Annotated in this window: 50 protein-coding genes and 3 tRNA genes (1 of these 53 running past the window's edge); 28 read left to right on the top strand and 25 right to left on the bottom strand. The window is 68.1% G+C overall.

The annotated features are described in order from the left end of the window. Positions 1–155: 155 nt before the first annotated feature. Genes ACWF82_RS25760 through ACWF82_RS25775 form a run of 4 tightly spaced genes read left to right on the top strand, consistent with a single transcriptional unit; the run spans position 156 to position 4,438 of the window. Complete coding sequence (locus ACWF82_RS25760; protein WP_452505150.1) at positions 156–1,037, top strand: hypothetical protein; 882 nt, start codon at positions 156–158, stop codon at positions 1,035–1,037. Then, positions 1,034–2,152 carry a DUF4129 domain-containing protein gene (locus ACWF82_RS25765; protein WP_452505152.1) on the top strand — a complete coding sequence of 373 codons (1,119 nt, stop codon included), beginning with the start codon at positions 1,034–1,036 and terminating at the stop codon, positions 2,150–2,152. The genes ACWF82_RS25760 and ACWF82_RS25765 overlap by 4 nt, the downstream gene beginning before the upstream one ends. Beyond that, positions 2,152–3,138 (top strand): AAA family ATPase, encoded by a 987-nt coding sequence (locus tag ACWF82_RS25770; RefSeq protein ID WP_452505154.1) that lies wholly within the window; start codon positions 2,152–2,154, stop codon positions 3,136–3,138. The genes ACWF82_RS25765 and ACWF82_RS25770 overlap by 1 nt, the downstream gene beginning before the upstream one ends. Before the next feature lie 4 nt (positions 3,139–3,142). Further along, positions 3,143–4,438, top strand: coding sequence for a DUF58 domain-containing protein (locus ACWF82_RS25775; protein ID WP_452505156.1), 1,296 nt, complete (start codon positions 3,143–3,145; stop codon positions 4,436–4,438). Positions 4,439–4,528: 90 nt separating this feature from the next. Here the strand turns inward: ACWF82_RS25775 and ACWF82_RS25780 are convergent, their stop codons facing one another. Then, the gene (locus tag ACWF82_RS25780; RefSeq protein ID WP_452505158.1) at positions 4,529–5,275 is read right to left on the bottom strand and encodes an RDD family protein; all 747 of its coding nucleotides are present in this window, start codon (positions 5,273–5,275) and stop codon (positions 4,529–4,531) included. 18 nt (positions 5,276–5,293) lie between these two features. Here ACWF82_RS25780 and ACWF82_RS25785 point away from each other — a divergent pair, with 18 nt between their 5' ends. Then, on the top strand, positions 5,294–6,328 hold the full coding sequence (locus tag ACWF82_RS25785) for a stage II sporulation protein M (protein WP_452505160.1): 1,035 nt from the start codon (positions 5,294–5,296) through the stop codon (positions 6,326–6,328). Between the two features lie 1,073 nt (positions 6,329–7,401). Here the strand turns inward: ACWF82_RS25785 and ACWF82_RS25790 are convergent. Next, positions 7,402–7,484, bottom strand: a tRNA-Leu gene (locus ACWF82_RS25790). A 219-nt stretch (positions 7,485–7,703) separates the two neighbouring features. Here ACWF82_RS25790 and ACWF82_RS25795 point away from each other — a divergent pair. From ACWF82_RS25795 to ACWF82_RS25830, 8 genes are all read left to right on the top strand, one after another. Continuing rightward, entirely contained in the window at positions 7,704–9,113 is a 1,410-nt protein-coding gene (locus tag ACWF82_RS25795) for a DUF3662 and FHA domain-containing protein (RefSeq protein ID WP_452505162.1), read from the top strand. Between the two features lie 168 nt (positions 9,114–9,281). Next, entirely contained in the window at positions 9,282–9,749 is a 468-nt protein-coding gene (locus ACWF82_RS25800) for an FHA domain-containing protein FhaB/FipA (protein WP_110037970.1), read from the top strand. Next, positions 9,746–11,194, top strand: coding sequence for a PP2C family protein-serine/threonine phosphatase (locus ACWF82_RS25805; protein WP_452505164.1), 1,449 nt, complete (start codon positions 9,746–9,748; stop codon positions 11,192–11,194). The genes ACWF82_RS25800 and ACWF82_RS25805 overlap by 4 nt, the downstream gene beginning before the upstream one ends. Next, positions 11,194–12,666: an FtsW/RodA/SpoVE family cell cycle protein gene (locus ACWF82_RS25810; RefSeq protein ID WP_452505166.1), complete on the top strand. Its 1,473-nt coding sequence runs from the start codon at positions 11,194–11,196 to the stop codon at positions 12,664–12,666. The genes ACWF82_RS25805 and ACWF82_RS25810 overlap by 1 nt, the downstream gene beginning before the upstream one ends. Continuing rightward, positions 12,663–14,129, top strand: coding sequence for a peptidoglycan D,D-transpeptidase FtsI family protein (locus ACWF82_RS25815; RefSeq protein ID WP_452505168.1), 1,467 nt, complete (start codon positions 12,663–12,665; stop codon positions 14,127–14,129). Before ACWF82_RS25810 ends, ACWF82_RS25815 begins: the two co-directional genes overlap by 4 nt. A gap of 37 nt (positions 14,130–14,166) precedes the next feature. Then, positions 14,167–15,702: a protein kinase domain-containing protein gene (locus tag ACWF82_RS25820; RefSeq protein ID WP_452505170.1), complete on the top strand. Its 1,536-nt coding sequence runs from the start codon at positions 14,167–14,169 to the stop codon at positions 15,700–15,702. Next, a complete protein-coding gene (gene pknB, locus ACWF82_RS25825) occupies positions 15,699–17,603 on the top strand; it encodes a Stk1 family PASTA domain-containing Ser/Thr kinase (RefSeq protein WP_452505172.1) in 1,905 nt (634 codons plus the stop codon). Before ACWF82_RS25820 ends, pknB begins: the two co-directional genes overlap by 4 nt. A 98-nt stretch (positions 17,604–17,701) precedes the next feature. Then, positions 17,702–18,121, top strand: coding sequence for a CBS domain-containing protein (locus ACWF82_RS25830; RefSeq protein WP_452505173.1), 420 nt, complete (start codon positions 17,702–17,704; stop codon positions 18,119–18,121). Positions 18,122–18,124: 3 nt separating this feature from the next. Here the strand turns inward: ACWF82_RS25830 and ACWF82_RS25835 are convergent, their stop codons facing one another. The 3 genes from ACWF82_RS25835 to ACWF82_RS25845 form a co-directional block, all read right to left on the bottom strand. Beyond that, the gene (locus ACWF82_RS25835; protein WP_452505175.1) at positions 18,125–18,592 is read right to left on the bottom strand and encodes a deaminase; all 468 of its coding nucleotides are present in this window, start codon (positions 18,590–18,592) and stop codon (positions 18,125–18,127) included. A 144-nt stretch (positions 18,593–18,736) separates the two neighbouring features. Beyond that, positions 18,737–19,450 carry a RibD family protein gene (locus ACWF82_RS25840; protein WP_452505177.1) on the bottom strand — a complete coding sequence of 238 codons (714 nt, stop codon included), beginning with the start codon at positions 19,448–19,450 and terminating at the stop codon, positions 18,737–18,739. Positions 19,451–19,499: 49 nt separating this feature from the next. Continuing rightward, the gene (locus tag ACWF82_RS25845) at positions 19,500–20,162 is read right to left on the bottom strand and encodes an aminodeoxychorismate/anthranilate synthase component II (protein ID WP_452505179.1); all 663 of its coding nucleotides are present in this window, start codon (positions 20,160–20,162) and stop codon (positions 19,500–19,502) included. A 94-nt stretch (positions 20,163–20,256) separates the two neighbouring features. On the opposite strand from ACWF82_RS25845, the gene crgA reads away from it, so the two are divergent. Further along, positions 20,257–20,520 (top strand): cell division protein CrgA, encoded by a 264-nt coding sequence (crgA, locus tag ACWF82_RS25850; RefSeq protein WP_452505181.1) that lies wholly within the window; start codon positions 20,257–20,259, stop codon positions 20,518–20,520. A gap of 103 nt (positions 20,521–20,623) precedes the next feature. Beyond that, positions 20,624–21,070, top strand: coding sequence for a PH domain-containing protein (locus ACWF82_RS25855; RefSeq protein WP_452505268.1), 447 nt, complete (start codon positions 20,624–20,626; stop codon positions 21,068–21,070). 152 nt (positions 21,071–21,222) lie between these two features. Here the strand turns inward: ACWF82_RS25855 and ACWF82_RS25860 are convergent, their stop codons facing one another. Then, the gene (locus ACWF82_RS25860; RefSeq protein WP_452505183.1) at positions 21,223–21,750 is read right to left on the bottom strand and encodes a peptidylprolyl isomerase; all 528 of its coding nucleotides are present in this window, start codon (positions 21,748–21,750) and stop codon (positions 21,223–21,225) included. A 69-nt stretch (positions 21,751–21,819) separates the two neighbouring features. On the opposite strand from ACWF82_RS25860, the gene ACWF82_RS25865 reads away from it, so the two are divergent. Continuing rightward, entirely contained in the window at positions 21,820–21,996 is a 177-nt protein-coding gene (locus ACWF82_RS25865; protein ID WP_452505185.1) for a hypothetical protein, read from the top strand. A 3-nt stretch (positions 21,997–21,999) separates the two neighbouring features. Here ACWF82_RS25865 and ACWF82_RS25870 read toward each other — a convergent pair whose 3' ends face one another. Then, positions 22,000–22,794, bottom strand: a complete 795-nt coding sequence (locus ACWF82_RS25870) for an ABC transporter permease (protein ID WP_452505270.1) — start codon at positions 22,792–22,794, stop codon at positions 22,000–22,002. A gap of 59 nt (positions 22,795–22,853) precedes the next feature. Next, complete coding sequence (locus ACWF82_RS25875) at positions 22,854–23,855, bottom strand: ATP-binding cassette domain-containing protein (RefSeq protein WP_452505186.1); 1,002 nt, start codon at positions 23,853–23,855, stop codon at positions 22,854–22,856. 603 nt (positions 23,856–24,458) lie between these two features. Between ACWF82_RS25875 and ACWF82_RS25880 the strand changes: the two genes are divergently transcribed. Beyond that, entirely contained in the window at positions 24,459–26,036 is a 1,578-nt protein-coding gene (locus ACWF82_RS25880; protein ID WP_452505187.1) for a serine hydrolase, read from the top strand. Here ACWF82_RS25880 and ACWF82_RS25885 read toward each other — a convergent pair. Continuing rightward, the gene (locus ACWF82_RS25885; RefSeq protein ID WP_452505189.1) at positions 26,026–26,934 is read right to left on the bottom strand and encodes an acyl-CoA dehydrogenase family protein; all 909 of its coding nucleotides are present in this window, start codon (positions 26,932–26,934) and stop codon (positions 26,026–26,028) included. The genes ACWF82_RS25880 and ACWF82_RS25885 overlap by 11 nt on opposite strands. A gap of 210 nt (positions 26,935–27,144) precedes the next feature. On the opposite strand from ACWF82_RS25885, the gene ACWF82_RS25890 reads away from it, so the two are divergent. Then, entirely contained in the window at positions 27,145–28,386 is a 1,242-nt protein-coding gene (locus tag ACWF82_RS25890; protein WP_452505191.1) for an esterase/lipase family protein, read from the top strand. Between the two features lie 108 nt (positions 28,387–28,494). Here the strand turns inward: ACWF82_RS25890 and ACWF82_RS25895 are convergent. From ACWF82_RS25895 to dnaA, 10 genes are all read right to left on the bottom strand, one after another. Beyond that, positions 28,495–28,567, bottom strand: a tRNA-Ala gene (locus tag ACWF82_RS25895). Between the two features lie 34 nt (positions 28,568–28,601). Beyond that, positions 28,602–28,709 (bottom strand): DLW-39 family protein, encoded by a 108-nt coding sequence (locus tag ACWF82_RS25900; protein ID WP_211359241.1) that lies wholly within the window; start codon positions 28,707–28,709, stop codon positions 28,602–28,604. A 29-nt stretch (positions 28,710–28,738) separates the two neighbouring features. Further along, positions 28,739–28,812, bottom strand: a tRNA-Ile gene (locus ACWF82_RS25905). Positions 28,813–28,949: 137 nt separating this feature from the next. Beyond that, positions 28,950–29,984: a DUF3566 domain-containing protein gene (locus ACWF82_RS25910; protein WP_452505193.1), complete on the bottom strand. Its 1,035-nt coding sequence runs from the start codon at positions 29,982–29,984 to the stop codon at positions 28,950–28,952. Positions 29,985–30,023: 39 nt separating this feature from the next. Continuing rightward, complete coding sequence (gene gyrA / locus ACWF82_RS25915; protein WP_452505195.1) at positions 30,024–32,534, bottom strand: DNA gyrase subunit A; 2,511 nt, start codon at positions 32,532–32,534, stop codon at positions 30,024–30,026. A gap of 57 nt (positions 32,535–32,591) precedes the next feature. After that, positions 32,592–34,625, bottom strand: coding sequence for a DNA topoisomerase (ATP-hydrolyzing) subunit B (gene gyrB, locus ACWF82_RS25920; RefSeq protein ID WP_452505197.1), 2,034 nt, complete (start codon positions 34,623–34,625; stop codon positions 32,592–32,594). A 373-nt stretch (positions 34,626–34,998) separates the two neighbouring features. Continuing rightward, positions 34,999–35,535 carry a DUF721 family protein gene (locus ACWF82_RS25925; protein ID WP_452505199.1) on the bottom strand — a complete coding sequence of 179 codons (537 nt, stop codon included), beginning with the start codon at positions 35,533–35,535 and terminating at the stop codon, positions 34,999–35,001. A 139-nt stretch (positions 35,536–35,674) separates the two neighbouring features. Further along, the gene (gene recF / locus ACWF82_RS25930) at positions 35,675–36,871 is read right to left on the bottom strand and encodes a DNA replication/repair protein RecF (protein ID WP_452505200.1); all 1,197 of its coding nucleotides are present in this window, start codon (positions 36,869–36,871) and stop codon (positions 35,675–35,677) included. A gap of 21 nt (positions 36,872–36,892) precedes the next feature. After that, positions 36,893–38,068 carry a DNA polymerase III subunit beta gene (gene dnaN, locus ACWF82_RS25935; RefSeq protein WP_452505202.1) on the bottom strand — a complete coding sequence of 392 codons (1,176 nt, stop codon included), beginning with the start codon at positions 38,066–38,068 and terminating at the stop codon, positions 36,893–36,895. A gap of 784 nt (positions 38,069–38,852) precedes the next feature. Next, on the bottom strand, positions 38,853–41,045 hold the full coding sequence (gene dnaA, locus ACWF82_RS25940) for a chromosomal replication initiator protein DnaA (RefSeq protein ID WP_452505204.1): 2,193 nt from the start codon (positions 41,043–41,045) through the stop codon (positions 38,853–38,855). A gap of 654 nt (positions 41,046–41,699) precedes the next feature. Here dnaA and rpmH point away from each other — a divergent pair. The 9 genes from rpmH to ACWF82_RS25985 all read left to right on the top strand — a co-directional run bounded on the left by rpmH (position 41,700) and on the right by ACWF82_RS25985 (position 48,570). Then, complete coding sequence (rpmH, locus tag ACWF82_RS25945) at positions 41,700–41,843, top strand: 50S ribosomal protein L34 (RefSeq protein WP_071932098.1); 144 nt, start codon at positions 41,700–41,702, stop codon at positions 41,841–41,843. A gap of 22 nt (positions 41,844–41,865) precedes the next feature. Beyond that, complete coding sequence (rnpA, locus tag ACWF82_RS25950) at positions 41,866–42,285, top strand: ribonuclease P protein component (protein ID WP_452505206.1); 420 nt, start codon at positions 41,866–41,868, stop codon at positions 42,283–42,285. After that, positions 42,282–42,581 carry a membrane protein insertion efficiency factor YidD gene (gene yidD, locus ACWF82_RS25955; RefSeq protein ID WP_189031758.1) on the top strand — a complete coding sequence of 100 codons (300 nt, stop codon included), beginning with the start codon at positions 42,282–42,284 and terminating at the stop codon, positions 42,579–42,581. The genes rnpA and yidD overlap by 4 nt, the downstream gene beginning before the upstream one ends. A 4-nt stretch (positions 42,582–42,585) precedes the next feature. Then, positions 42,586–43,662: a membrane protein insertase YidC gene (gene yidC, locus ACWF82_RS25960; RefSeq protein WP_452505208.1), complete on the top strand. Its 1,077-nt coding sequence runs from the start codon at positions 42,586–42,588 to the stop codon at positions 43,660–43,662. A 24-nt stretch (positions 43,663–43,686) separates the two neighbouring features. Then, positions 43,687–44,220: a Jag family protein gene (locus tag ACWF82_RS25965; RefSeq protein WP_452505210.1), complete on the top strand. Its 534-nt coding sequence runs from the start codon at positions 43,687–43,689 to the stop codon at positions 44,218–44,220. Between the two features lie 89 nt (positions 44,221–44,309). Further along, on the top strand, positions 44,310–45,059 hold the full coding sequence (rsmG, locus tag ACWF82_RS25970; RefSeq protein ID WP_452505212.1) for a 16S rRNA (guanine(527)-N(7))-methyltransferase RsmG: 750 nt from the start codon (positions 44,310–44,312) through the stop codon (positions 45,057–45,059). Positions 45,060–45,682: 623 nt separating this feature from the next. Next, positions 45,683–46,678: a ParA family protein gene (locus ACWF82_RS25975; RefSeq protein ID WP_378851843.1), complete on the top strand. Its 996-nt coding sequence runs from the start codon at positions 45,683–45,685 to the stop codon at positions 46,676–46,678. Positions 46,679–46,709: 31 nt separating this feature from the next. Next, positions 46,710–47,738 (top strand): ParB/RepB/Spo0J family partition protein, encoded by a 1,029-nt coding sequence (locus ACWF82_RS25980; protein ID WP_452505214.1) that lies wholly within the window; start codon positions 46,710–46,712, stop codon positions 47,736–47,738. Between the two features lie 106 nt (positions 47,739–47,844). Then, positions 47,845–48,570, top strand: a complete 726-nt coding sequence (locus tag ACWF82_RS25985; RefSeq protein WP_452505216.1) for a GNAT family N-acetyltransferase — start codon at positions 47,845–47,847, stop codon at positions 48,568–48,570. A gap of 142 nt (positions 48,571–48,712) precedes the next feature. Here the strand turns inward: ACWF82_RS25985 and ACWF82_RS25990 are convergent, their stop codons facing one another. The 6 genes from ACWF82_RS25990 to ACWF82_RS26015 form a co-directional block, all read right to left on the bottom strand. After that, on the bottom strand, positions 48,713–49,906 hold the full coding sequence (locus ACWF82_RS25990; RefSeq protein WP_452505218.1) for a peptidoglycan-binding protein: 1,194 nt from the start codon (positions 49,904–49,906) through the stop codon (positions 48,713–48,715). A gap of 119 nt (positions 49,907–50,025) precedes the next feature. Continuing rightward, entirely contained in the window at positions 50,026–50,358 is a 333-nt protein-coding gene (gene trxA, locus ACWF82_RS25995; RefSeq protein WP_452505220.1) for a thioredoxin, read from the bottom strand. Between the two features lie 40 nt (positions 50,359–50,398). Further along, positions 50,399–51,385, bottom strand: coding sequence for a thioredoxin-disulfide reductase (gene trxB / locus ACWF82_RS26000; protein ID WP_452505222.1), 987 nt, complete (start codon positions 51,383–51,385; stop codon positions 50,399–50,401). A 98-nt stretch (positions 51,386–51,483) separates the two neighbouring features. Further along, entirely contained in the window at positions 51,484–52,224 is a 741-nt protein-coding gene (locus ACWF82_RS26005; RefSeq protein ID WP_452505224.1) for a hypothetical protein, read from the bottom strand. Between the two features lie 84 nt (positions 52,225–52,308). Then, positions 52,309–52,866, bottom strand: a complete 558-nt coding sequence (gene sigM, locus ACWF82_RS26010) for an RNA polymerase sigma factor SigM (protein ID WP_452505272.1) — start codon at positions 52,864–52,866, stop codon at positions 52,309–52,311. Between the two features lie 329 nt (positions 52,867–53,195). Further along, positions 53,196–57,014: a murein biosynthesis integral membrane protein MurJ gene (locus tag ACWF82_RS26015; protein ID WP_452505226.1), complete on the bottom strand. Its 3,819-nt coding sequence runs from the start codon at positions 57,012–57,014 to the stop codon at positions 53,196–53,198. A 483-nt stretch (positions 57,015–57,497) separates the two neighbouring features. On the opposite strand from ACWF82_RS26015, the gene ACWF82_RS26020 reads away from it, so the two are divergent. Further along, positions 57,498–57,671, top strand: the start of a protein-coding gene (locus ACWF82_RS26020) for a hypothetical protein (RefSeq protein WP_452505228.1). The gene runs 615 nt beyond the window's last position; only the first 174 of its 789 coding nucleotides appear in the window; it begins with the start codon at positions 57,498–57,500; its stop codon lies beyond the right edge, outside the window.

A 57,671-nucleotide genomic window follows, 5' to 3' on the forward strand; every position in this document is an offset into this window, starting at 1 on the left:
GGGGGCCCGCGGCGCGGGGGGGGGGGGGCCCGCCCCGCCTTTCGGGGGGTTTTGGTTGGGCGACTATGCCCAACCCACCGTGCGCGGCGCGCCGGGACAGGAGGGGCCGCGACTCGAGCGCGCCAGCGCTCCAACAGCACAGCTAGACTGCGGGCGTGCGTCCCGTCGAAGCGGTCGGCGCCGTCGGGGCGGGAATCGATCCGGCACGAGCGCCTGCGCCAACGCCACCGTCTCCGCCGACGGTTCCGGTCCGGCCCCTGCGTTTCCGCGAATTGCTCGACGAGCCGTTCGCCCTGATCCAGGCCCATATCCGGGCGTTCGCGGCGCTCGGTGGCTGCGCCCTCGTGCTGACCGTGCTCGGGGTGCTCGGCGTCACCGGATTGGTCTCGCACCTGACCGACGGCTCCGACAACGGCACCGCGTTGGCCGCGGTCTCGGCGACCGCGGCCGGTGTGTGGCTGCTGCGGTTAGTGCTGCGCGGCACCACCGTCGCCATCGCGCTCGCCGACTTCGGCGGGGTCCGTTACGACGCGCGCGCCGGGTTGCGGGCTGCCGCGCGGCGGGCAGGGCCGCTGGTTCTCGCGCAGATCATGTTCACGCTCACCGGAATCGGGGTGCTGTCGGTCGGCAGCCTGCTGATCTTCACCTATCCCCTGGCGTTGATCTGGCTGTCGTATGTGCGGGCGCGCCGGTTCGTCGTCGAGCCGGTGATCCTCGCTGAGCAGGCGGGTTTCGGTGTCGCCGTTGCCCGCTCGAAAGAGCTGGTGCAGGGTGCGGACTGGTCCGTGGCCGGCCTGTGGCTCACCCAGCGACTCATCTTCGCGGTACTCGCGGTGCCCGCGTTCGGCATTCCTTTCTTCCTGTCCGACTTCTCCGGCACGCATCGCTGGGCTTTCATCACGCTGCTCGTCGGCGGCCTGCTGCTGGTGGTGACGGTCAGCGAGATCATCGAGGCGACCAGCCGGGCCGTCTGCTACATCGACCGCCGTTGCGCCCGCGAGGGCATGGACATCCGGATACCAGGTGAGACCCGGTGACCGACAACAACTTCCCCCGCCCCGAACACGACGCTCCATCGCCGCGTCCCCACCTCGAGGCACCCCACACCAGCGCCACGCCACAGCCCTACCTCGAAGCGCCCCCGAACAGCGCCCCACCACAACCACGCCTCGGCGCCGCCGCCGACCATCGCGCCGCCGCGGAGCAGGCCGCAGGCCGCCGCGATTACGACCGCGCACTGCGGGAACGCTTCCGCGCGGTCCTGCGCGCCCTCGAACAGGGCGGCACCCTCCCGGTCCGCCGATCCCGCACCGCGCAGGAGACCGCCGACGACGCGACCACCGCGCTGCCGCTGGAACAATCCACCGAATTGCACCCGGCGGCACGCAGTTTCGACGAGGTCGTCTACGGCGGCCGCACCGCGACCGAGGACGAATACCGCAGGCTCGAATACGCCGACCGGTACTCGCAGTCGGCGCCCCCACCGGTCGACGAGCCGGTCGAACTCGAGATCGTCGAACGGGAGCCCAAGCGCCGCAGGCAACTTCCACCACTTCCAGGGCTGCTCCGCAATCCCCGCTTCTGGGCCACGCTGGCAGCCGGACTTGCACTGGCCTTGCTCCTGTACGCCACCTTGCAGTCGTGCGGCGCGCCCGACGCACCCGACGCGCCCGACCCGCCTGCGCCGCCTGACCCGCCCGATCGACCCGACGACTTCGACCCCGATTTCGGCGAGGGCAAGGACTCGATCTTCACCCGGCTCCCCGGCTGGCTGGCCTTCGGCGGCCTGCAGTTCCTGATCGCCTTCGTCGCGCTGATGTGGTGGCGCGGGCGCAGGCGCGGCGCACTCGTCGGTGAACCACGACCGGTCGAAGTCGCCGCGAACGAACTGCTCGCGGGACAGGCTGGTCTGTACCGTCGCTCCGGCGACGTCGCCCACGTCGCGCGGACCCTGCGCACGGCGACCCTGCGCCGGATCCGCCCGCGCCTTGGCGCACGCGAACTCACCGACGATCAGCTCGTCGAGACGGTCGCCACCCGCCTCGGCGTGCCGGCCGAGCAGATCGGCACCGTCCTGTTCGGCCCGGTGCCGGACGAGACGACCCTGTATTACGTTGCCGCACACCTCGAATGGATCGAGACGGAGCTCTGATGACCGACAACACTGTCCTGCAGAAAACGCCGAGTGCCGCGGAGGCCGGTGCGGCACTGGCCGCCCTGCGCACCGAGATCGGCAAGGCCGTGGTCGGCAACGACCAGGCCGTGCTGTATCTGGTGCTCGCGCTGCTGTGCCGCGGCCATGTGCTGCTGGAAGGCGTGCCGGGCGTGGCGAAGACGCTGCTGGTCCGCGCGCTGGCGACCTCGCTGGCGCTCGATCACGCCAGGGTGCAGTTCACCCCCGATCTGATGCCCGGCGATGTCACCGGTTCGCAGATCTACGACCCGCATTCGGCCGAGTTCACCTTCCGGCACGGCCCGGTGTTCACGAACCTGCTGCTGGCCGACGAGATCAACCGCACCCCGCCCAAGACGCAGTCCTCGCTGCTGGAGTCGATGGAGGAGCGCCAGGTCTCGGTGGACGGTCAGCCCAAGCCGCTGCCCGACCCGTTCGTCGTCGTCGCCACCCAGAATCCGATCGAGCAGGAGGGCACCTACCCGCTGCCGGAGGCGCAGCTCGACCGGTTCCTGTTCAAGGTCGACATCCGGCTGCCCGAGCGCGACGACGAATTCCGCATCCTGCAGCGGCACGCGAACGGCTTCGATCCGCGCGATCTCGCCGGCGCCGGGCTGCGGCCGGTGGCCGGTCCCGAGCACATCGCCGCGGCCCGCGCCGCGATCGCGCAGGTGACGGTGAGTCCCGAGGTGCTCGCCTACATCGTCGACCTGTGCCGCGCCACGCGCAGCTCGCCCGCCGTCGCGCACGGCGCGTCGACCCGTGGCGCGACCGCGCTGCTGGCGGCCGCGCGCGCCTTCGCCTGGCTGAACGGGCGCGCCTACGTGACGCCCGACGACGTGAAGACCGTGGCGGTGGCGGTGCTGCGGCATCGGCTGATGTTGCGGCCCGAGGCCGAGCTGGACGGGGTCAGCACCGAGGGTGTGCTCTCGTCGTTGCTGGTCTCGGTGCCGGTTCCGGTGTAGCGGCGTGGTCGTCACAGGCCGGTTCGCGCTGCTCGCCACGGTCGCGGCGGCGCTGGTGATGTTCCTCGCGCCGTCGTGGGTCGGCGTGCTCGGCGCGTGTGTCGCGCTGTTTGCGGTCGGGCTGTTCGATGTCGCGCTCACCGCGCGCGCCGGCTCGCTCACGCTGACTCGCGACCCGCTGACCGTCGTGCGGCTGGGCCGGAGCACCGAGATCGAACTCGTGGTGACCAACACCGGCACGGCGATGGTGCGCGGCATGCTGTGGGACGCCTGGCCCGACAGCGCCCGCGCCGATCACCGCACGCATCACCTCGCGCTGGCGCCACGCACCCGGATCCGGTTGCGCACCAGCCTCACCCCGACCTATCGCGGCGACCGGGTCGCGGGCCCGGTGACGGTGCGGCTGCTCGGCCCGCTGGGGCTGGCCGGTCGCCAGACCCGCGTCGACGTGCCTGCCAGGGTGCGGGCGCTGCCCGCGTTTCGCAGCGAACGGCTGCTGCGGTCGAAGGTGAAGCGGCTGCATCATCTCGAGGGCCGCAATGTCGCCAACACCCGCGGGCAGGGCACCGAGTTCGATTCGTTCCGCGAGTACGTGGCGGGCGACGATGTCCGCAGCATCGACTGGCGGGCCACCGCCCGCGCCGCCGACGTCCTCGTGCGCACCTGGCGGCCGGAACGCAACCGGCACGTGCTGATGGTGCTCGACACCGGTCGGGCCAGTGCCGGACGGGTCGGCGATGGCACCCGGCTCGATTCCTCGATCGAAGCGGCGCTGCTGCTCGGTGGGCTGGCCGCGGCCGCGGGCGACACCGTCGACCTGCTGGCCTACGACCGCCGCGTGCGCGCCGAGGCGACCGGCGCGAGCGGACATCAGCTCCCCCTCAGACTTATGCACACCCTCGCCGGCGTGACGCCACAGCTTGTGGATACCGACACGACGGGCCTGGTGCGGACCGTGATCTCCCGGGTGCGCAGGCGGGCGCTCATCGTGTGGTTCACCAGCCTGGACGGGCCGACGGTCACCGAGCATCTGCTGCCCGCGTTGCCGACGCTCACCCGGCGGCACCGGGTGTTGATCGTCTCGGTCACCGACCCGGACGTCGCCGCGGCCGCCCGTGACCGTTCCACCGCCGACGCCGTCTACACCGCGGCGGCGGCCGAGACCGTACTGGCCGAGCGGGCCCTGGTACAGGAATCACTGCGTCGACGTGGGGTGCAGGTGGTCGCCGCGGCACCGGACCAGCTGCCCGAGGCACTGGCCGACGAGTACCTGGAACTGAAGCAGTCGGGTTCCCTGTGAATGGTGGACAGCCGAAGTTGTCCACCGTCACTCACAGTCCATCCACCGCCTCGCCAACATGTTGTGCACAGGCGATTTCATCCACAGGGCTCAGCCGCGCGAAAGCTGCTGTCGCCGAGCCAGAACCGCACCGAGCACGTGGTACGGCGGGTATTCCGTCGGTACCGGGCGCTGCACGGCGGCACACACCGCCGCGACGAGCTGGGTGCCGAGGTGGTGCTGCGCGGCCGGTGTCAACGTGCGCAACCTGGTCAGATACTGACGCACCGCCCCGGCCAGCTCGTCGGACATCCCGCCCGGATCGAGTTGTGCCGCCCAGCCGGTCAACCACGGCGGCGCGACGGCCAGCGCCGGCATCGGCAGGGTCTGCCGGGTGTGCACAACCACGGTCCCGGCGAGCACGTCACCCACCCGCTTGCCGTCGCGTGAGCACAGCGAGCTGATCACCGCGACAGCGCCGAACGCGCCGAGCATCCAGAAATCCACAATCGCGCCTGCCAGCCCGCGGGTGAGCGCGTGCCGGAAGTCGATCGGCCCGGCGTCGGCGCGCACGACGCGCAGCCCGAACGCCAGCTTTCCCAGTGAGCGCCCGCGCGAGACGGTTTCGCTGGTCACCGGATACGCGACGAGCACGATCACCAGCGTGACGACGGCGGTGACACTCCACCACGCCGAATCGGCCTCGGCCGCGAGCAACAGCATCAGCCCGCCGTAGGCGAGGGTGGCCGCCAGCCCGAGCTGGATGAGCAGGTCGAGCAGAAAGGCGCCCGCACGGCTGGGGATGCGCGCGATCGGGAGTTCGAGCGCCACCGCTTCGCCGGTGGTGAATTCGGCCATGTGGCTAGCATTCCCGATATGGACACCGATGCCTACAGCTGGGCGCATCAACGGTCGTGGCATCGGTTGGATCAGCTGGTCCGCCAGCGCAAACTCTCCGGGGCCGAGGCCGACGAACTGGTCCGGCTGTACCGGGCCGCGTCCCAGCAGCTGGCCAAGCTGCAAGGTCACCACCCCGATCCGGAGCTGGTGTCCGGGCTCAGTGCCCTGCTGGCCAGGGCAAGAGGACGGGTGCTGGCCGCGCGGTCGCAGCCGTGGCGCGAAGTCGGCCGGTTCTTCACCCGGCACTTTCCCGCGGCGGTGTATCGCGCCTGGCCGTGGTGGGTGAGCGTGGCCGGGATCTTCCTCGCCGTCTCCGCCGTGATCGCCGTCCTTGTGGACAACTCGGCGGCGGCGCGAAAAGCGTTGGGGATACCCGAGGGTGACACCTCGATCATCACCGGACCGGGTGGCGCGTTCGAGACCTACTACTCGGAGCACCCGAACGACGCCTTCGCCGCACAGGTGTGGACACACAACTCGTGGGTGTCGGCGATCGCCCTGTTCACCGGTGTGCTGATCCTCCCGGCTGTGTATGCGCTGTTCATGAATGCGCTGAATCTGGGGATAACCGGTGGATTGATGTCCGACGCGGGACGGCTGGAGTCGTTCTTCGGATTCATCCTGCCGCACGGCACGCTGGAGCTGACGGCGCTGTTCGTCGCGGGCGGGGTCGGGCTGAAACTCGGCTGGACACTCGTCGACCCGGGTCGGCGCAGCAGGGCGGCCGCGGTCGCCCGCCAGGGCAGGGTGACCGCGACCGTGGCACTCGGCCTGGTCGTCGTTCTGCTGGTGTGCGGTCTGATCGAAGGCTTCGTGACCCCGAGTCCGCTGCCCGCCCCCGTGCGCATCGCCTTCGGCTTCGCCGCCGAGACCGCGTTCCTCTTCTACGTTTTCGGCCTCGGCCGCCGGGTGGCCGACGAGCAGGACGCAACGGCTGCCACGCCCACGGCCCTGCCGGACCCGGCGGATCGCTGGCTGCCTTCGGCGCCAAAGTCGCTGGAGCGGGCCTGAACTCGCAGATGCACGTGCATTTGCGCAGCAGGCAACTCCGAGCACACCCCCGCCGAGACAGCTCCGGACAATCGGCAGCTACGCGAGGTAACGAGAAGGTTTCGAACTCCCCCATTTGAGTTCCGCTGGCCGCAGCGAGTCGGGCTCGAGCTGCGGCCAGCGTTACCGTCAACTGTACACAATCGTTATGCCCATGCAACCCCCAACGCGCAGGTCCGGCGTACAGATTGCGAACCAGCAAACATCTGTCGAACCACCGATTTTCACCGCCACAGCTAACTTCCGGCGGCTCACTCGACGGACACTCACCGACACCGGGAATTCACCCGCGGCAAACCTTCGACAACGAATCACCCGAGCTCGCGCGGGGATGTTCCCGCTGATTGCCCGAAGGTGAACGGGACCCCGCGCATAGCCGGTCACCTGGGGATTCGGCAACGGAATTTCTGTTTGCCGGATTCGAAACGCCGCAAAAGAGACTTCAAGTTTGTTTACAACGCTGCAAACAAGATCAGCACCTAGCAATCGGGCCGTAGCACCTGTCACGGGGCCTTCATTGGGCCAGATTACTGGTTGCGAACCGTCCGCCGAACGGCCCGAAATCGGCAGCGGAACGCCCGGAATACCGCCCGCACCGCGCGGTGTGATCTTCGCCTCACCAGCGACTTTCGAGCGCCCGCGGCGGGTAGGTCAGCCGATGCGGATGACCCAGGTCACAGCGCCTCGCGTCCACGGGGACCGTCTACGGTCGCCATATGCCCGGGGTCAAGGATCGCCTGCTCACGACCGTCGCCGACCAACTCGGTAATCCGCACGGAATGCTCGGCAAGGCAGTGGCTTTCGTTCTCGATCGCAGCAACAGGCGTGCCATCGCGGCGGCGGCCGACGCGGCGGCGACCCGGAGGCGATGGCGAAGATGCCGTTCACTCCTTATGGCCTCACCTTGCGCCCGGTCGACGGCGTCATCGCGGCTCTGTCCGGCGCCGGCTCGACCGTCGAGCGGCGCACGCCGGCGAACCCGCGTCAGAAACGACGAGAGGCCCGATCCGAGTGGATCGAGCCTCTGGTCTTTGTGGGCGAAGGGGGACTTGAACCCCCACGTCCTTACGGACACTGGCACCTGAAGCCAGCGCGTCTGCCATTCCGCCACTCGCCCGAGCGACTGGAAAAATCTAACATGCCCCGCGGCCGAAAATAAAATCGGGTCTCTGACCTGCGGTGATGCGAGCGGATTCGGCGCGGGAACCGGGTCGCTTCGCCGGGAGTTACAGGGTTGGAGGATCGTGGATATCATGCAAGGAACGTGGTCGGGTCCGGACACGCCGTAACCAGCGTGTCGACCTGGTCGGACACGCGCACCGAAGGGAGGGCTGTGATGGGCATCGTGTCGAGATTCGAGCGACGCCTGCAGGGCGCCGTCGGTGACGTGTTCGCGAGGGTGTTCGGCGGCAGCGTCGTTCCCCAGGAGGTGGAGGCCGCGCTGCAGCGCGAAGCCGCAGATCAGGTGCAAGATCTCGGCGGCGGGCACAAGCTCGCGCCGAACAGTTACGTGATCACGATCAACGAATCCGATCACGGAAAGCTCGACGCCGATCACGACCTCACGACCAAGGCGTTCGCCAAACACCTGCAGGATTACATCCGCGAGCAGGGCTGGCAGACCTACGGCGAAGTACACGTGGCGTTCGAGGCATCACCTACGCTGCACACCGGAATGTTCAGAGCGAGCGGCCGCGTCGACCCCGACGCCGGACGCGGGACCGCCCCACCTCGCCCCGAACCGCCACAACGACCCGCACACCCGCAACCAGGAGCTGGCCCCATGACGCACAACTCAGGCTACGAGCCAAGCCGAGAGCCCGCGGAGTCCGATCCACGCAACCGCGGGTACGCACCGCCGCCCGCCGGACGTGGTGCCGCTCCCGGCGCCTACCCCGACGAGTACGGCCAGCAGGGCGGCTACGGCGCCCAGCCCGGTTACGGCGATGCCGCGTACGGCCAGCAGGGTGGCGATTATCAGAACGGGTACGACCAGCAGGGCGGCGCGCAGTCCGGCTACGGCCAGCAGGGCGGCTACGGCGCCCAGCCCGGCTACGGCGAGCAAGGTTACGACCAGCAGGGTGGCTACGGCCAGCAGGCCTACAGCCAGCAGGGCGGCTACGGCGGCCAGCAGGGCTACGCCGAACCCGGCTACGACCAGCAGGGTGGTTACGGCCAGCAGGGCTATGACCAGCAGAGCGGCTACGGCCAGCAGGCGGGCTACGGCCAGCAGGGCTACGCCGAACCCGGTTATGACCAGCAGGGCGGCTACGGCCAGCAGGGTTACGCCGACCAGGGTTATGGCCAGCAGGCCGGTTACGGCCAGCAGGGCTACGCCGAGCCGGGCTACGGCCAGGAAGAACAGGCGGGCTACGGCCAGCAGGGTGGCTACGGCGCCCAGCAGGGCTACGGTCAGGCGGCCGCGGGCGCGGGCGCCGGGTACGGCGCGGCGCAGTCCAGCTACTCGGCCACCCTGCAACTGGACGACGGCAGCGGCCGCACCTACCAGCTCCGCGAGGGCAGCAACATCATCGGCCGCGGCCAGGACGCGCACTTCCGGCTGCCCGACACCGGTGTGTCGCGCCGCCACATCGAGGTGCGCTGGGACGGTCAGACCGCGATGCTCTCCGACCTGGGTTCCACCAACGGAACCCTGGTCAACGGCTCACCCGTGCAGGATTGGCAGCTCGCCGACGGCGACGTCATCCGGGCCGGACATTCCGAGATCCTGATCCGGATCGTCTGATCCCGTAAGCTGCGCGGTGCACGTCACGAGTCGACGCTGTCGGCCCTATGATGCTGCCATCACACGCACGGCCCCGACCTCGGGGCCCGCAAGCCAGCACGCTGGTGGGGGTGGTTCGCCCCGCACCTGCCGTACCGACGTACCCGGGCGAACAGGAGGTGGAACGCCGTGCAGGGATTGATCCTGCAATTGACCCGCGCGGGGTTCCTGCTGCTGCTCTGGTTGTTCGTCTGGGCCGTCCTGCGGACCTTGCGCAGCGATATCTACGCGGCATCCGGCATCCGGATACAGCCCAGGGCCGCACGCGGTTCCACGGTGCTGCCTTCCTTCAGCCGAGGCCAGAAGGGCGCCAAGTATCTAGTGGTGACTCATGGTTCACTCGCCGGCACTCGAATCACCCTCGGCACGCAGCCGGTCCTCATCGGCCGCGCCGACGATTCGACGCTGGTACTCACCGACGACTATGCCTCGACCAGGCACGCGCGACTGTCTCAGCGTGGTGACGACTGGTACGTGGAGGACCTCGGCTCCACCAACGGCACTTATCTAGACCGCGCGAAAGTCACCACCGCCGTCCGTGTTCCGCTCGGCACTCCGGTGCGAGTCGGCAAAACTGTGATCGAGCTGCGATCGTGACACTTGTTCTGCGCTATACCGCGCGAAGCGACCGGGGCCTCGTCCGAGGCAACAACGAGGATTCGGTCTACGCGGGCGCGCGCCTGCTGGCCCTCGCCGACGGCATGGGTGGCCACGCCGCCGGAGAAGTCGCCTCCCAGTTGATGATCGCCGCGCTGGCGCATCTGGACGACGACGAGCCGGGCCAGGACATCCTCGGCAAGCTCGACCGGGCGACCCGCTCCGGCAATGCCGCCATCGCCGATCACGTCGAGGCCGAACCCGAACTCGACGGCATGGGCACCACGCTCACCGCCATCCTGTTCGCAGGCGGCAAGCTCGGCATGGTGCACATCGGCGACTCGCGCGCCTACCTGCTGCGCGACGGCGAACTCGCCCAGATCACCCGCGACGACACGTTCGTGCAATCGCTGGTCGACGAGGGCCGGATCACGCCGGAGCAGGCGCACACCCATCCGCAGCGGTCGCTGATCATGCGCGCCCTCACCGGCAACGAGATCGAGCCGACGCTGATCATGCGCGAAGCACGCGCCGGTGACCGGTATCTGCTGTGCTCCGACGGCCTTTCGGACGTCGTGAGCGACGAGACCATCGGCAACACCATGCGCGAGGGCAACACCGACGAGTGCGCCGACCGGCTCATCGAGCTGGCGCTGCGCAGCGGCGGGCCCGACAACGTCACCGTCGTCGTCGCCGACGTGATCGATCTCGACTACGGCCAGAGCCACCCGATCGTCGCCGGCGCCGCCTCCACCGAGGAGGAGGAAGACACCCCGCCGCCGAACACCGCGGCGGGCCGGGCCGCCGCGATGCGCCCGCCGCGCGCGCAACCGCGCCGGGCCGCCACCGCACCGCCGCCGCCGGAACCGAAGTCGCACAAGCTGCGCTGGCTGCTGCTCTCGCTGGCGCTGATCGCCGCGGTCGTTGTCGGACTCGTTGTCGGCTACAAGATGATTCGCAGCAACTACTACGTGGGCGCCGACAACGACCAGGTGGTCGTGATGCGCGGCCTGCCCGGTTCGATCCTCGGCTACTCGATCCACGATGTCGAGCTCACCGGCTGCGTCAACAGCAAGGGCGAGCTGACACTGGTCGAGGCGGGCAAGACGGCGCCGGCAGGCTGCAAGAAGCTGATGGTCAGCGACCTCAAGCAGACCGGCCGCGACCAGGTCCAGAAGGGCCTGCCGCCGGACTCGCTGGACAAGGCGCGCGACAGCATGAAGATGCTGGCGCGCAACGAACTGCTGCCGCCCTGCCCGAAGAAGGAATCGGTGCCGCAGCCCGGCGTCCTGCCCACCGAGCAGCCGCCTGCGATCCCCGGTGGCGCACCGACTCCCGGCCCTGATCAGCCCGCGACGCCGACCACCACCCCGGCCGCTCCGACGACGACCGTCCCCCCGACAACTCCGCAGATCTCAGGGGAGAACTGCCGGGTGACGGACTGATGTCCGCACCGGCACCGCCGTCGGCTGGGGCTTTCCCCAGCCCCCCTGGCGGATTCGCGCCAGCACCACCCCCGTCGACGCGACGCAACCAGGAGTTGCTGTTGCTGGCGGGGGCGGCGGGGATCACGACGGTGGCGCTGTTCATCGTGGAGGCGAGCCAGGAACAATCGATCACCTGGGACATCGTCAAGTACGGGCTGGCGTTCCTCGCGCTGTTCGGGATCGCGCATCTGGCCGTGCGGCGGTTCGCGCCGTTCGCCGACCCACTGCTGCTGCCGATCATCGCGCTGCTCAACGGTTTGGGCCTGGTGCTGATCCACCGGCTCGACCTCGCGGACGCGCAAAAGGCCGTGTACGACTCGAGCCCGATCCCCTCCCCCGACGCCAACCAGCAGATCATGTGGACCGGCCTGGGCATCGTGGTGTTCATCACCCTGCTCATCGTCTTGCGGGACTACCGCACGCTCGCGCGCTACACCTACACCCTAGGCCTGGTCGGCCTGGTCGCGCTGGCGATTCCGGCACTGCTGCCCAGCCGGTTCTCCGAAGTCAACGGCGCCAAGATCTGGATCCGGCTGCCCGGATTCAGTGTGCAGCCGGGCGAATTCGCCAAGATCCTGCTGATCGTGTTCTTCGCCGGGGTGCTCGTGGCCAAGCGCGATCTGTTCACCGCGGCGGGCAAGCACTTCCTGGGCATGGAGTTCCCGCGGCCGCGTGACATGGGCCCGATCCTGATCGTGTGGGTCGTCTGCATCGGCGTGCTCGTCCTCGAAAAGGACCTCGGCACTTCGCTGCTCATCTTCGGCACCGTGCTGGTGATGATCTACATCGCCACCGAGCGGGTGGGCTGGCTGGTCATCGGCGGCGGGCTGCTCGCGCTCGGATTCGTCTTCGCCTACCAGCTTTTCGGGCACGTGCGAGTGCGCGTGGACACCTGGCTGCATCCGTTCGACGACTACCACAACACCGGGTACCAGATCTCGCAGTCGCTGTTCGGTTTCGCGACCGGCGGCTTGGCGGGCACCGGGCTCGGCAGCGGACGGCCGCAACAGGTGCCCTTCGCCAAGACCGACTTCATCGTCACCACCATCGGTGAGGAGCTCGGCCTGATCGGGCTCACCGCGGTGCTGATGCTGTTCCTGATCTTCATCGTGCGTGGGCTGCGGACCGCGCTGGCCGTGCGCGACAGCTTCGGCAAGCTGCTCGCGGCCGGCCTGTCGTTCACCATCGCGATCCAGGTGTTCGTCGTCGTCGGCGGCGTCACCAAGCTGATCCCGCTCACCGGCCTGACCACGCCGTTCATCTCCTACGGCGGTTCGTCGCTGCTGGCGAACTACGCGCTGCTCGGGCTGCTGATCAAGATCTCCGATGCCGCCCGCGCGCCCGCACCGGCGCGCAAGCGCGGCCCGGCGCCGATCGCCGAGGCGCCGACCGAGATGTTCCGCAGGTCGGAAGGCAGGGCGAGCGAATGAACACTCCACTACGTCGCGTCGCCGTCGCCGTGATGGTGATGGTGGTCGCGTTGCTCGTGAACGCGACCTACCTGCAGGTGGTCAAGGCCGACGATCTGCGTAGCGATCCGCGCAATGTGCGCGTGCTGCTCGACGAATACGCACGCCAGCGCGGTCAGATCTCCGCGGGCGGCACCGTGCTCGCGAGCTCGATCGCCACCGACGACCGGTACAAGTACCTGCGCCAGTACCCGAGCACCCCGCCCGCGTACGCGCCGGTCACCGGCTTCTACTCGATGCAGTACGGCAAGACCGGCCTCGAGCTGGCCGAGGACCCGCTGCTCTCGGGCAACGACTCGAGCCTGTTCGGCCGCCGCCTCATCGACATGTTCGCCGGGCGTGACCCGCGTGGCGCCAACGTGCTCACCACGCTCAACCCGATGATGCAGCAGGTCGCCTACGAGCAGATGACCTCGAAGGGCTACACCGGCGCCGTCGTCGCGATCGAGCCGAGCACCGGCAAGATCCTGACGATGGTCTCGACCCCGAGCTACGACCCCAACGAGCTGTCGGGCCACGACGGCGCCGCGGGCCGGGCCGCGTGGGAGCGGCTCAGCACCGACCAGAGTCAGCCGATGCTCAACCGCGCCGTCTCGCAGACCTACCCGCCCGGGTCGACCTTCAAGACCATCGTGACCGCGGCCGCGCTCTCCAACGGCGTCGCCGGTCCCGACGACCAGTTCACCGCGGCGCCCACCATCACCCTGCCCGGCACCAGCACCACGCTGGAGAACTACAACGGCAGCACCTGCGGTGACGGGCCGACCGCCAGCCTCTACGACGCGTTCCGGCGCTCCTGCAACACCGCGTTCGTCGAACTCGGCGTGAAGGTCGGCGCGAGCGCGCTCAAGGACGAGGCCGCCGCGTTCGGTATCGGCCCGCACCGCGGTGTACCGATTCCGGTCGCCGAGTCGACCGTCGGCCCGATTCCCGACAACGCCGCCCTCGGCCAGTCGAGCATCGGTCAGCGCGATGTCGCGGTCACCCCGCTCGACATCGCGGTGGTCGCCGCGACCATCGCCAACGGTGGGACCAGGATGCAGCCGTACCTGGTCGACCAGACCCAGGCGCCGGACCTGTCCGAGCTGAGCAAGACCAAGGCGGTCTCGGTCGGACAGGCCGTGAGCCCCCAGGTAGCGTCGACCCTGACGAATCTGATGGTCGCCTCGGAGGCCAACACCGCAGGCGGTGGCCGGTCGCCGTACCAGATCGCGTCCAAGACCGGCACGGCCGAACACGGCAGCAATCCGCGTAACACCCCGCCGCATGCCTGGTATATGGCGTTCGCGCCCGCGCAGAACCCGAAGATCGCCATCGCGGTGATCGTCGAGAACGGCGGCGACCGGGCGCTGGCGGCCACCGGTGGTTCGGTGGCCGCTCCGATCGCCAGGTCGGTGCTGGATGCCGGCCTGGCAGGGGGCTGAACGAAATGAGTGTGCGAGTGACAACACGGGGGCCCCGATGCTGAACAACGGCGCCATGATCGCCGACCGCTACCGCCTGCAGCGGCTCATCGCCACCGGCGGTATGGGCCAGGTGTGGGAAGCGATGGACACCCGTCTCGACCGGCGGGTCGCGGTCAAGGTCCTCAAGACCGAGTTCTCCGCCGACCCGACGTTCCGTCAGCGGTTCCGGACCGAGGCGCGCACCACCGCGCAGCTCAACCACCCCGGGATCGCGGGCATCTACGACTACGGCGAGACCACCGACCCGTCCGGCGGCGAGACCGCCTACCTGGTGATGGAGCTCGTGCAGGGCGAACCGCTCAACGCGGTGCTGAACCGGATGGGCAGGCTCTCGGTCGTCCAGGGTCTGGACATGCTCGAGCAGACCGGCCGCGCACTCGAGGTCGCGCACGCCGCCGGCGTCGTGCACCGTGACGTGAAGCCGGGAAACATCCTGGTGACCCCGACCGGCCAGGTGAAGATCACCGACTTCGGCATCGCCAAGGCGGTCGACGCCTCGCCGGTGACCAAGACCGGCATGGTGATGGGCACCGCCCAGTACATCGCGCCCGAGCAGGCCGTCGGCGAAGACGCCACCGCGGCCAGCGACGTGTACTCCCTCGGCATCGTCGGCTACGAGGCGCTGGCAGGAGTGCGCCCGTTCACCGGTGACGGCGCCATCACCGTCGCGATGAAGCACGTCCGCGACGCGCCGCCGCCGATGCCGGCCGATCTTCCGGCCAATGTGCACGAGCTGATCGCGATCACGATGGCCAAGGATCCGAGCCAGCGCTACAGCAGCGGCGGCGAGTTCGCCGACGCGGTCGCGGCGGTGCGGGCCGGTCACATGCCGCCCCCGCCCGCGGGTGTCGGCCCGTCGATGACCGGGGCGACCCGTGTCCTGCCGCCCGGCCCGACGACGGTGATCCCGGCCCCCGCGGACTACGACGGCGCGACCATGCGCTTCGGCCACCAGTCGCCGCAGCCGATCACGCCCGGCGGCGGTTACACCGGCCCGGCGACGCAGGCCGCGGCTCCGGCCGCCGTCACGCCCGAGACCAGGAACAACAACCAGAAGTGGCTGATCGCGCTCGGCATCGGCGCGCTGGTGCTCGGTGGCGGTGTGCTGTGGCTGCTGTTCGGCGGTGAGCCGAATCGCGGCACCGGCACGACGACCACCACGGTGCAGACCACCAAACCGCTGCCCCCGCCGGTGACCACCACCAAGCAGCTGCCGCCGCCGATCGAGCCGCCCAGCGAGGCGCCGACGACCACGCAGCCGCCGCGCCCGACGACCACCACCGAGGAGCCGCAGCCCACCACGACGGAACCGCCGGTGACGACGACGCAGCCGCCGACCAAGACGACCAAGCCCGAGCCGACCACAACGCCCAAGACCACCAAGCCGACAACCACCAAGCCGGCGGAGGGTACGACGACGGTCAACGGACGCCCGCGGCTGCCGACGCTCGACCTGCCATTCCCCGACGCGCCGAACGCGCTCGGCCCGAAGATCACCGTCGACAACACTCCGTCACAAGGACAACCATGACCACCCCGAAGAATCTCTCCTCGCGGTACGAGCTGGGCGAGATCATCGGGTTCGGCGGCATGTCGGAGGTGCACAAGGCACGCGACGTGCGGCTCTCGCGTGACGTCGCGATCAAGGTACTGCGGGCCGATCTGGCCCGCGATCCCACGTTCTACCTGCGGTTCAAGCGGGAAGCGCAGAACGCGGCCGCGCTGAACCATCCGGCCATCGTCGCGGTGTACGACACCGGCGAGGCCACCGTCGACGGCGGGCCGCTGCCCTACATCGTCATGGAGTACGTCGAGGGCGACACCCTGCGTGACATCGTCCGCGGCAAGGGCCCGCTGGCGCCGCGCAAGGCGATGGAAGTCGTGGCCGACGTGTGCGCCGCGCTCGATTTCAGCCACAAGGCCGGGATCGTGCACCGCGACATGAAGCCGGCCAATATCATGATCAACCGCGCCGGCGCGGTGAAGGTGATGGACTTCGGCATCGCCCGCGCGATCGCCGACAGCTCCAACCCGATGACCCAGACCGCCGCGGTGATCGGCACCGCCCAGTACCTCTCACCGGAACAGGCGCGCGGCGAGACCGTCGACGCGCGCTCCGATGTGTACTCGGTCGGCTGTGTGCTGTTCGAGATCCTCACCGGGCAGCCGCCGTTCACCGGCGACTCGCCGGTCGCGGTCGCGTATCAGCACGTCAAGGAGGATCCGCCGCTGCCGTCGTCGGTCAATCCCGGCGTGCCGCGCGAACTGGATTCGGTGATCCTCAAGGCGATGGCCAAGAACCCGGCCAACCGGTACCAGACGGCCGCGGAGATGCGCGCCGACCTGATCCGGGTGCTCGGCGGGCAGAAGCCGAGCGCGCCGATGGTGATGAACGACGAAGATCGCACCACCATCATGGATTACGAGGACGAGCCTGCCCCGCGGTCGTTCCGTGATCGCCGCGACGACACCTCCGAGCAGGCCGCGATCGCGCCGCCCGCCGAGGGCCGCAACCGGACCGGTCTGATCGCGCTCGGTGTCGCCGCCGCGCTCGCGGTGGCCTTCGGGTTGTTCTGGGTGCTGGTCGGGCCGGGTAGCAAGCCCGACCAGGTCGCCGTGCCCGATGTGTCGGGCCAGCCCTCCCAGCAGGCGCAGACCGCGTTGCAGAACGCCGGGTTCAATGTCACCGTGCTGCAGAAGCCGGACGGCAAGGTGACGCCGGGCAATGTCATCGCGACCCAGCCGCTCGGCGGTTCCCGGATCGACGAGGGCAGCACCGTCACCCTGCAGGTGTCGACCGGTCCGTCGCAGGTCCAGGTGCCGCGGCTGGCCGGCCTCACCCAGGCCGAGGCCGAGCAGAAGCTGAATTCGATCGGGCTGCAGCTGAACCCGAACGTGGCGCGCAAGGCGTCGAGCACCGCCGAGACCGACAAGGTGATCTCGCAGGAACCGAGCGCCGGCGTTCGGGTCGACATCGATCAGCCGATCGTGATCACCATCGGTTCGGGGCCCGAGCAGGTCAGGGTGCCGACGGTGGTCGGCCAGGATATCGGTGTCGCCCAGCCGAATCTGGCCGACAGCGCGGGCTTCAAGGTCGAGATCCAGGAGGTGAAGTCGACCGCGCCCAGGGGGCAGGTGCTCTCCACCAACCCGGCCGGTGGCAGCACCGCGGAGAAGGGGTCGACCATCACCGTGCAGGTCTCGGCCGGTGACCGGATCACCGTTCCCGACCTGAGCGGGCTCACCCCGACCCAGGCGCAGGAACAGCTGCGCGCGGCCGGCTGGACCGGTCAGCTCAGCCAGACCACGGTGATCACACTCGACGGCAGTGCGTCGGGCAAGGTCGTCGGGCAGAGTCCGGCGGCGGGGTCATCGGTCACCATGACCAGCAATGTCGTGCTGCAGGTAGGTGCTTCACCGATTCCGCGCTGAGGTCTCGATTGCGTGGAGAACCTACCCGCCGCGGCGCGTCGGGCGCAGAATGAGGCTGCTTCATCCCAACCAGCAACGCTGAACGAGGAGGTAGCCCTATGACCACGGCCAGGGACATCATGAAGCCAGGTGCGCAGTGGATCACCCGCGGCGACACCGTATCGACCGCCGCGAGGGCGATGGCCGATCTGGGCGTCGGATCGCTCGTCGTCGCCGATGACGACGAGCGCATGTGCGGCATCATCACCGACCGCGACATCGTCGTGAAGTGCATCGCGCAAGGTTTGTCCCCCGAAACGACGACCGCGGCCGAACTGTGCGAGTCGACCCCGCGCTGGGTCAGCGCGGACGCGGATGTGGAAGACGTGCTCGACCAGATGGAGAGTCATCGGGTCAAGCGGATGCCGGTGATCGAGAACAAACGGCTGGTCGGCATGATCAGCGAGGCCGATCTGGCCAGGCACCTCGACGACAATCAGCTCGGCGAGTTCGTGACCGCCATCTACGGGCGGCCCTGAGCCTCAGCTCAGATCGAGGTGCGTGTTCATCGACATGGCCTCCTCGGCCAGGTCGGTGAGCTCCACTACGCGCACACCGTGCTTGCGGAGTTTGTCCACACCCTCGCACGCGGCGACGAACAGGCTCGGCTCGCGCCAGGCGATGACGACGGTCGGGATACCGGCGGCCAGGATCCGGTCGGTACACGGCGGCCGGCTCGCCGTGGCGCGGGTCGAGCACGGTTCGAGCGTGCTGTAGATCGTCGCCCTGGTCAGCCGGGGGTCGTCGGGATCGAGCTTGTTCAGCGCCGATTCCTCCGCGTGCACCTTCTCGTCGGTCTCGCGCGACCAGCCGGTCGCGATCTCCACTCCGTCGGCGACGATCACCGCGCCCACCGAGTAGGCCGTTGTGCTGGGCGGACAGTTCCTGGCCAGGTCGATCGCCCTGTGCATGAATCGGTGGTCGGTGCTCTCGGCACTGTCTGCGCTCATCGAATTCCCCTGCTGGTCGGGAGTTATCCACAACTGTCGCATGATGTGGAGTCGGTCATGTTCAGGTGTGCAGTGATTCGTTCGACAAACTGTGGACAGTGATATTTCCGCAGGTCGGTCCCATGATTTCGAACACAGGGCCGGTTAGCGAACTGGCTCGTCGGCGTCGCCGACCAGGTACTTCAGCACAGCGACATCCCCAAGTTGTTCCACACCCGCCAAGCGCAGCCTGCGTTGTGCACCGCCGGGGAACTGGGCGGGGCCGACGAACCGCGGCGCGGCGGGGTCGCCTACCAGGATCGGCGCGATCGCGAGCCTGATCTCGTCGACCAGGCCGGCGGCGAGGAACCCGGTGTGCATCCCGGTGCCACCTTCGACCATCAGCCTGTGGATACCGCGCTCGCCGAGATCGTCGAGCAGCGCGGACAGCGCGAGTTCGGAGCCGAGCGTGACCACCTCAGCCAGTCCGTCCAGCTGGTCACCCAGCCTCGCCGCGCCCGCATCGGAGGTGTAGACCAGCTTGTCGCCGCCGGTGTGCCAGAAGCGCAGCTCGGGATCGAGCTCGCCGGAGGCGGTGACGGTGATCTTGACCGGATACTCCGGCTTACCCGCCGACGCCCGGCCTGCCCTGCGCTCGGCGCTGTTGACCAGTAGCCGGGGATTGTCGGCGCGCAGCGTCTGCGCGCCGATCAGGATCGCGTCGGACTCGGCGCGCACCTGATCGACCCGGTCGAAATCCGCGCTGTTAGACAGCAACAGCCGCTGGGCGCTCGCGTCGTCGATATAGCCGTCCAGGCTGGCAGCCACCGACAGCAAAACCCACGGCCTCACGGTGTCATCGGTTCTTCCCTCCGCCATTCAGTCGCTTCGCTCCTTCTCTCTGTCAGTCCAGAACCGAGGCGGGCCGCTACGAGGTCACCAGCGCGGCGACCTCCGCTTCGAGCGCCGACACCAGGGCCTCGGCGGGGCGCTGCCCACACACCTCGAGCCAGTTGGCCAGCATCCGGTGCCCGCCCTGGGTGAGCACCGACTCGGGATGGAACTGCACGCCGTGGATCGGCAGGGTGCGGTGGCGCATGGCCATCACGATCCCGCTCTCGGTGTGGCCGACGACCTCCAGCTCGTCCGGGATCGTCTCGGGCAGAACGGTCAGCGAGTGGTAGCGGGTGGCGGTGAACGGGTCGGGCAGGCCGGCCAGCACGCCGGACCCGAGGTGGAACACCTGACTGGTCTTGCCGTGCAGCAGCTCCGGCGCCCGGTCGACGGTCCCGCCGAAGGCCTCGCCGATGGCCTGGTGCCCGAGGCACACGCCGAGCAACGGCACCCGGTGCTTGGCCGCCGCGTGCACCAGCGGAATGCTGGCGCCTGCCCGGTCGGGGCTGCCAGGCCCGGGGCTGACGAGCACACCGTCGAAAGTCCCGCCCTCGTCGCCGCGGGTGAGCAGGGTGTCCAGGTCGGCGAGGCGCTGGTCGTCGTTGCGCCAGACCACGGCCTCGGCACCAAGCTGGCCGAGGTACTGCACCAGGTTGAACACGAAGCTGTCGTAGTTGTCGACGACCAGAACACGCATGCGTCGAGAGTACGTGCCGACCGTGTAGCTCGTCGCATCCAATACCTGGTGGGATAGCCTAGGAGTCACCAGTACTGTCGAATTCGAGGACGTCATGCCCAAGTCCAAGGTCCGTAAGAAGGCCGACTACACCCCGAGCCCTGCCAGCCGCACCCCGGTGAAGGTGAAGGCGGGCCCGTCGCCGGCTTGGTACGTCGCGATCATGCTTGGTTTCATGCTGGCAGGCCTCCTCTGGCTGCTCGTGTACTACCTGGCCGCCGAGCAGATCGGCTGGATGAACGATCTCAACGCGTGGAACTTCCTGATCGGGTTCGGCCTGATGGTCATCGGCCTGATCATGACCATGCGATGGCGCTGACCAGCGGGTACGCGCCGGATTACACCGGTGTTATTCATGCACACCTGTGGATGAAGCTGTGGACAACTCGAGGAGCAATGGGGGACGACGCCGCGTGAACGCTGTGGATTCCGCAGGCAGCACCTCGTGGACAACTCCCACGGCCGGTCTCGTCGCCGTCTCCGGCGGCGGCCTGATCCTGGTCGTGGCCGCGGTATTGGCTCAGGACGGTCCGAGCAGACTGCTCGTCGGCCTGGCCGCGGTCGCCGTCCTGGGGATGGCCGTGCTCGGTCTTCGTCAGCGCCCCCGGCTGACCATGGTGTCCGGCCCCGCGCCGCGCCTGGTGGTCGGCACGCTGACCGGGCCGAAGGAGTACCCGCTCGACCGGATCGACCGGATCCGGATGGTCTCCTACCGCCGCCTCGGCCGGAAGTCGGCGATGCTCGAGATCGACGTCCAGCACGCGGGCTCGGAGCGGCTGCTGATCTTCGGCCGCTGGGATCTCGGCACCAACCCGCATGATGTCTACGACGCGCTGGTCGTCAACGGCTTCGCCTCGGTGGCCGACTGAGTCCGCGACGTTTCACGTGAAGCAATCGAGGCGGCCGCAACCACAAGGGGTTTGCGGCCGCCTCGCGTCCGAGGGGCGAGACGGAACGCCGAAGGCGCAGTATCGTCCCTCGGACGCGAGGTTACGAGGCCGCAAACCAGCGGCGCCAGCCGCTATCCAACACTGACCGAGGAGATCACGACCGGCTCGTCCGGGCGATCGTTGCGATCGGTCTTCACCGCGGCGATCGCGTCGACGACCTTGCGCGAATCGGGATCGACCACCTCACCGAAAATCGTGTGCTTGCGATTCAGATGCGGCTGCGGACCGACCGTGATGAAGAACTGCGAACCGTTGGTGGCAGGCCCGGCGTTGGCCATCGCCAGCAGGTAGCCGCGATCGAAGCGCAATTCGGGGTGGAATTCGTCGCCGAATTCGTAGCCCGGTCCACCACGGCCGGTGCCGGTCGGGTCGCCGCCCTGGATCATGAACCCCGGCATCACCCGGTGGAAGACGGCGCCGTCGTAGAACGGGCCAGCCTCGGTACCACCGGCGTTCTCGGTGGTGTAGGGCGCGCTGCCGTCGGCGAGACCGACGAAGTTGCGCACCGTCTTCGGAGCGTGGTTACCGAAAAGCGCGATCTTGATATCGCCGTGGTTGGTGTGCAGCGTCGCCACGGCCGTCTGGTTGGGTGAGGTCACGCGATTATGGTGCCACGGGCGCGGCGTGAGGCCGCCGAACCACCTGGGAGCGTCTCGTAGAGTGGTCGCATGAAGCTTCGTAACCCGCTCATCGCGTCCCTCGCGATCGCCGGGGCAGGCGCCCTGGCACTGCTGGCCCGCAGCAAGCGTCCGCAACTTCCCGAGCCCGCGGCCGAACCGCCGCGCCTCGGTTACTCCCGCAACGGTGCCGCGCCGGCCCCCGTCCCGGAGACCGGCGCGCACTGACCGTCAGCGGCTGACGGACTTCTTGTACTGCACCTGAGCCAGCGGCACGAACACGATCAGGATCACGACGATCCACATCAGCGTCGTGATCACCGGATGCTGCATCGGCCAGGCCTCCGAGGGCGGACCCAACGGGTTGGTGTTGCCGAACAGGTCGCGCACGGCCTGGGTGAGCGCGGATACCGGGTTCCATTCGGCGAAGACGCGCAGCGGCCCCGGCAGGCTTTCCAGCGGCACGAACGCGTTCGAGATGAACGTCAGCGGGAAGATCACCATGAAGCTGGCGTTGTTGAACACCTCGGGCGCGCGCACGAGCAGTCCGACGACCGCCATGATCCACGACAGCGCGTAGGCGAACAGCAACATCAGCGCGTAGGCGAGCACCGCGTCCAGGAACGACCCGCGGATCCGCCAGCCGACGATCAGGCCGGTCAGCGACATGACGACCAGGCTGACGATGTTGATCACCACGTCGCTGATCGTGCGGCCGACCAGCACTGCCGACGGCGCCATCGGCAGTGACCGGAACCGGTCGATGATGCCCTTCTGCATGTCCTCGGCCAGGCCGGCGCCGGTGAAGGTGGCGCCGAAGACCACCGTCTGCGCGAAGATGCCCGCGATCAGGAATTCGCGATAGCCGCCCGCCACGCCCTCGATCTGGATCGCCGAGCCGAAGATGTAGGCGAACAGCAGCACGAACATGATCGGCGACAGCGTCGTGAAGACCAGCACGTCGGGCACGCGCTTGATCTTGATGACATTGCGCTTGGCGATGGTGACGCTGTCGCTGACGACCATCGCGAGCCGTTCGCCGAGCCCGGGGCCCTGCACATCCGCCACCTTGTTCAGCGTGGTGCTCATCGGTTCTGTCCTTCCTTGGCTCCCACGGTCTGCGCATCGGCGTCGCCGTTGACGAGTTCCTCGGCCTCGTGCCCGGTGAGGGTGAGGAAGACGTCGTCGAGCGACGGCCTGCGCAGCGCGACGTCGTTGATCTGCACCTTCTGCTCGGAGAGCCTGCCGATCGCGGTGACCAGGTCCTGCGAGCCGTTGGCCACCGGAACGGTGACCCGGCGCAGGCCCGGTTCGAGGTGGATCTCGCCGTCGGCCAGGCCGGCCAGCGCCTGCTGGGCTGGTCCGAGCTGATCGGCGGTGGCGACGGTGAGTTCGATGCGGTCGCCGCCGACGATGGCCTTGAGTTCGTCGGCGGTGCCGCGGGCGATCACCTTGCCGTGGTCGATGACGGCGATCGAGTCGGCCAGCCGATCGGCCTCGTCCATGTACTGGGTGGTGAGCAGCAGCGTGGTGCCGCCGGCTACGAGCTCCTCGATGACGTCCCACAGATCGAGCCGGGCCCGCGGGTCGAGACCGGTGGTCGGTTCGTCGAGGAACAGCACCGGCGGGTTGGCCACCAGCGCGCCCGCCAGGTCGAGGCGCCTGCGCATACCGCCGGAATAGCCCTTCACCGGCCGGTCTGCGGCGTCGGAGAGGCGGAAACGATCGAGTAGTTCGCGCGCGCGTTCCTTACTGCGCTGTGTGCCGAGGTGATAGAGCCTGCCCACCATTTCTAGATTCTCGAATCCGGTGAGGTATTCGTCGACGGCGGCGTACTGCCCGGATGCGCCGATCCGGGAACGCAGGGCCTGGGGATTGCGGAGCACGTCGATCCCCGCGACGGTGGCACTGCCCTCGTCGGGGATGAGCAATGTGGTGAGAACGCGGACAGTCGTGGTCTTTCCCGCGCCATTGGGGCCGAGAAGTGCGGTGACGGTACCTTCGGGAACGGCCAGATCCAGCCCGTCCAGGGCGACGAGCTGCCCGTACCGTTTGACCAGACCCTCGGCGACGATTGCGTCGGGCATGATTCTCCTGATGTCGTAGTTCAGCTGTTGCCCCAGTATTGCGGTACCCACCGACAAGTCGCACGCGGTTTTGCCGGGGGCCGATCTCCCCCGATGTACAGATTTGTTCGACATGCCGAGCTGTTGCGACACGCGACGAATCGGACGGATTTTCCGGCCGTGCCGACAAAGGCAAGCCCCCGGTATCCGGGGCACCCACGCGGGCACAACGAAAACCTGTTCACCGGCATCTTTTCGTAAAACGTTGCGTACCAGCCTTTTCCACGCGAAGTAACACAACTGTCGGGTGCTCGACGACCGGATCCGCCGCCCCCAGCTCCTGATGCGGGCACCCACCCCGCCAACGGTCGCCGAAAATTTTCGGAAACTGGTTCGTTGCGCGTACACGAATTCCGCTCGCATCGCGTAGGATCGTTCACGTCGGCCCCTCCCCCCCGGGCCGACCCTACGCGGGCCTCGGCTAACTCCCCCCCTTCGCCGAGGCCCGCTCCCCATTTTCCGGCAAGGTGCAGCTCGAGCTACCGGTGCGTACGCCCGGTAGCAGACCGTCACAGTCCAGCCACGTTCCCGCGATCGGCCCGCAACCAGGTCTATCGTCGCCCCATGGTGCCTGCCAAGGGTGCGATCGCGGCGCTCGTCGTTTCGATGGCTGTCGTAGTCGGCTGCAGCGGAGAGCCCGGCGACGAGCACACCGTCGCGACCCCCACCGAGCAGCTGCCACCGAACCAGGTCGCCGCGGTCGCGCTGCCCGACGACGCGGTCGACAAGGCGGTGGCGAAACTCGACGAGCTGGCCACCTCGCTCATGGACAGCAGCCGCATCCCCGGCATGGCTGTCGCCGTCGTGCACGGTGGAAAGACCGTCTATGCCAAGGGCTTCGGCGTCCGCGCGGCAGGCGGCCAGGACAGGGTCGACGCCGACACCGTCTTCCAGCTGGCCTCGGTGTCGAAATCGGTGGCGGCCACCGTCGTCGCCCACCAGGTCGGCAAGGGCACGGTCGAGTGGGAGACACCCGTGGTGTCGAAGCTGCCCTCGTTCGCGCTGGCCGACCCGGCCATCACCGCCCAGCTCACCATCGGCGACCTGTTCGCGCACCGCAGCGGCCTGCCCGACCACGCCGGTGACCGGCTGGAGGACCTCGGCTACGACCAGGACGCGATCCTCGACAAGCTCCGCCTCGAGCCTCTCGACCCGTTCCGGATCACCTACCACTACACCAACTTCGGTCTCACGGCAGGCGCCGAGGCCGTCGCCGCCGCGGCGGGCACCGCCTGGGACCGGCTCAGCGCCGACACCCTATACACCCCGCTCGGCATGTCCGCCACCAGTTCCCGCTTCGTCGACTTCCAGTCGCGCCCGAACCGCGCCGTCGGCCACGTGAACGTCGACGGCAACTGGGTCGCCGGACAGGTCCGCAACCCCGACCCGCAGTCCCCCGCCGGCGGCGTCAGCTCCTCGGTGAACGACATGGCCCGCTGGCTGGCGATGGTGCTCGGCAACGGCGCGTCGAACGGCACGACCATCGCAGAGCCGGACGCGCTGCTGCCCGCGATCAGCCCGCAGGTGATCTCCTCCCCCGCGTCCTCGCCGGCAGCACGGGCCGGCTTCTACGGGTTCGGCTTCAACTCGTCGACGTCGTCGGCGGGCCGCACGGCCTACAGCCATTCCGGCGCGTTCGCGCTCGGCGCCGCGACGAACTTCCTGGCGATCCCGTCCGCCGACGTCGCGATCATCGCCTTGACCAATGCCGCGCCGATCGGCGTACCGGAGGCGCTGACCGCCGAGTTCGGCGATCTCGTGCAGTTCGGCGAGATCCGCGAGGACTGGCGCGGCCTCTACCAGGCCGCGATCTCTCCCATCAACGATCCGGTGGGCGACCTGTCCGGCAAGTCCGCGCCGGCGAATCCGGCCGCGGCCGAGCCGCTACCGAGCTACGCGGGCACCTACGCCAACGAGTACTGGGGCCCGGCGACCATCGCCGAGGACAACGGCGTCCTGGTCCTCACTCTCGGCCCGGCCCAGCGCCGATACCCGCTGCGGCACTGGGACGGCGACACCTTCGCCTTCGACCTGAGCGGCGAGAACGCGCCGCCAGGCAGCGTCTCCTCCGCGATCTTCGACAACGGCACGCTCACCCTCGACTACTTCGACGAGAACGGCCTCGGGAAATTCACCCGGTGATCCCGACCGCCCGCCACGCGGCAGCGAGCCGCAGCGCCCTGACCTTGCCCGCTACCCCGAGCAGCGGCTCGTCGCGCTCCCACCGGCTCCTGGTCTCCGGGTCGGCCAGCTCCCACAGCGGCGCGAGCTCGGCGCGCAGTCGCGTCAGCCGCTCGAAGACGCCACCCAGCGCGATGTGCACGCCGACCGAACCCGGATCCTCGGTACTCACGCCACGCACGGCCGCAAACAGGGCCAGCAGCTGTTCTACGGCCTCGGCGGGCCATGGTGCTTGCCGGGCAACCCGGACGAGCTGTCCGAGCACAGCGGCGACCACATGCAGATCTTCGACGGTGCGGAACGGCTTGAGGTAGTCGGCGTACCCGTCACCGGGCAGCAGCTCGCCGGGCGCGGCATCGAAAGTGACGGTGGCGTGCGGGATCTCCGGGGCGAACGGCAGCGCGGGCAGCGGCGTCACCACAGTGCCCGGTCCGGCCGGGACGACCACCGCCCGCAACTCGGCGCGGCCGTCGGCCTGCTCGCCCGCCCGGGCGATCACCAGGAAGCTGGTGGCGAACTCGCCGAGCGTGGCGAAGGATTTGGTGCCGGTGACAGTGCCGTCGGCGGTCACGGTGGTGGTCATGGCCGACGGCTTGGCGCCGTTCGCCTCGGTCGCGCACATCGAGGTCAGCCCCTCGACACCGAGCGTGGGAACCAGCGCGTGCAGCGCTTCCTGATAACCGCCGAGAAAGGCTGTACCCGTTCCGGCACTGTCGAATCCGGCGACGGCCGCGCGATCGATCGAACTCGCGAAGGCGCCGCTGCGCGCGCGATGCTGTGCCGAGACTGCGGCGATATCCGTCGGGATGGACTCGACGAGTGCCGCGGTGAGCAGGAAATCGAAAACCGGGGAAGTCACAGAAGTGGAGCCTAGGGGAATCGAGCCCGGTGTACCGGCCCGCACAGTCGTGCGATCGGCAGCTGACCGGCGGCTGCGGGTCAGTTGAGCGAAACGCCCACTTCCGCAAGAGAAATAGCAATAGGCTATGCAACTGGTCCGGTGGCTGCTTCGGTAGCGCCGCCGACCCTATGAATCCACGTGCCAGTCGACCACTCGAGGAGCAGGTACATGACTGTTGTCAACGTTTGGGGTTCGCTTAGTCCGACGCCGCGGGGGGCGTATCCGCCACCGCCCGAGGCACATGATGAATGGCCGCTGGCCGGCGGTACCGCCTGGGTCTACTACAGTCCGCTGAACCGCCGCCAGCTCATCCGGCCGGTCATCCTCGCCGATGGGTTCTCCCTGGGAGCCAGTGATATCGGCGAGTTATGGGCCGGGCTCGAGGAGAACGGCAGATACCGCTTCATCTCCGAACTCCACGCCATCGGTCGGGATGTGATCGTGCTGGGCTACAACGATCGGACGGCGTCGATCCTGGACAACGCCCAGACCGCGATCGAATGTATCCGCATTGCCCTTTCCGAGCGCGTTGGTCGCGCGCCGCTGACGGTGGGCGGCTTCAGCATGGGTGGCATGGTCACTCGCTACGCGCTGGCCAAGATGCAGAGCGATCCCGAGCTGCCCGACCCTGAAACGAATCTCTATCTGTCCTACGACACGCCACATCATGGTGCGTGGCTGCCGATCTCGATGCAGGCGTTCGCCCACTTCCTCAAGGACAACTGGGGCGCGAACAACCCGATCTTCGGCCAGTTCTCCGACCTGATCAACAGCCCGGCCGCCCGGCAGATGGCACGCTGGCACATCGGCAAGATCGGCGACACGGTCGGCGAAGCCCGCGAACGGATCAGTTTCCTCGAGCAACTCGCGGCAGTCGGTGGATGGCCGCAGGGCGTGCGCAGGATCGGTGTCGCCAACGGGGTCGACACCGGGTCGGGAAATGGCATCAGCCCGGCTTCGACCGCGGTCAGCGGTCGCGGTGAGTTGCTGGCGGAGGCCATCCTGCGAACCCAGGCGGTCGGCGAACAGGTCGTCGCCACCCTGCACAAAGCCGGTGAATCCCCGATCGAGGTCCGCGTCGCCGGACTTCCTGACATCGACGGCGCCCCCGGTGGCCTGTTCCCCGAGAACCCGATGCTGCCGGGCAATCCGGGCAGTTTCGGGATGGCCGACATGCTCATGAGGCTGCTCGGATGCGAGACCGATCTCCGCGTCAACTCGTCCTGCTTCATCCCGACTCTCAGCGCTGTCGCCGCCGGTGACATCGCTGACCGGAACGCTCTCTACCGCCCGATTCCCATCGATGGCAGCGAGCTCGACGCGTTCGCCTGCGCCGGCAAAAACGAGGGCCACACCACCATGACAGAGGAACTGGGCGCCTGGCTGGTGAACGAGATCGCCGCCAACTGACGCGACACCCGGACTGACGAAAAACGCCCCCGCCGGATCAAGGATTCGGTGGGGGCGCTGGGGGTTTCGGTTCTCGCTGCATTCGCGGACGCGAGCTGGTGACAAGTGTGGAGCCTAGGGGAATCGAACCCCTAACCCCTGCCTTGCAAAGGCAGTGCTCTGCCAATTGAGCTAAGGCCCCTTGCTGGCTTGGTGAAACCAGTTGGCAACCCGAATCAGCGGGTGGTGACCTCGCGCCAGAGATCCGCGTCATCGCGCTTGCGGAATTTGGTGATACCGATGAGAACCGCGATCACGACACCGACCGTGAGGACAATCTTCATGATTCCCACCCTACTGTGATGTACGGGAGTGGGCCTAGGAGGACTTGAACCTCCGACCTCTTCGTTATCAGCGAAGCGCTCTAACCGCCTGAGCTATAGGCCCGTACTCGTTTTCGGCCCCCTGCCGGAGCAGTGAACCGCAACGAGGAACGAGGTTACCCTACCCGGACGCCGATAGCCAAAACGGCCGGTCAGACCCCTTTTTGCGGGGCTGACCGACCGTCGTGGCAGGACCGGTTTCTAGTCCGGATCGGCCAGGGTCACCTGGATGCCACCGACCAGATCGCAGCACTGGTTGTAGATGAACACACCGACCGTCGCCAGCGCGGTGAACAGCACCACGTTGATCAGGCCGATGACGCCCGCGTAGCCGAACACCGTGCCCGCGTCGATCAGGCTCGACGAGCTGCCCTCCTGGTTCAGCATCTCGCCGAGCGAGTTGTCCAGGTTGTCCCACACGCCCATGCCGGCGAGCACGATGTAGAGCAGGCCGACGGCCAGCATCCACACGAAGAACAGCGCGATGCTGATCACCAGGGTGATCTTCAACGTCGACCACGGATCGATCCGGCGGATCTGCACCGTCGCGCGTAGTGGCTCACCCGACGCGGCGGCGGCGATGGCCACCGGCACCGCGGGCGAGACCGACGCGGCAGCGGCGGCCCTGACACCCGGACCGGGCTGCGGCGGAACATGAGCCATCGGCAAGCCGGGCGGCGCGGGCGGCGCGTCGGGCGTCGGATGCCGCACCTCGGACAGGTCGGGCATGTCCTTGACCAGCTCCGGACGGGCGATGCTGCGGGTCGGCCCGTCGATGCCGACGGACTTCACCATCGCCGCTTCCTTGCGGGCCGCCTTGGCCGCCAGGTCGGCCGTGGTGCGGGCGTTGGACGAACCGCTGCCCTTCAGCCCACCCGACGGCGCGGGCGCTCCCGACGACGGACGGCCCTGACTCGGCGCCTCGCCGGGCCGGTACAGGTTCGACTGCGGCTCGCGCTGCGGCAGCTGCGCCCACCCGTCCTGGTAGGGCGACGATTTGCCCTTCCCGTTGCCTGCGGGCGGCCCGTTACCAGCGGGCGGCGTGGGTTCGGTACCCATCCGCACGGTCGACTGGTCGAACGATTCGCCCCCGGCGGCACCGGATTCCGGCGCCGCGCCCTCGGCCGGACCGCCCTGGCGAGGGATCGGCCGCGGCTGGATCGGAGACGAGGCAATCCGCTCGGTGACGCCGTTGGTCTGGTTCCGATCGTCGTTCGACTGATTCGGTGTGGTCAATGGAATCCTCAGATCCGTTCGTTGCCGCCGCTGATTGGGTTATTGCTCCGAAGCCGCGTCGCCGGTGAGCTGATCGGGATCGGGCTCGTCGGCGTTGCGCGCGATCGCTAGCAAGGTATCGCCATCCGCGAGGTTCATCAATCGCACGCCCTTGGTTTGGCGTCCAGCTTTCCGAACTTGCTTGGCCGCGGTGCGGATGACGCCACCGCTGGAAGTGATCGCGTACAACTCGTCCTCGTCGTCGACGATGAGCGCACCGACCAGGCTGCCACGCTTCGGGTCGTACTGGATTGTCAATACGCCTTTTCCGCCACGACCCTGTGCGGTGTACTCCTCGATCGCGGTGCGCTTGGCGTAGCCGCCCGCGGTCGCGACCAGCAGATAGGTGTCCTCGCGAACCACGTTGAGCGAGAGCAGTTCGTCGTCGGCGTTGAAGCGCATGCCCTGCACACCGGAGGTGGCGCGGCCCATCGGGCGCAGCGCCTCGTCGGTGGCGGAGAACCGGATCGACTGGCCGTGCGCCGAGACGAGCAGCAGATCGTCGTCGGAGGAGCACAGCACCGCGCCGACCAGCTCGTCGTCGTCGCGCAGGTTCACCGCGACGATGCCGCCGGAGCGGTTGGAGTCGAAATCGGTGAGCTTGGACTTCTTCACCAGGCCCGCGCGTGTCGCGAGGACCAGGTACGGCGCGTCCTCGTAGGTCTTGAGCTGGATGATCTGGGCGATCTTCTCGTCCGGCTGGAACGCGAGCAGGTTCGCCACGTGCTGGCCGCGCGCGGTCCGGTTGGCCTCGGGCAGCTCGTAGGCCTTGGCCCGGTAGACCCGGCCCTTGTTGGTGAAGAACAGCAGCCAGTCGTGGGTGGACGACACGAAGAAGTGCTTGACGATGTCGTCCTGCTTGAGGCCGGCGCCCTGCACACCCTTGCCGCCGCGCTTCTGCGACCGGTACAGATCGGTCTTGGTGCGCTTGGCGTAGCCGGTCTCGGTGATCGTGACGACCACGTCCTCGCGGGCGATCAGGTCCTCGTCGGCGACGTCACCGTCGCTGGCGATGATCCTGGTCCTGCGGTCGTCGCCGTATTTCTCGACGATCTCGGCCAGCTCGTCGCGCACGATCGCGCGCTGACGCTCCGGCTTCTCCAGGATGTCCTTGTAGTCGGCGATCTCGAGCTCGATCTTGGCCAGATCGTCGATGATGCGCTGACGCTCCAGGGCCGAGAGGCGGCGCAGCTGCATGTCCAGGATCGCGGTCGACTGGATCTCGTCGATGTCGAGCAGCTGCATCAGGCCGGTGCGCGCGGTGTCGGTGTTGGCCGAGCGGCGGATCAGCGCGATGACCTCGTCGAGCTGGTCGAGCGCCTTGACCAGGCCCCGCAGGATGTGGGCCCGCTCCTCGGCCTTGCGCAGCAGGTAGCGGGTGCGCCGGACGATGACTTCCAGCTGGTGGTCGACGTAGTACCGGATCATCTGATCGAGGCGCAGCGTGCGCGGCACGCCGTCGACGATCGAGAGCATGTTCGCGCCGAAGCTGGTCTGCAGCTGGGTGTGCTTGTACAGGTTGTTCAGCACGACCTTGGCGACCGCGTCGCGCTTGACCGTCACCACGATGCGCATGCCGACACGGTCGGAGGACTCGTCGTGGATATCGGAGATACCCGCGATCTTGCCGTCCTTGACCTGCTCGGCGATCGAGTTGATGAAGTTGTCGGTGTTTACCTGGTACGGCAGCTCGGTGATGACGATCTGGGTCTGACCGCGGCTGCCCTCCTCGATCTCCACCACACCGCGCATGCGGATCGAACCGCGGCCGGTGGTGTAGGCGTCGTGGATGCCCTGGCTGCCGACGATCAGGCCGTGGGTCGGGAAGTCAGGGCCCTTGACCCGTTCCATGCACGCGGCGAGGGTGGTTTCCTCGTCGGCGTCGTAGTTCTCCAGCGCCCAGTAGATGGCCTCGGCCAGCTCGTTGAGGTTGTGCGGCGGGATGTTGGTCGCCATGCCGACCGCGATGCCGTTGCTGCCGTTCATCAGCAGGGCGGGCACGCGGGCGGGCAGCACGGTCGGCTCCTGCGAGCGGCCGTCGTAGTTGGGGACGAAATCGACGGTCTCGCTGTCGATGTCGCGCAGCATCTCCATCGCCAGCGGCGTCAGGCGGCACTCGGTGTAGCGCATGGCGGCCGCGCCGTCGTTGCCGCGGGAACCGAAGTTGCCCTGGCCGTCGACCAGCGGATAGCGCAGCGACCACGGCTGGGCCATGCGCACGAGGGTGTCGTAGATCGACGAGTCGCCGTGCGGGTGGTAGTTACCCATCGTCTCGGCGACCGGGCGCGCGGACTTCACGTAGCCGCGGTCCGGGCGGTAGCCGTTGTCGTACATCGCGTACAGCACGCGCCGGTGCACCGGCTTGAGGCCGTCGCGCACATCGGGCAGCGCGCGGCCGACGATCACGCTCATCGCGTAATCGATGTAGCTGCTCTGCATCTCGGTCTGGATGTCGACCGGTTCGATCCGGTCGCCCGCACCGCCGGAGGGCGGCAGCGTGGTCTCAGTCATCAAATCTCCTTAAAGGGCCTGACATGCTTCACGGGCGCGCTTACGGCGCTGCACCGGTTACACGTCGAGGAAGCGGACGTCCTTGGCATTGCGGGTGATGAAGCTGCGACGTGCCTCCACGTCTTCGCCCATGAGCACGGAGAACAGCTCGTCGGCCGCGGCCGCGTCGTCGAGCGTCACCTGACGAAGCACCCGCACCGAGGGATCCATGGTGGTTTCCCACAGCTCCTTGGCGTTCATCTCGCCCAGACCCTTGTAGCGCTGGACGCCGTCGTCCTTGTTGATCTTCTTGCCCGCGGCCAGGCCTGCCTCGAGCAGCGCGTCGCGCTCGCGGTCGGAGTAGGCGAACTCCGGGTCGCTGCGCATCCACTTGAGCTTGTACAGCGGCGGCTGGGCGAGGAACACGTGACCGTGCTCGACCAGCGGGCGCATGAACCGGAACAGCAACGTGAGCAGCAGCGTCGCGATGTGCTGGCCGTCGACGTCGGCGTCGGCCATCAGGACGATCTTGTGGTAGCGCAGCTTCGCGATGTCGAACTCGTCGTGGATGCCGGTGCCGAACGCGGTGATGATCGACTGGACCTCGTTGTTCTTGAGGACACGGTCGATGCGGGCCTTCTCGACGTTGATGATCTTGCCGCGCAGCGGCAGGATCGCCTGGTACATCGAGTCGCGGCCGGACTTGGCCGAGCCACCGGCGGAGTCACCCTCGACGATGTAGATCTCGCACTTGCCCGGATCCTTGGAGCGGCAGTCGGCCAGCTTGCCCGGCAGCCCGCCCAGATCGGTCGCCGACTTGCGGCGCACCAGCTCGCGCGCCTTACGGGCGGCCATCCGGGCCTGCGCCGAGGACACGGCCTTCTGCACGATGGTCTTCGCGTCGGCCGGGTTGGCCTCGAACCAGTGCTGCAGGTGTTCGTTGCAGGCGCGCTGCACGAACGACTTGACCTCGGTGTTGCCCAGCTTGGTCTTGGTCTGGCCCTCGAACTGCGGCTCGCCGACCTTGACGCTCACGATGGCGGCCAGGCCCTCGCGGATGTCGTCACCGGTGAGGTTGCCGTCCTTCTCCTTGAGGAGCTTCTTCTCCTTGGCGTACTTGTTGACCACCGTGGTCAGCGCCGCGCGGAAGCCCTCTTCGTGGGTGCCGCCCTCATGGGTGTTGATCGTGTTGGCGAAGGTGTGGACCGACTCGGAGTAGCCCGAGTTCCACTGCATCGCGACCTCGAGCTCGTGGCCGGTGCCCTTGCCGGTGAAACCGACGACCGAGTTGTGGATGGCCGACTTGGTGCGGTTGATGTGGCGGACGAAGTCCACCAGGCCGCCCGGGTAGTGGTAGGTGCGGGTCTTGACCTTGTGCTCGACCGGCGCCTCGACACCGTCCTCGACGTGCTTGGGGGCCTCGGCGGTATCGCTGACGACCTCGTCGATGACGTCGGACTCGCTGACCCGCTGGTCGGTCAACGTAATGGTCAGGCCTTTGTTGAGGAAGGCCATCTCCTGCAGACGGCGCGACACCGTCTCGAAGTTGTAGGTGGTGGTTTCGAAGATCTCCGGGTCGGCCCAGAACCGGATCGTCGTGCCGGTGCGCTGGGTCGGCTCGCCCTGGATCAGCTTGCCCGGCTTCGCGTCTTTGTAGATCTGAGTCCAGTGGTAGCCGTCGTTATCGATCTCGGCTTCCAGCTTGCTCGACAGGGCGTTGACCACCGAGATACCGACACCGTGCAGACCACCGGAGACAGCGTAGGAGTCGGAGTCGAACTTACCGCCGGCATGCAGCTGCGTCATGACGACTTCGACGGTCGGAATGCCCTGCGCGTGCATACCGGTGGGAATGCCGCGGCCGTCGTCGACGACCTCGACACCGCCGTCCGCCAGCAGCGTGACGTCGACCCGGGACGCATAGCCGGCCATCGCCTCGTCGACCGAGTTGTCCACAACCTCCCAGATGAGGTGGTGCAGACCGCGTTCACCGGTGGAACCGATGTACATGCCGGGGCGCTTGCGCACCGCTTCCAGGCCCTCGAGGACCGTGATGGAGGAGGCACCGTAGCCCTGCTTGTTGCCCGATGCGTTGGAGTCGTTGGCAGCCACTTGTCGGTAGCTCTCCTTACTTGCTGATCCCTGTCGCAGCGATCGGGCAGCACGCGGACTGCACAGCACGCGTCGAGGGTTCGCCGCTGGTTACGTCACCATCCTACTGGTAAGCCCAACTTACAGTGCACCTACGACACCCCTGACGCCGCCGTGAATGCGAGAAATCGGCCTACCGCGACAAGCGTCCGCCTTTCGCGGATTTCCGCCCGCCAGAACTGGCGTGAGACTTGCGTTCGGTGGTTCCACGTGAAACGCGGTCGACGGCTTTCGCCTCCGATCGAAGTTATCCACAGGTTTTGTCCACATGTACAAAACTCCGGGGCTTGAGAGCAGCGCCGGCGCAAGGCAACTCACGCTGGTCACCGCCCGGCTACCCGTAGGTATCGCGCGGACCGCGTCCTTTGATGTGCCGCTCGCCCTTGCGCCAGCTCGGCGCGGCGGGGCCGGTGATCCGCAGCTGGGTGACAACGCCCTGGCCGACCGCGGCATTGATCTTGGCCAGGATCTGCCCCTGCAGCATGCGCAACTGGGTCGCCCACGCGGTGGACTCGGCGGCGATCTTGAGCACACCGCCCTCCAGCGTCACCGGCGTGGCGTGCGAGGCGATGTCCTCACCGACCACGCTCGCCCAGCGACCGAACACCATGCCCTCGGCCACCTTGCCCGACCAGCCACGACTCTTCGCGATCGAGCCGGTCAGAGCCGACAACAGCTGGGGATCACGGGGATCGGGGCCCGCACCGGACCACCCGGTGCGCCTGCGTCCGCCCGCGCGCAGCTTGCGCACCGGTGACGCCCGGCCCTGGCCGACCGACTTACCGCTGGCCTTGGCCGCGGCCCGCGCCTCCTCCAGTGCGCGCCGGGCGAGGTCGATCCCGCGCAGCTCCTGTTCCGGCTCTTCGGTCACCTCGGTTCCGCCTTCCGGTGTCGATACTGGCCGAGTGCGGAGGAGAGTCTACGCCGGGGCGCCGACAGTCCCGCCGAGACCGATCCGGCATATGTCCAGCATGTTGCCGGTTTTCCACAGGTGCTGTTGATAACTATCGCTATCTGTGCATATCTTCGGATTGTTCGGCCGGTTCGGTGACGATCATCGAGGTACGCCGGTCGGCTTCGCCGGTGGTTTGCACCCGCAGCGGTTCGGCGGCCAGCTCGGCGGGCACGTCCTCGGCCACCGCGGCCGTGATGAGCACCTGCTCCGCCCCGGCGGCGACCTCGGCCAGCGCGGTACGCCTGCGCCGATCCAGTTCGGCGAACACGTCGTCGAGCAGCAGCACCGGCTCGGTGCCCGCACTGCGCAGCAGCTCGAACGAGGCCAGCCGCAGCGCCAGCGCGAACGACCAGGATTCGCCGTGACTGGCGAATCCCTTGGCTGGTGCGCTGCCGAGGAGCAGGTCGAGGTCGTCGCGATGTGGGCCGACCAGGCACACCCCGCGTTCCAGTTCCCTGTTCCTGGCTGTGGACAACTCACGCAACACGATCTCGCGCAGCCGCTCCACATCGTCGGCCGCCGGCTCCCTGGCCGGGTCGAGCAGTTCCGGCGGCAGGTACCCCGACCGGTAAGCGATTGCCGCGGGCCGTGATTCGGGCGCGATCGACCGATAAGCCTGTGCGAGATACGGATACAGGTCATGGACCAGCCGAAGTCGCTGCGCGAGCAGCACCGACGCGTGCTCGGCCAGGTGCCCGTCCCACACGTCGAGTGTGCTCAGGTCGGCGCGCGAACGTACATGGCGCCCAGCGGTTTTCAACAGGGCGGAGCGTTGCCGCAGCACCTTGTCGTAGTCGGCGCGCACGCCGGCGAGCCTGGGCAGCCGGGCTGTGCACAACTCGTCGAGGAACCGTCTGCGCTCCCCCGGGTCGCCGCGCACCAGCGCCAGATCCTCCGGCGCGAACAGCACGGTCTGCAGAATCCCCAGGATCTCCCGCGATCGGCGCACCGGCGAACGATTGATCTGGGCACGGTTGGCGCTGCCCTGTTTGAGCTCGACGTCGACGCGCAGTTCGCGGCCGAGATTGACCACGGTCGCGCCGATCCTGGCCTGCGTCGCGCCCATCCGGATCAGCGGCGCGTCGGCGGAGACCCGGTGCGAGCCGAGGGTCGCCAGATAGCCGATCGCCTCGAGCAGGTTGGTCTTGCCGTTGCCGTTGGCCCCCAACAGCACCGTGCGCCCTGGGGACAACTCGAGCTCGGCGTGTTCCCACGACCGGAAATCACGGACCGACAGCGCACGAATGAACATGCCGGATTACGCGTGCGGGCTTCAGCCGGGCAGCCGGACCGGCATCAACAGGTAGATGTACTGGCTCTCCAGCGCCGCGAACGCACCGGACTCCAGCACCTTGGGCTCCTCGTCGGAGGCGGGCAGCAGGACGGCGGGGCGGCTCGGCGTGGTGAAGCCGAAGGTGACCCGGTCGGTGTGCAGCGCCGACAGGCCTTCGGTCAGGTAGCCGGGGTTGAACGCGATGGTCAGCGGCTCACCGCGGAAATCGGCTTCCAGCCACTCCTCGGCGCGGCCCGCGTCGTCCCCACCCGCGGACAGCAGCACGCCGTCGGTGGAGAACTCCAGGCGCACCTGGGCACCGCGCTCGGCCACCAGGGCGACACGCTTGATCGCCTCGGACAGCGCCGCGACGGGCAGCGTGGCGATGGAGGTGTGCTCCTTGGGGAGCAACTGGCGGAACTTGGGGAATTCGGCGTCGAGCAGGCGGGTGGTGGTGCGGCGGCCCGCGTTGACGATGCCGAGCAGGCCGTCGGCCCCGCCACCGCTGCCGAGCGACAGCTGCACGGGCGCGTCGGTGGCGCCGAGTGTCTTGGCGGCTTCGGACAGCGTGCGCGCGGGGATGAGCACCGCGGTCTCGATGTCGGAGCGGGTGGGCTGCCACTGCAGGTGACGCACGGCGAGGCGGAAACGGTCGGTGGCGGCGAGGACAACGTCGTTGCCCTCGATCTCGACGCGGATGCCGGTGAGCATGGGGAGCGTGTCGTCGCGGCCTGCGGCGACGGCGACCTGGCCGACTGCCTCGGCGAACACGTCGACACCGAGCTCACCGGTCTGCTGCGGCACCTCGGGAAGCTGGGGATAGTCCTCGACCGGCATGGTTGGCAGGGAGAACTTGGCGCTACCGCAGGCGATGAGCACGCGGGTGCCGTCGACGGAGACATCGACCGGCTTGTTCGACAGCGCCTTGGTGATGTCGGCGAGCAGCCTGCCCGAGACCAGCACCTGGCCGGGACCGGCGACCTCGGCGGCCACCCGCATCTGCGCGGAGACCTCGTAGTCGAACCCGGAGACCGTCAGGCCGTTCTCGTCGGCGACCAGCAGCACACCGCCGAGAACAGGCACGGGAGGGCGGGACGGCAGACTGCGCGCCACCCAGGCCACCGACTCGGCGAAATCCTCTCGGGCGACCCGAAACTTCATGCTCGCAAGCTCCATCGCCCGATTTGTCCTCTCCGAGTTTCGAATCCGTGTGCGGGTGTGTTCAGCGGAGTTGAGGTGCTGCGTCGGCCGCGCACTGAGTCTCGCACAACAAGCCGACAACCAAACGGTACCCGGGCATCGCGGGAAGTCCGCATCGACCCTCCCTGCCGATCGAGCACTGCTGGCCCATCCCCTCTTCTCCTTGCCGCTTGTGAGTGGAGCACCGACCGAGCCGAGCCTGTCCGACCGACTTTCCACACACCTTGTTTTGAAGAGATCTCTTCAAGAAATAGAACTGAAGTAGTAGTAGGCACTGTGGAATCTGTGGACTTCGACCGAATCCGCAGGTCAGCAAGCACGTCGGCGTGGGGATGGCCGTGGGGTGGCTCGAGGATGAACTGGGAGCGTCTGTGGACGCCCGAAGTTGTCCCAATTCCATCCTCGAGTAGTCCTCGAGTTGTTCCACCGGATTCACCCTGTTGTTCACACGCGGGGGCAGGGTGGTGGCAACTAGGTGGATTCCTCGAGGACTCCACACGGATTCCTCGAGGAATCCACAGGGCCGATCCGGCAACGTCGCAGGTCGGCATGACCGTGGGGGTGTGAGTGGATCCGGCTGTGGACGATGTGGACAACTGCCTGTGAGCGAACACTCCCAGATCGCTCCCCAGCCCCTGTGCGCCAACCGGTGCACAACCGGTGGATTCCTCGAGGACTCCACAGGGATTCCTCGAGGAATCCACAGGGCAAAAAAGAACACCGCCCCAGGTCAGGGCGGTGTTCGAGGGTGTGGATGAAATCAGCGGGAGCGCTGTTTGATCCGGGCTGTGAGTTCTTGCACCTGGTCGTAGACGCGGCGCCGCTCGGTCATCTCCTTGCGCACCTTCTTCTCCGCGTACATCACCGTGGTGTGGTCGCGACCGAACGCCTGCCCGATCTTGGGCAGCGACAGGTCGGTGAGCTCACGGCACAGGTACATCGCGATCTGGCGGGCCTGCGCGAGCGGCCTGGCCTTGCCTGGCCCCGTCAGTTCCTCGAGCGTCGTATTGAAGTACTCGGCGGTGACGGCCATGATCGTCGCCGCGTTGATCTCCAGCGCCGCGGTGTCGGGCATCAGATCGCGCAGCACCACCTCGGCCAGCGACAGATCCAGCGGCTGACCGTTGAGCGAGGCGAAGGCCGTCACCCTGATGAGCGCGCCCTCGAGCTCGCGGATATTGCGCTCCACCCGGCTGGCGATCAGCTCGAGCACGTCGTGCGGCACGTCGAGCCGGTCCATCCGCGCCTTCTTGCGGAGGATCGCGATGCGGGTCTCCAGTTCGGGCGGCTGCACATCGGTGATCAGGCCCCACTCGAAGCGCGTGCGCAGCCGCTCCTCCAGCGTCGCCAGCTGCTTGGGCGGGCGGTCGGAGGAGACGACGATCTGCTTGTTCGCGTTGTGCAGGGTGTTGAAGGTGTGGAAGAACTCCTCCTGGATGCCTTCCTTGCCCTCGATGAACTGGATGTCGTCGACCAACAGGATGTCGGTCTCGCGGTAGCGCCGCTTGAACGCGACCTTGCGGTCGTCGCGCAGGCTGTTGATGAAGTCGTTGGTGAATTCCTCGGTGGACACGTACTTCACCCGCATGCCGGGGAACAGCCGCTGGGCGTAGTGCCCGGCCGCGTGCAGCAGGTGCGTCTTGCCCAAACCCGAAGCGCCCCAGACGAACAGCGGGTTGTAGGCGCGTGCGGGCGCTTCCGCGATGGCGACCGCAGCGGCGTGCGCGAACCGGTTGGACGCGCCGATGACGAACGTCTCGAAGGTGTACTTGGCGTTCAAGCTCGCCGAGGACGACGGCTGCGGCGGCGCCTCGGGCGACTTGTTGAAATACGTCGGCCAGTTGTTCCGGGCGTCGACCACCGGCTCGTCGTCGGCCGGTTCGGCACCCGGCGTCCCCGGTCGCAGCGGCTCCGGCGCCGCTTCGATGATGGGTTCCTCGGCCCGCGCGGCGATCGGCTCGTCCTGCTGCGGCCCCCGGCCCCGGCCCGGCGCGCGCTGCGGCGGCGGGTCGGGGGTGAACAGCGACTCCTGACCCGGCGGGATGTGCTCGCGGCGGGGCGAACCGGAGGGCTCCCGGCGGGCGGGTGGGGCGGCATCGGCCGGGCGCTGGTCGGGGCGCGCGCCACGGAACTCGCCACGACCGCCGAACTCGCCACCGTTGTAGTCGGGTACCGGGTACGGCGCCGTCGGCTCGAAGTCGGTGCCGGGGAACTCGGCGCGGTCGGGCTGGAACTCCGGTGCCTGTGCGTATTCGGGCTGCTGCTGATATTCCGGCTGCTGATACTCGGGCTGCTGGTATTCCGGTTCGGCTTGCCGGTATTCCGGTTCGGGCTGGTACTCGCGATGGGCGGCGTAGTCGGGGCGCTCGCCGTACTCGCCCGCCTGCGCGGGGTACTCGCGGCCGCCGTAGCTGTTGCCGTAGTCACCGGTTGGCGGATATTCCTGCCCGCCCTGGTACTCGTTGCCGTACTCGCTGTTGCCCGCGGGGTACTCGCCGGTGCCGTAGCGGGGTCGGCCGTACTCACCGCGCGCGGCGTAGTCGGGAACACTGAAATCGGGACCGGGGTAGCCGGTCGGCGGGCGCACCTGCTCGCGCGGGCGCTCCGGACGGCTCGTCATCCTGGCGTGCCGCGGCGAACTGCCCGCCCGCTCCCCCGCGGCCGGGCTCGGCGCGGCGATGCGCACGCCCAATCCTTCGACCTGCGGACCGAGCCGGCGACCCAGCGAGCGCAGGATGGGTTCGCGCAGATCACGCTCGATCGCCTCCTGCGCGAGCGAGGACGGAACCGACAGCAACGCGAAGCCCTGGGCGACGGTGAGCGGTTTGACCAGCTTCAGCCAGGCCTGCTGCGCGCGGCTGACCGCGGGAATGGCGCCGTCGGCGGAGCCGGTGGTGAGCTCGGCAACCACCTCTGGCCATACTGTGGCCAGCACATTCTGCTCGTCGTCCATGCAGCGTCCTCCCCGGACCGGTTGTTGGGGCCCACGGCCGGGAGCACGCGAGCAAACCACCTGTGAACAGGTGGAATCCAGTAATCCTGCGTACAACCGAAGCCGGTTCGAACGCCGTGCGGTCCCAGAATCTCCGAGTGCGGCGCGGGCACCGTCGGCCCTACGAATATGCCACTCCGGCCGTCTTTCCACACAATTATCCACAGATGTGGACAAACCTGGGGATAGAGGGAATCTGCCAGTGTGTGGCAGTGAACGGGGCTGGACCTGCGGTTCTTCAGCAATCCCCCGGCTACAGAGGTTAGCCGCCCCCGCCGCAGAAGGCCAGAGGTGTGGAAGAACTCACGAAAAGTCCGCGGCTGCGTCAGTGCGTCCCGGGCGTGTCGCGCCAGGTCGGCCCAGCTCGGGTCCACCGATCGGGGTCCGGTAACCTGGACAACGTGCCTGGCGCACGGGCCTGGGGGCCGAGTTTGACCCTGCGTAGCGGTATCAGTACCCTCGTACAGTCACCCCTTGGCGCGGTGGCGGCTGTGTGCTGCACGTCGATCGCCAAGGCTTTCTGCGTGTAGACCGCGGTCCGCTGCGCAGACATCCGAATCATTGAACAGAACTTCGGGCGCCGAACGGTGCCCACCAACTCGAGGAGTGTTGACCGTGGCCAAGGGCAAGCGGACGTTCCAGCCGAACAACCGTCGTCGGGCGCGCGTGCACGGCTTCCGCCTCCGGATGCGTACCCGTGCGGGTCGCGCCATCGTTTCGGCGCGTCGCCGTAAGGGCCGTTCCGAACTGACTGCCTGATCGCGCGTAGTCGGACGCTCGGGTGTTGCCTGAGCCGTATCGGTTGCACCACCGTGCCGAATTCTCCCGCACGGTGCGCCGCGGTCAGCGAATCGGGAGGCGAGATCTCGTCGTACACGCGCTTACGCACACGTACGACGATGTCGCCGACGTCGATTCCCTGATCCGGGTAGGCGGTCCGCGGTTCGGGCTGATTGTGAGCAAGGCGGTGGGAAACGCGGTGGTTCGCCACCGGGTGGCCCGCCGCCTGCGTCATATGTGCGCCCAGGTCGTCGACGAACTGCCCGCCGGTACCGATGTCGTGATCCGGGCGCTGCCCGGCGCGGCTACCGCCGACTCCGCCGAGTTGCTGCGCCAGCTGCGCTCCGGCCTACGCAAGCTCGGTTTGCGTACCGCGCCGGCGCCCGCGCTCGGTCGCACCCCGGCCGGTGAGCGGCGATGAGGACCCTCACCAGGCTCCCCGCGAACGCGCTGATCTTCCTGATCGAGCTGTACCGGACCTATGTCTCCCCCACCCGGATGCCGATCTGCCGGTTCACTCCCACCTGCAGCGAGTACGCGGTGACCGCCCTGCGCACCCGCGGACTGCTCGTCGGGTCGGCACTGACGGCCGTGCGCCTCGCCAAATGCGCACCCTGGCACCCTGGAGGGTGGGATCCCGTGCCAGAGCGCGGGTCGAATGCCTGCACAAAGTCATCGCCCGCGCTGATCGGCGATACGAACGACGGGAGTACCTAGAGCCGTGCTCGACATCATCTATTGGCCGGTATCCGCGATTCTGTGGTTCTGGCACAAAGCCTTCGGCTTCGTGTTCGGAGCGGACAGTGGGCTCACCTGGGCCCTCGCCATCGTCTTCCTGGTCTTCACGCTGCGGCTCGTGCTCTACAAGCCGTTCGTCAAGCAGGTTCGCACCACCAAGCAGATGCAGGAACTGCAGCCCCAGATCAAGGAGCTGCAGAAGAAGTACAAGAACGACCGCGAGACCATGGCGCGGGAGATGCAGAAGCTGCAGAAGGAACACGGCTTCAACCCGCTGATGGGTTGCCTGCCGGTCCTGGTGCAGGTGCCGGTGTTCCTGGGTCTCTTCCACGTGCTGCGGTCGTTCAACCGCACCGGCCACGGTTTCGGGCAGCTGGGGATGTCCGCGTACGAAAACGCGCACACCCCGAACTACATCTTCAGCGCGGCCGACGTCCAGTCGTTCCTGAGCGCCCGTATCTTCGGTGCGCCGATCGCAGCCTTCATCACCGCGCCGCAGAGTGAGCTGGAAGCCTTCGCCGAGTGGGGTGGCACGCCGACCAGGCTGAGTATCGCGCTCGTCGCGATTCCACTGATGGTGATCGCCGGCCTGGCGACCCACTTCAACGCCCGCGCTTCGGTGGACCGGCAGACTGAGGAAGCCAAAGCCAACCCGCAGGCCGCGATCATGAACAAGCTGTCGCTGTGGGTCTTCCCGCTCGGCGTGATGGTCGGTGGCCCCTTCCTGATGATCGGCATCCTGATCTACTGGGTGGCCAACAACATCTGGACCTATGGTCAGCAGCACCTGGTGTTCGGCCGGATGGACAAGGAAGAGCAAGAGAAGAAGGCGAAGAAGCTGGAGCTGCGCGCGCAGAACGCGCCGAAGCCCGGCGCCAAGCCGGTCGACGTCCGCAAGAAACAGGACGCCCCGGCCGAGGACACACAGTCGACCAACGGCACCGCCGCGTCCAACGGCACCGCCAAGCAGACCGCCAAGCAGGGTGGCGGTAAGCGCAGGCCCGGTGGGCAGCAGCGGCCGGGTAACCGTGGCCGAGCGAACCAGAAGCGTAAGCGCTGAGTGGCGATCAGATAGAGGAATCCAATGACTGTTGAGACCGAGACCGACGGAGGGGACGCCACTGTGGGGACGACTGTTGACGTCGTGAACGACGCCGAAGAAGCGTTGATCGAAGAGGGCGAGATCGCGGGCGACTACCTCGAGCAACTGCTGGACGTGCTCGACTTCGACGGCGATATCGACCTCGATGTCGAGGGCGACCGCGCCGTCGTGAGCATCGACGGCGGCCGCGATCTGACCAAGCTCGTCGGACGCAACGGTGAAGTCCTCGACGCGCTGCAGGAGCTGACCCGGCTGGCCGTGCAGCAGGCGACCGGCGTTCGCAGCCGCCTGATGCTGGATGTGGCCGGCTGGCGCGCGCAGCGTCGCGCCGATCTGAGCGAGCTCGGCGTCGCCGCCGCGAAGCGGGTGCTCGAGTCGGGCAAGCCCGAGGCGCTGTCCGCGATGACTCCGTTCGAGCGCAAGATCGTGCACGACGCCGTCGCCGATATCGAGGGCGTGGCGAGCGAGAGCGAAGGTGTCGAGCCGAATCGCCATGTGGTGGTAGTGCCCGAGTAGGCTGACACCGCCGCGACCATGAAAGGGCCTCCGGTCTCGGACCGGGGGCCTTATTCATGTCCTCTTGCGTTTGACCACCACTCGGAAGGATGTTTCACGTGGAACGAGAACTGGGTGCGCTGTCCGCCGAGCTGGAACCGCCCGCCGCCGCCGCGCGGGTGTTCGGCGACCGCCTGGACCTCGCCCGCCGCTACTGCGCGGCGCTGGCCACCGCCGGCGTGGAACGCGGCCTCATCGGCCCGCGTGAAGTCCCCCGCCTCTGGGAGCGTCACATCCTCAACTGCGCCGTGGTCGGCGAACTGATCGAGGAGGGCGCGGCCGTGGTCGACATCGGCAGTGGCGCCGGACTTCCCGGTATTCCGCTGGCCATCGCCCGGCCGGATCTCCGCATCACTCTCGTGGAACCGCTGCTGCGCCGCACGGTCTTTCTGAGCGAGTTCGTCGACGAGATCGGGCTGAAGAACGTCACTGTCGTTCGTGGCCGCGCCGAGCAGTCCGGTGTCATCAAGGAGGCCGGCGGTGCGGATGTCGTCACCTCGCGGGCGGTGGCTCCGCTCGCGAAGCTCGCGCACTGGTCGCTCCCCCTGCTCCGCGACCACGGCCGGATGCTCGCCCTCAAGGGAACGAGTGCCGCCGAGGAACTCGAACGTGATGGCGCCGAATTGATTCGCGACGGAGCCACCGATCTCCGCGTCGTCGGCTGCGGCGCCGGGATCGTCGAAGTCCCGACTCTCGTGATCAGTGCCGAACTACTCCCCCGCGCCGAACGCCCGACTCGTCGAGCGGGCCGGAAGGCGGCTGGCGCGGAGAAGAAGCGCCGTGGCGGTGGATCGGTCTGATTCGTCTATCGGCAAGGCGGCCATTCGATTTCGTAACGTGACGAAATGGGCCGAGGGTTTTACCTGCGGCCGAATCGGACCGAATTCCGAGAGTTCCGGAGGAGTGCCGCAATCCACTCCCCCTCGCATGTTTCACGTGGAACTCGGGTGCGGCAAGGTTCCATGATTTCGGCTGCTCGGGTTGTCCAGTTGTGCTGACGGTTTCGCGCGCACATGCCGGTGCGCCCCTGGCGTCGCTGCGATGGCTCACGGTGGCCGGAGCGGATGCTGGTCGGAGGGTTCAGCTTCGCCGACCGACGCCGGTTCTGGCGGATGGCGTCACGGTTAGAGGGTAGGGCTGGAAGGACTGATCCCCCGCCTGATTTCGACACGCGTGCTCCCCGGTGTTTCCCGTGAAACATCGCTCGGGGCACCGATTTGCGCGACTTTGGGTGTGTCCTTCCCGGCGTGCCGCGATTCAGCTTTCCTAACTGTCGCGGGGCTGGCAAGCTGTTCACAGTCGGGCGTGCGCGCCGGGAGCCACCGCGGATGTGGCCGGACGCCCCCGAACTTGTTTGTGATGACACGGCGCCGACGCTCGGTCGGGAGTACGTGATCTGAGTTTCTCGGGTTAGGAGCAGTCTATGTCGAGCGGTCCGGCGAATGTTTCACGGGAAACAGCGTCGCGGGTCCCGGGGATGCTGGATTCCAGCAGCTTCGACGCGGAGACGTTCGGGAACACTCCTTTCGGGAATATCTCCCCGGCCGAGACCCCGATCGCGGCGGAAGCGCAACGCGCCAGCCAGATTCTGCATCCAGGAAAGGTCACTGTGCCGAAACCCCGCGAGCAACGGATCATCACCATCGCCAACCAGAAGGGCGGCGTGGGTAAAACCACGACGACGGTCAATCTCGCTGCGGCACTAGCGCACCAGGGTATGACGGTGCTTGTCGTCGATCTCGATCCGCAGGGCAATGCGAGTACGGCGCTGGGCGTCGCGCATCACTCCGGGGTCCCCTCCAGCTACGAGCTGTTGATCGGCGAAGTCGCCGTGAAGGACGCGATCCAGCAGAGCCCGCACAGCGAACGGCTGCTGTGCGTTCCGGCGACGATCGACCTCGCCGGCGCCGAGATCGAACTGGTCTCCATGGTGGCCAGGGAAGGGCGCCTGAAGACCGCGATCCACGAGGCGGCCATCGCCGGTTACGACATCGATTACGTCCTGATCGACTGCCCGCCCTCCCTCGGCCTGCTCACGGTCAACGCGCTCGTGGCGGCCAAGGAAGTGCTGATCCCGATCCAGTGTGAGTACTACGCACTGGAGGGCGTCGGGCAGCTGCTCCGCAATATCGGGCTGGTGCAGGCGCACCTCAATCCCGAACTCCACGTCTCGACCGTGCTACTGACGATGTACGACGGCCGCACCAAACTGGCCGACCAGGTGGCGGAGGAAGTGCGTAACCATTTCGGCGACGTCGTGCTCAAGTCGATGATCCCGCGCAGCGTGAAGGTCTCGGAGGCGCCGGGCTACGGCATGACCGTGCTCGATTATGATCCAGGCTCCCGCGGCGCGATGAGCTACCTGGACGCTGGGCGCGAGCTCGCCGCCCGCGCCCAGCTCCGCCAGGACGCGTCGTAGTGAGTTGGAACGAGGAAGGGATCGGTAGCCGATGAGTCAGGCGAAAAAGGGCGGTCTCGGGCGCGGCTTGGCCGCACTGATCCCGACAGGTCCGGCAGCGACGGCGCCGGGTCTCAGCAGTGCCGCGGCGAGCGTGATCGGGATCAACCCGATCGGCCCGCAGCCGGCCGAGGCGTTCCTGCATCGCGTTCCGGATGCCGAACCCGAACCCGAGGAAGACCTCGTCTCCCCCGGCGGCGCGGTCTACCGCGAGGTGCCCGCCGAGCAGATCGAGCCGAACCCGAAGCAGCCGCGTCAGGTCTTCGAGGAAGAGGCACTGGCGGAGCTGGTGCACTCGATCCGCGAGTTCGGCCTGATGCAGCCGATCGTGGTGCGGCGCATCGAACCGGGCGTCGACAAGTTCCAGTTGGTCATGGGCGAGCGCCGTTGGCGCGCGTGCCAGGAAGCCGGCCTGGCGACGATCCCCGCGATCATCCGCGACACCGACGACGGTGCGATGCTGCGCGACGCACTGCTGGAGAACATCCACCGCGTGCAGCTGAACCCCCTCGAAGAGGCCGCCGCCTATCAGCAGCTGCTCGAGGAATTCGACGTCACCCACGAGGAATTGGCCACGCGAATCGGTCGCTCCCGGCCGGTGGTGACGAATATGATCCGACTGCTGAAGCTGCCGATTCCGGTGCAGCGTCGAGTGGCCGCCGGAGTGCTCTCGGCCGGCCACGCCAGGGCGCTGCTCGGTTTGGATGCCGGTCCCGACGCGCAGGAAGTGCTAGCGGCGCGGATCGTCGCCGAGGGACTGTCGGTGCGGGCGACCGAGGAAGCGGTGACGCTCGCGAACCGCAACCCGTCGGAGGTCGCTCCCCCGGCCCCGAAACGTAAGCCGATCCACATGCCGGGTCTGCAGGAAGTGGCCGAGCGGTTGTCGGGGTCCTACGACACCCGGGTCACGGTCAGCCTCGGAAAGCGCAAAGGCAAGATCGTTGTCGAGTTCGGTTCCGTCGAAGATCTCGAGCGCATTGTGGCGCTGATGGAGCAAGCCAGCCCTGAAACGTCACTGTGACGGGGCACTCCCAGTCTTTCTACATAATTGAAAGAGGCGGCATTACTGTGGATAGTGATGTGGCGTGAGCGTGGATGAATCGGACAGCTGGAGGCTGAGCAGAGCGGTGTCGACCAGCGTCACAGCCTTGACTCTCGATCGACTCGATCAGCTCCCGGCGCACACCCGGCGGTGTGTGTTCTGGGAGCTCGATCCAGCCGTCGCTGCCGACTCCCACGCCTTCAGCGATCCGGTCTTCGAGAAGGAAGCCTGGCTCTCGACCGTGATGCTCGAATGGGGCTCGTGCGGTCAGCTGGCGCATGTCGACAAGAACATCGCAGGCTGCGCGCTGTACTCGCCCCCGAGTGCGGTACCGCGGTCGACCCTGTTCCCCACCTCCCCCGTGAGCCCGGACGCGGTCCTGCTGACCACGCTGCAGGCCGAATTCCCCTACGAGGAGGCCGATGTAGCCCATCGGCTGATTCAGGGCGTGGTGGCCGATCTGGTGCGTCGCGGCGTGCGCGCGATCGAGGCGTTCGGCATTCGCAACGGTCCGGCGAGCAGCTCGGTAGCCGATCGCGGTCTCGGATCGTCGATGCGGTTGATGGAACGGATCGCGGCGCCGCTGCGGGATCCGGCCGCCGCGACCCACTGCACCCCCGAAACCTGCATGATCGACGCCGATTTCCTCACCGAGGTCGGTTTCGAAGTGGTGGCCCCGCATCACCGCTTCCCCCGGCTGCGCCTGGAACTGGATTCCGACCACGGCTGGAAGGAAGACGTCGAGCGCGCCCTCGACCAGCTGCTCGCCGCGGCGCAGATCCGCCTCCCCGTGACTTTGGGCCAGACTTAGGTGCGCAGTGTGTGGCGACGCGGCCGGCGGTGAGCCTGGGGGCACGTCGGCCCGTTCCCGGTGAGTTACCCATGTAGTCGCGAGATCAGTGGAACGGCCCCGCGGAATGGTGAATCCGCGGGGCCGTTTGCGTTCTGAAACGTCAGACGCGTGGCACGGTTACGTTGCCCGACTCGGCGGCGGCGAGCTCTTCGGCGAGGAGTTCGGCGAAGGTGTACGTGCCGGTGGGCTGGTCGTCCTGGCCGAGCAGGTACAGCCGCTTCACCGAGATGAGGATGGCTTCGGCGATCACGTCGCGCATGCGCGGGTTGGCGAGCACCGAGGCGTCGTATTCGTTGGTGAGGTAGCCGAGATCGACCTGGACCGTCGGCATCTTGGTGAGCCGCAGCAGATCCCAGGTGCGCTGATGAGTCCGGCAGTCCTGCACCGAGGTACGGGCGACCACCTCGCGCTGGATGAAGCCGGCCAGCACCTGCCCGATCATCGAGACCGAGCCGTGCGAGTTGCCGAAGTAGAAGCCGGCGACGCCCTTGGCGGACGGGTTGTCGCTGGTGGCGCAGCGCAGCGAGATCATCAGGTCGGCATCGAAGGCGTTGGAGGTGTCCGCGCGTTCGGCATCGGTGGGGTTGGCGCCCCACGGCCGGGACAGGAACGTCTCCATGCCGGTGGCGGCCATCCGGCCCTCGAGCCGGGAAGCCAGATCCCAGAGGATCTCCGACTCGTAGACGTCGCCGAACTCGGTGGGCACCGCGAATCCCTTGTCGGCGCCGCCGAATCCGGGATCGATGACGATCCGCTTTCCGGTGAGCTGCGGACCGGCCCGGTGCACCACCTCTTCCTCGGCGATGCGGTGCGGGTTGCCGCCGGTGACGCGCGCGCCGAGCAGATCCAGCGAACGCAACGTGTCGGGCCCGCAGATGCCGTCGGCGGACAGGCCGATCTCGCGCTGGAACGCGCTGAGCCCGTCGTGGGTGTGCGGGCCGAAGTAGCCGTCGACCCGGTGCACGTAGAAGCCGAGGTCCTGCAGCTTGCGCTGCAGGGTGGCCACGTCGTCACCGTAGAGCGGCGCGGACAGCTGGTAGATCAGCGTGCGGGCACCCAGGCGGTAGGAGGCTTCCTTCAGCGCGCGGTAGGTCGCCGGACCGACGACCCCGTCGACGAGCAGACCGCGCTGCTGCTGGAACGCGCGTACCGCCGAGTCGAGCGGGCGGTCGAACTCCGCGTCGGTGTCCTTCCAGTAGTCGCCGTGCTGGGGATGCAGGAAGCCGAGGCTTGCGAGGGTGCTCCGAACCTCTGCGACGGCTGGTCCTGAATCGCCGTGACGAAGTCGGTGCATGCGTGAGAGCCCTTTCTTCGACCGGAGCGTCGCCTCGATTGTCTCAGACCCGGGGCGCTTTGCGGGAATCCCCGGGTCCAGGCATCCTACGGCGCGTCGGCCGGTCGGACGTGCTTTTGTCAGATCAAGCCGTCGAGTTCACGCAGCAGCGCGGCCTTGCCCTTGGCGCCGACGATCTGCTTCACGGGCTTGCCGCCCTGGAACAGGATCATCGTCGGCAGGGACAGGATCTTGTAGTCGCGGGCGGTGCCGGGGTTGGCCTCGGTGTCGAGCTTGGCGATCGTCAGCTTGTCGGCGTGAGTGCCCGCGATCTCCTCCAGCACGGGGGCGACCATCTTGCACGGACCGCACCAGTCTGCCCAGAAGTCGACCAGCACCGGCTTCTCGCTGAGCAGGACGTCATCGGCGAAGGACTGGTCGGTGACGGTGATGGTGTTGGCGCTCTCGGCCATGGGTGTACTCCTTGCTGGGTGGAACTCGACGTGCTCGAAATCAGTTGGTGGACACCGCTGCCGGGCCGTCGGCGTTGTCGAGCGTGTTGGCGGTGATATCGCCCTGCTCGGCGAGCCAGCGCTCGGCGTCGATCGCGGCGCGGCAGCCGGTGCCGGCGGCGGTGATCGCCTGCCGGTAGGTGTGGTCGACCAGGTCGCCCGCGGCGAAGACGCCGGCCACGTCGGTGGCGGTGCCCGGCTCGCTCACCTGCACATAGCCTTCACTGTCGAGCGCGACCTGGCCCTTGACCAGCTCGCTGCGCGGGTCGTGGCCGATGGCGACGAACAGGCCGGTCGCGGCGAGTTCGGACTCCTCGCCGGTGCGGGTGTCGCGCAGGGTGAGGCTCGACACGCTGTTCTCGCCGTTGACCTTCACCACTTCGGCGTTGAGCCGGAACTTGATCTTCTCGTTGGCCTTGGCGCGCTCGAGCATGATCCGCGAGGCGCGGAACTCCTCGCGACGGTGCACGACGGTGACGCTGGCCGCGAACTTGGTGAGGAAGGTCGCTTCCTCCATGGCCGAGTCGCCGCCGCCGACGACCACGATGTCCTGGCCCTTGAAGAAGAAGCCGTCGCAGGTGGCGCAGGCGCTCACGCCGCGGCCGAGCAGCTCCTGCTCACCCGGCACGTGCAGGTAGCGGGCGGCCGAGCCCATGGCGAGGACGATGGCGTAGGCCTCGAAGGTCTCGTCGCCGACGGTCACCTTCTTGATCGGGCCGGACAGGTCGATCGCGTCGACGTCCTCGGTGCGCAGGTCGGCGCCGAAACGCTTGGCCTGCTCGCGCATCTGCTCCATCAGGTCGGGACCCATGATGCCTTCGCGGAAACCGGGGAAGTTCTCCACCTCGGTGGTGGTCATCAGGGCGCCACCGAACTGGGTGCCCTCGAAGACGAGGGGCTGTAGTTCCGCGCGAGCGGCGTAGACGGCTGCCGTGTAGCCGGCGGGTCCTGAGCCGACGATGATCAGGTCGCGAACTGGCGTGCTCATGGGGCCCTTCCGAAAAGACAAGCTGGGGACGTGTCGGTCAACAACAGCCTAAACGGTGTTGTTCCCGGTGTTACGGCGCTGCCCGGGAAGCGGCAGCGTCAGCCGATATCGCGTAGTGCTAGCTGTTGGGGTGCGCCCGCGGTGCAGCCCGCGCCGACGACCAGCGCGGTAATGGTCGGGGGCTCCGGCCCGACGACGAGCACCAGGACCGCGTCGGAGCCGCGGAAGGTGATGCTCGACGCACCGAGGACAGCGCGGTCGATGCCGTTGGCCTGGACGCAGCGGGTCAGTGCCGCGTCGTCGGCCAGCGGACCGCGGACCTCGCGCTTGCCCAGTGCGCTGAGCGCGGCCGCGGTGGTGAGTTCGTCGCCCGGGGTGGCCGGTTCGGTGAACTGCGCCGCGGTCGGCGTGCCGTCGGTGGTGTCGAGCGTGCTGACGACCGCGCCTGCGCCGGCCAGGACGGCCACCGTTGCTGCGGCCGCGGCCAGCAGGCCGATCCGGCGACGGGCGCGGTACCGCGCTAGGGAGACCGGTGGTTCGGCCGGTAGCTCCGGCGGCGTCAAACGTTCGGTAGGACCGTCGCCCGCGTCCAGTTCGGCGACGAAACGGAACATGCGGTCGGCGACGTCGTCGGGCATGCGGTGCATGACCCGCTCGTCGTCGCCGAGCCTGCGGAGGTGAGCGTTCACCTCGTCGAGCTGATTCAGGTAGCGCAGCGCGTCTGGGTCGGTGCTGACGGTCGGCCACAGTTGCTCGCGCAATTCCGGCGCGAGATTGTCGGCATGCAGATCGGCCAGCAGTTCCGACGGGAACGGAGGCTGCGGCACGGATCGAGACACCCTCGCACCTCCCCTGTTCTGTCGATATCGGATCGCAGGATTTACATCGCTGACTTGTTCGTCACTGTTAATGACGCATCCGGACTAGATCCGGTTCCCCGGATCCCGGAAAAAGTCCAAACGTTCTTGCAAACGTACGCGCGCTCGGGAGCATCGGCTCTTGATAGTGCCCTCCGCCACCCCGAGCAAGGCGGCCGTTTCGGACACGCTGCGCCCCTCCATTTCGACCATGACCAGGGCGAGCCGCTGGTCCTCCGGCAGCGTGAACAGTGCCTCCTCGACCACGGTCGACAGTTCGAACTCGGCGAACTCGTCGCGCGGGTCGACCGCCTCCGGCATGACGTCGGGCGTGATCGATATCGCACGACGGGTCTTGTTGCGGCGGATCCGGTCCAGGCAGGCGTTGACGACGATGGCGTGCAGCCAGCTGCGCACCTCGGCCTCGGCCCGGAACGAGTTCGCGGTGCGGTGCGCGGACAGCAGGGCGTCCTGCAGCGAGTCGGCGGCGTCCTCGCGGCTGTAGGAGGTGCGCAGGGCGGTCTGCCACAGATGGTCCTTGTGCCTGCGCAGCAGTTCGGCGAACGCGTGCGGCTCGCCACGGACATGGGCGGCCAGCAGTTGCTTGTCGCTGCCGTTCTCCAGGAGGAACGAGCGGTCGCGGTATGCGGCGACCTGCCGCGTTCTCCCCCCGCGGACCTGCTCGTTGACTTCCGGCGACACCTGACCCCTTGGACAGCGCTCATTACGGCGACTTCACGTCGGCGAACGAGGCCGATCCATCACCTGATTACAACGCGGCGTCCAGGATCGACGTCGACAGACCCTGGGTAGCTCCCTGCCGAGAGCGCGGGGCGATCATACCGTCGATAACAATTGCGCACCAACCGGACCGCGGTTCGATGACGGTCGGCATCCGGCGCGAAAGTAGGCGGCCACCAGCGCTGATAGCGGTGGGAGACGGGAGTCGCGGACTAGGGAGCCGCGTCGAAACGGACGTCGGCGATCTCGGTCTGGAACTGACCGCCCGAGTTCGCGAGTTCGGTGATCCAGACGAGCACGAAACGCGCGGCCTGATCGGTCTGCACGGCGATGTCGGTGACCCCGTCGCCGAGCTCGGCCGACCCGATCAGCTGGGTCTGGTCGAGCGTCGGCGCCTCGGTGGGCGAGGTGCGGATCTCGACGGTGCTGCCCGCGCTGGGCGAGGTGATCGAGACATTGGTCAGCTTGGCCGGCGTCGGCAGCGTGGCCAGCAGGCCGACGCCCTTCTTGAGGGCGGGGAACTGCTGGAAGTACTGATCCGTGTGCCACACCGTCGCCGGGTTCTGGTCGAGCACCGCGCCCGCCGTTGCCGCACCGTCCGGGGTGCCCTCCGGGGAGAACACCGCTGCCCCGGTGACGGGCACCGGGAAGCTGGTCGGCGGTGCGGCCGGGGTCTGGCCCGCTGGTGGCGCCGCGGCAGGCGGCGCGACACTCGACGTGAGCCCGATGTTGATCTGCTCGTCCAGCGGCTTGTCCGAGGCGCCGGGCGCGAAGATGCTGACCATCCACCAGATCAAGATGCCGACTACCAGCGCGGCGAGCACGCCGAGGCCGACCATGATCCACATCATCCGCTTGGAGCGGTCCCGCTCGGCGGCGAGCAGCTCCGGATCGGCGAGCGAATCCGGTCCGCTCGCCACGGCCCGCTGCCCCAGCCGCAGGACGGGGATGAAATCGGTCTTCTGGTCGACGACCGAGGCTTGCTCGAGCACGTGCTGCACGGTGGCGGCGGTGCGCACACCCTTGTTCGACTCGAGCGAGCGGACCGCGACGGCCGAGATCTCGAACGGGACCTCCGGCCGGATCTGCCGCGGTTCCACCGGCGTGCCGTCCGGCCCGAAGTCGGCGAGGTGCAGGCCGCCGATGGTGGCCGCGGTTCCGGTGACACCGCCGACCCGGATCGGCCAGCGGGCGGTGATCAGGGCGTAGAGCATCGCGCCGAGGCCGCGCACGTCGGCCTGGGCGTCCGAATCACCGAGGGTGCCGGGGAACGCGAGGACGGCGTCACCGGAGGCGCTGATCCGGATCCGGTCGGGGTGGTCGATCGAGAGCGAGCCGCCGCCGCGGTGGGCCAGTTCGGCCGCCGAGGCGAGCGCCCTGATGGCCCTGGCCGCGCCGATCGGCGACGGCACCGTCTCGGCCATCTCGCGCAGCGAACGACCCGGCGTCCACTCGGCGACGACGATGCCGCCGGAGCTGCCGCGGACCACGTCGAGGACCCTGGCCAGGCCGGGCGAGTTGATCCGGCCGAGGCGCAGCGTGCGCGACAGGATGGCCTGCGGGCCGTCGTGGCCGGAGTTCTCCCCCGACTTCTGATCGGCGTCGACGAAGGTCAGCGCGACCTCGCGGTCGAGCTTGATGTCGAGCGCCTGCCAGAACCGCAGCCCGCGCGCACCGCCGTGCCCGGCAAGCAGCCGGTACCGGCCACCGGCGACGGACGCGCCGGGGATCAGCTTCGGGCCACGCTGGGCACGGTTCGCCGACGGCTGGACCTGCGGCGGGATCGGCAACATGCCGGTGTCGTAGGTCGGATCGTGTGGCATTTCCCGTGGCTCGTCCGCCGGATGTCGCTCGTCGTCCGCCGAGACACTCTGTGGCGATTCGGCCTCGTCGGGCGTGTCGGCGTGCTCGGATCCTGTCGCGCCGGACGCGGCAGGATCGACATCGGTGGACATTCCTCCTGCTTTGCGCGCCGCAGAATCAGCGGCCGGGACGCCGCCCACCGCGTCATCGCTCACCCTCGGTCCTCCTTCGCCCTGATCTCGCGGATCTTTCCGCGTGTTCACGACATCACTACCCATGTCGGTCTGCCGAACAGCGTACGGGAACTGTGCTTGGCCGGTGAGGTCAACAGCACCCGGCCGGATTACGGGCAGGATCATCGTCTGGGTGTCCATCGACGGCCCATACGACGGGAACGCGTAGGTGTCGGGCCTGCGCAGGATCGTGGTCGCGTAGATGTCGTCGGCGGGGCTTTCGTCGAGGCCGAGATCCGGCGCGGGCGGGGTGATACCGAGCTTGCGCGATACGGCGACGGTGATCGCGACGACCTCGGGAATCCCGGCCAGGCGCATCAGACCGAACGCCACCGAGAACATCACCAGCGCGCCGACGGCGACGCGCAGCAGCGACGCGGGACCGCCCGAGAGCTGATCCATCCTGGTGACCGTGTCGACGATGAGCATCACCGCGCCGCCGGCCACCGAGGCGAGCAGCACGCGGGTGACTGTGCGGCCGACGTTGGACATGCGCAGATCGCCGAGGCTGCGGTGCAGCAGCAGGCCGCCGATCACCGCGCCCGCCGTGAAACCGAGGCCGGTCGCGACGCCGAGGATGATCACCACGTCGTCGCTGTCGCGGGCCAGGACCGGCGCCAGCGCGGAGAACAAGATCTTGATGGTGGTGATGCCGAGGATGATCCAGGTCGGGGTCCACGCCTGTTCCCTGGCGTAGAACACACGCAGATGGATCAGCACCAGCGAGTACGGGATGAGCGAGAACGCCGACCAGCTGACCGCACTGCCGAGGCGTTCGGCATCGCCGGAGAACTGGGCGTATCCGTAGAGCGCCTGGCCGATCTCCGGGCCTGCCAGGGTCAGGAAGGTGACGACCGGGATCAACGCGATCATGGTGAGCCGGGTGGCCACGGACAGGTCGTCGACAACGGCCGGGGTGTCGTCGGCGGCGGCGTTGCGGCTCAGTCTCGGCATGATCGCGGTGAGCAGCGTGACACCGAGGACGCCGTAGGGCAGCTGCAGCAGCGCCCAGGCATTGGCGAAGATCGCGGGACCGGCCTCGTCGGCGGCGGAGGCGATGTTGTTCGCGACGACCAGGCCGATCTGGCTGATCAGCACGTACAGGATGATCGCGGCACCCATCTTGCCGAACTGCTTGAGGCGCGCGTCGACGCCCCACAGCGGGCGCAGATTGATGCCGTGCCGCCGGATCGCGGGCAGCAGACTCAACGCCTGCGTCGCCACACCCGCGGTGACGCCGATGCCGAGAACCAGCAGCTTCGGGTCGCTCATCCGCACCGGATCCAGCGTGATCGCGCCCGGCGTCAGCGCGTAGGCGGCCAGCACCGCCAGCACGACGATGTTGTTCAGGACCGGGGCCCACGCGCCCGGTTTGAATGCCTGTCTGGTGTTGAGGATGGCCGTGAACAGCGCCGACATGCCGTAGAACAGGATCGCGGGCGCCAGCAGGTAGGTCAGCGCCGTGGTCAGGTGGGTGTTCACCTTGCCGCCGGAGTCGACGAGCACATGTCCGGCCAGGATCGGGGTCGCGGCCAGCGTCAGTACCGTCGCGACGAACAGCACCGTGAAGGCCGCCGTCACCAACCGGCGCACGAACGCGGCGCCGTTGTCGGCGTCCTCGTGTTCGGCGCGGACCAGCGTCGGCACCACGATCGCCGTCAGCACGGCGCCGAGCACCAGCTCGGCGATCATGTTCGGGATCAGGTTCGCCGAGATGAAAGCACTGGCGATGGCGGGACCGAGGACCGTCAGCAGCAGCAGCTGCTTGGCGAACCCGGTGATACGGCTGATCAGCGTCGCGACGGCGATCGAACCGGAGTCCTTGAGCAGTTTCGCGTTGGCGCTCTGCGGGGTGTCGGGCTTGTCGGCCGTCACCCGCTTGGGGCGCGCGATCTTCTGGGTCTTGGCGGCGGCCTGGTCGTCGACGGCGGTACGTCGACGACTCGCCGAGCCGCGCCCGGATTCCGCCTGCGCGCCGACCGGCGTGCCCGGCATCCCGGGGTACGAGGGGCGTTGCGGGGCGTTGCGACGCTCCTGGCCCTCCGGCCGTCGCCCAGCGGCGTCGTGATCGCGACCGGGCCTGCGATCCGGACCGCTCGGCTGTTCCCCGACCCGCTGTTCCGGTCGGCCCTGCCTGGGGATAGCACCGGACTGTGGGCCACGCGGGGGGAAGTCTCCCGCGCGTGCACCGGTCGCTGGGCGCGGCGGAACCGCACCTTCCTGCGGCCGCTGGGGGCGTATCCCCGCGTCGATATCGGGACGCGCCTGCCGTTGGATCGCACCGGAGGGCGACCCGTGCGCCGACGCGGGACGTTGCTGGGGGAACTCACCCGACCGCGGGGCCTGCCCTGGTCGCTGCGAAAACTCCCCCGGGTGCGCGCCCGAACCCGGTCGAGAGGGTTGGGGTGGCTGACCAGGCAGAGCACCCTGGGCTGGGTGCGGCGGCTGGGGCTGACGCGGCGGCGGAAAATCCCCGGGATGCGCGCCGGGCCCTGGACGCGGCGGTTGTGGCTGACCCGGGCGCTGTGCCTGCGGGAACTCGCCCGAGCGTCCGGCGGCACCGGGTTGCTGCGGAACGCCGGGACGGCCGAACTGGCCGGGGCGTTGTTGCTGTGGGAACTCGCCGGAACGATCGGCTGGGCTGGGGTGCTC

The sequence above is a fragment of the Nocardia sp. NPDC055053 genome (assembly GCF_053608285.1).

What these genes read in the sequence shown, in the direction of transcription:
- ACWF82_RS25965 (WP_452505210.1), top strand. Translation starts at nt 43,687, where the DNA reads ATGACTGTTGAGACCGAGACCGACGGAGGGGACGCCACTGTGGGGACG.
- recF (WP_452505200.1), bottom strand. Translation starts at nt 36,871, where the DNA reads ATGTTCATTCGTGCGCTGTCGGTCCGTGATTTCCGGTCGTGGGAACAC.
- dnaN (WP_452505202.1), bottom strand. Translation starts at nt 38,068, where the DNA reads ATGGAGCTTGCGAGCATGAAGTTTCGGGTCGCCCGAGAGGATTTCGCC.
- yidD (WP_189031758.1), top strand. Translation starts at nt 42,282, where the DNA reads ATGAGGACCCTCACCAGGCTCCCCGCGAACGCGCTGATCTTCCTGATC.
- ACWF82_RS25835 (WP_452505175.1), bottom strand. Translation starts at nt 18,592, where the DNA reads ATGAGCGCAGACAGTGCCGAGAGCACCGACCACCGATTCATGCACAGG.
- ACWF82_RS25900 (WP_211359241.1), bottom strand. Translation starts at nt 28,709, where the DNA reads ATGAAGATTGTCCTCACGGTCGGTGTCGTGATCGCGGTTCTCATCGGT.
- ACWF82_RS25870 (WP_452505270.1), bottom strand. Translation starts at nt 22,794, where the DNA reads ATGGTCGTCAGCGACAGCGTCACCATCGCCAAGCGCAATGTCATCAAG.
- ACWF82_RS25830 (WP_452505173.1), top strand. Translation starts at nt 17,702, where the DNA reads ATGACCACGGCCAGGGACATCATGAAGCCAGGTGCGCAGTGGATCACC.
- ACWF82_RS25975 (WP_378851843.1), top strand. Translation starts at nt 45,683, where the DNA reads ATGTCGAGCGGTCCGGCGAATGTTTCACGGGAAACAGCGTCGCGGGTC.
- ACWF82_RS25770 (WP_452505154.1), top strand. Translation starts at nt 2,152, where the DNA reads ATGACCGACAACACTGTCCTGCAGAAAACGCCGAGTGCCGCGGAGGCC.
- ACWF82_RS25990 (WP_452505218.1), bottom strand. Translation starts at nt 49,906, where the DNA reads ATGCACCGACTTCGTCACGGCGATTCAGGACCAGCCGTCGCAGAGGTT.
- trxA (WP_452505220.1), bottom strand. Translation starts at nt 50,358, where the DNA reads ATGGCCGAGAGCGCCAACACCATCACCGTCACCGACCAGTCCTTCGCC.
- trxB (WP_452505222.1), bottom strand. Translation starts at nt 51,385, where the DNA reads ATGAGCACGCCAGTTCGCGACCTGATCATCGTCGGCTCAGGACCCGCC.
- gyrA (WP_452505195.1), bottom strand. Translation starts at nt 32,534, where the DNA reads ATGACTGAGACCACGCTGCCGCCCTCCGGCGGTGCGGGCGACCGGATC.
- ACWF82_RS25845 (WP_452505179.1), bottom strand. Translation starts at nt 20,162, where the DNA reads ATGCGTGTTCTGGTCGTCGACAACTACGACAGCTTCGTGTTCAACCTG.
- ACWF82_RS25780 (WP_452505158.1), bottom strand. Translation starts at nt 5,275, where the DNA reads ATGGCCGAATTCACCACCGGCGAAGCGGTGGCGCTCGAACTCCCGATC.
- ACWF82_RS25820 (WP_452505170.1), top strand. Translation starts at nt 14,167, where the DNA reads ATGCTGAACAACGGCGCCATGATCGCCGACCGCTACCGCCTGCAGCGG.
- ACWF82_RS25875 (WP_452505186.1), bottom strand. Translation starts at nt 23,855, where the DNA reads ATGCCCGACGCAATCGTCGCCGAGGGTCTGGTCAAACGGTACGGGCAG.
- ACWF82_RS25785 (WP_452505160.1), top strand. Translation starts at nt 5,294, where the DNA reads ATGGACACCGATGCCTACAGCTGGGCGCATCAACGGTCGTGGCATCGG.
- ACWF82_RS25810 (WP_452505166.1), top strand. Translation starts at nt 11,194, where the DNA reads ATGTCCGCACCGGCACCGCCGTCGGCTGGGGCTTTCCCCAGCCCCCCT.
- ACWF82_RS25815 (WP_452505168.1), top strand. Translation starts at nt 12,663, where the DNA reads ATGAACACTCCACTACGTCGCGTCGCCGTCGCCGTGATGGTGATGGTG.
- ACWF82_RS25980 (WP_452505214.1), top strand. Translation starts at nt 46,710, where the DNA reads ATGAGTCAGGCGAAAAAGGGCGGTCTCGGGCGCGGCTTGGCCGCACTG.
- dnaA (WP_452505204.1), bottom strand. Translation starts at nt 41,045, where the DNA reads ATGGACGACGAGCAGAATGTGCTGGCCACAGTATGGCCAGAGGTGGTT.
- pknB (WP_452505172.1), top strand. Translation starts at nt 15,699, where the DNA reads ATGACCACCCCGAAGAATCTCTCCTCGCGGTACGAGCTGGGCGAGATC.
- rsmG (WP_452505212.1), top strand. Translation starts at nt 44,310, where the DNA reads ATGTTTCACGTGGAACGAGAACTGGGTGCGCTGTCCGCCGAGCTGGAA.
- crgA (WP_452505181.1), top strand. Translation starts at nt 20,257, where the DNA reads ATGCCCAAGTCCAAGGTCCGTAAGAAGGCCGACTACACCCCGAGCCCT.
- ACWF82_RS25795 (WP_452505162.1), top strand. Translation starts at nt 7,704, where the DNA reads ATGGGCATCGTGTCGAGATTCGAGCGACGCCTGCAGGGCGCCGTCGGT.
- ACWF82_RS26015 (WP_452505226.1), bottom strand. Translation starts at nt 57,014, where the DNA reads ATGCCGGGCACGCCGGTCGGCGCGCAGGCGGAATCCGGGCGCGGCTCG.
- ACWF82_RS25865 (WP_452505185.1), top strand. Translation starts at nt 21,820, where the DNA reads ATGAAGCTTCGTAACCCGCTCATCGCGTCCCTCGCGATCGCCGGGGCA.
- ACWF82_RS25890 (WP_452505191.1), top strand. Translation starts at nt 27,145, where the DNA reads ATGACTGTTGTCAACGTTTGGGGTTCGCTTAGTCCGACGCCGCGGGGG.
- ACWF82_RS25880 (WP_452505187.1), top strand. Translation starts at nt 24,459, where the DNA reads ATGGTGCCTGCCAAGGGTGCGATCGCGGCGCTCGTCGTTTCGATGGCT.
- ACWF82_RS25840 (WP_452505177.1), bottom strand. Translation starts at nt 19,450, where the DNA reads ATGGCGGAGGGAAGAACCGATGACACCGTGAGGCCGTGGGTTTTGCTG.